Raw genomic sequence first — 57671 nt, 5'->3', positions numbered from 1 at the left:
TGCACGTTTCGTAATACCGGACGGGCGGCTCCTCGAACAGCCCGTTGCCGCGCTTTTCTTTAAGCCAATAGTCGAACCATTCGATCTGCTTCAAATGCATCAGGCCGTCCGCTTCCGGACCGTGATCGACACCGCCGGCCTTCCTCCCCCACGGGATGTGCGTCCACGGCCCGATCTCCAGCCGGTGAAACAGCTCCGGCGTCCGCCCCCCGGCCCGCTGAAGAGCCGCGTAGGATTGAAGCGTGCCGTGCAGCAGGAAATCATACCAGCCGCCGATATGAAGCGCAGGAATCGGCTGCTGTAAAAATGGGTCCATCCAGTTCAAGCGCGACCAATATTCGTCATCTTCCGAACGCCCCGCCCAATCGAAAAACGCAGGCATATACGTTTGCAGGACAGGGTGATCGCCAATCAGCGGCAGCTTGTTCAGTACTGCCGAAGGATTTTGCATGACGTGCGTGCAGATTGCCTCCGCCTCGGCGTCTCCCGCCAGGCGGGCCCCGTCTCTCGCCAGCTGATAAGCCCAAGGCAGACAGCTCTGGATATCGAAGCTCCCGTACGGATACATCCAGCCGCGATATAAGTCCGCAGCGGTCATGCTGGGAGCGATCGCCGTCAAATGAGGCGGATGCAGCGAAGCCGCCGCCCACTGCACGGCCCCTTGATAAGAGAAGCCGTACATACCGACTTTGCCGTTCGATTCGGGCAGGGCGGCAGCCCATTCGACCGTGTCGTACCCGTCCTCCGCTTCATGCAGGAACGGTGTAAACTCTCCCTCGGAATCACCCCGGCCGCGTACATCCTGGATCACGACGATATAACCGTGCGACGCATACCATACGGGATGGGCATGACTGACGGTAGAGGCGATCTTCCGCCCGTAGGGCTGCCTCATTAGCAGCACCGGATACACCCCCTCCTTTCGCGGTTTATAAATATCCGCATAAAGAGTGACCCCATCCCGCATGACACAAGGAACTCTCCGCTCTATCACCACATGGCCAAACTCCATTCCCATCCCCCCGATTGCGCAATATCCCGTTTGCCCGGCAAATCCAATCAACCGTTATTCATTTACCACCCGATCGCCGAGCCGTCGCTGCGCGGATCGGCCGCACCGATCCGATAGCCTTGCCCATCGATCAATATCGCCTGCGCATGTCCGACGACTCCGTCGTACGAGCCCGCCGCCTGGACCTGATGCCCCGCCTGCCGAAGCCGGTCCGCAACCGCCGCATCGATTCGGCTCTCCAGCCGGAGCCCCTCACTGGCATCTCCCCACGTTCTTCCCCACACCCAACGTGGTTCGTTAATGGCCGTTTGCGGATCCATCCCGTAATCGACAATCCGCGTCAGCAGCGCCGTCTGCGTCTGAGGCTGGCCCTCTCCCCCTTGCGTCCCATAGATCAAATACGGCTTGCCTTCCCGCAGCACCATCGCCGGCATCAGCGTATGGAACGTCCGTTTCCTAGGCTCCAGCCGGTTCACATGAACGGGATCGAGCGAGAAGAACGACCCGCGGTTATGCAGCAGCACACCCGTATCCCCGGCAACGACGCCCGATCCGAATTCGAAATACAAGCTTTGGATGAACGACACCGCATTGCCTTCTCGGTCGACCACCGCCGCATACGCCGTATCGCTGCCAAGCCTCTCAGGCGTCAGGGACAAGGCGCGATCCATCCTGATTTGCGAAAATAGCCGCCGGCAGTACGATTTATCCAGCAAATCGGACACAGGCACGGCCGCGAAATCCGGATCCGTAAGCATGGCGTTCCGGTCTCGAAACGCCAGCTTCAGCGCTTCGATGAGCGTATGATAATACTCGAACGAGCCGTGCCCGATCGCCCCAAAATCGCAATTCTCCACGATATGAGCGGCCATAATCCCGGCAAAGCCTTGGGAATTCGGCGGCAGCTGAACCAGCTCCAACCCTCTGTAAGCGCCTGTCACCGGAGCGACCCAGTTCCCGCTATGATCCGCAAAGTCGTCGGCGCCAAGCAAGCCCCCTCGCCCCTTCAGGAAAGAAGCAATACGCCCGGCTATATCCCCCTTGTAAAATGCTTCCCGCCCGCCGGCTGCAATGCGCCGGAGCGTATGCGCCAGCTCCCGCTGCAGCAACCGCGCCCCCGCGGCCGGCACCGCACCCGACGGCAGGAAAATGCGGGCGGCCAATCGCTCGGAGGCAAGCATCTCCCGCCGCAGCCGCGTATCCTTATGCTGATCGGGAGAAACGGGAAACCCTTTATCCGCATATGCGATCGCCGGCTCCAGCACATCCCCGAGCCGCATTCGCCCGTATTCGCGAACTACGGCGTCCCAGCTGTCAACCATACCCGGAACGGTCACGACGCTGCGAACTCCCCGTTCCGGAATGGCCGCTTCGCCGGCAAACGCATCGAGCGTCGCTCCGTACCCGGACCTGCCGCTGCCGTTATAGGCGCGGACCGCCCGATCTCCGGCGTGATACATCAGCCAAAACGAATCCCCGCCGACACCGGTCATATGCGGATATACGACTGCCAGGCAAGCGCTGACCGCAACCGCAGCATCGAACGCATTCCCGCCTCGTTCCAGGATGCGCGCACCGGCGGCGGAGGCAAGAGCATGGGGACTGGCAACCATGACGGAAGCCCCGATTGTCGCTTTGCTCACACTCCCATCACCTCTTCTCACTCAGTATATGTTAAATAAACTAACACTAATTTCATGATTTTTGCAATAATAATTAATATCACGGATATTTCCCTTGAATTTCTCATCATTTGGACTTATATTCAAATAAAAAGTTGATTAACCATTGGCTAAGATCAATTTTTCGTCACATTAATGTCATATATAGTAACATGTTCATACCACAGGAGGAGACTTCCATGCGCCGTATATATTTCGATTTATGCACTGCTATGCTAAGAACCGGACTTCTCGGGTACGGCGGAGGTCCCTCCACCGTTCCGCTCATTCGCTTCGAGGCCGTTACCCGCTACCGTTGGATGACGGACGAGGAGTTCGGTGACGTACTGGCGATTGCCAACGCCCTGCCCGGTCCGATCGCCACCAAGCTGGCGGCGTATTTGGGCTACCGCTTGAAAGGAACGGCCGGCGCGATAGCAGGCATTGCCGCCCATATTTTTCCCAGCTGCCTGGCCATGATCGTACTGGTCGAGTTCATACAAGCGTTCAGCTCCTCCGCATTCATCCATGGAATGATCGCCGCAGTCGTTCCGGTCGTTTCCGTTATGCTCGCGCAGATGACGTATGAGTTTGCGGTCAAGGCGGCCGCCGGGCTGGGGAAAAAATGGGCCATCGTCTTGGGCGTTATCGTATTCGCGCTTCTGCAGTGGTTCCAGCTCCACCCCGCCATCGTCATTGCATTATTTCTCGGCTACGGCGCACTACACTTCAAGACGATATCTCACTTTAAGAAAACAAAGGGGAAAGTCAGAAAAGAGGAAGCGGTATGATGGAATGGCTGCAGCTGTTTATCGGCTTCTTCCTGGCCAATGTGTTCGGGTATGGCGGCGGTCCCGCCTCCATTCCGCTTATGTATGAGGAGTCCGTCACCAACTACGGCTGGCTCACCGGTACGGAATTTACGAACGCCCTCGCGCTCGGGAATTCGCTGCCCGGTCCGATCGCTACGAAGCTCGCCGCATATGTCGGCTACGATGTCGCCGGCTGGGCGGGGGCGATCGCTGCGATTACCGCCACCGTCGTCCCTTCCGCCGTTGCTTTGATTTTCCTGCTCAAGCTGCTTTACGCACACCGTCAAACGCCCGTCGTCAAAGGCATGACCCTGCTCGTACAGCCGGTTATCGCGATCATGATGCTTCAGATTACCTGGCAAAGCTCCAAAGACTCCGTGCTATCCATCGGATTGCTCCAATTCACCGGCATTGCCGCGGTTGCCGCCTGGTTTCTTCTCAAACGCAAGACGCATCCTACATGGATCATTATCGCCGCATTCGTTTACGGAGGTTTATTTCTGAACCATTCCTGACCCGCTTCATCTCGAGATCACGGATTCCGACAGGGAGGGCGATCGGTATGTATTTGACTGTAGAAGACGCACTTACCATATACCCGTTATCCGAAGGGAAGCTGACTGCCGGACGAAGCGGCCTTAACCGTATCGTGAAATCCGTCAACGTTATGGACGCCCCCGATATTACGGATTGGGTCCGCAACGGCGACATTTTGTTCACGACCGCTTACCTGATGAAGGATGATCCTGCGCAGGGCGTACGGCTGCTTCGCAAGCTGGCGCAGAAAGGCGCGGCCGGGATCGGCATCAAGCTGGGCCGGTTCTGGGCGAGCGTGCCGGAAGATATGCTGGCCGAAGCGGACCGCCTCGGATTTCCCTTAATCGAGCTGCCGTTCCCCTTTACCTTCTCCGACCAAATGAAAGGACTGTTCAACGCCGAGCTCCAGCGCAGCACGCGAATGCTGCACGGCGTACTCAGCAAGCAAAAGGAGCTGATCCGCTTCGCTCTCGAGCCGCACGGCTCCGATGAAATGTTCAAACGGATCTCGTCGATATTGGGCTTCCCGCTGGCCGTTATCGGCATTCGCGGACAAACGTTGTTCAGCAGCTTGCCCGGTGAAGATCTGGAGCTTGCCAAGAAGCACAGGCCCAAGCCGGCCCCGCAATGGCTCCGAACGGAAACCGGCAGAATCTTGTGCATCCCGCTGCAGAACGCCAAAGCAGGCATTGAAGATGTGGGATACGCCGTGTTTCAGACGGCCGGAAGCATCTTTCTGAAGGAAGAGGAAGGGTTGTTCCACCAGGCTGCGGAAATTATCGCGCATCACCTTCATGCCCTGGAACGGGACTACATGGAGCAGTCGACTCAGAATGAATTCGCCTCGCTGCTCAAAAATTACTTGAAACATCAAATCCCCGTGGAGTCGCTGCTCGAGTGCGCTTCACGGCTCGGCATCCCGTTCGGCCGGGAGCCGTACGTCTGCTCGCTCATTTCCATTTCGGACATGGCCGAAGGCAAGAAGGCGCAGTTCTTTCGCATGATTCGCCAGGAGCTTCAGTACAATCCATTGATCGAATCGATGTCGAGCGTGCACGTCAATATCGAAGGAGCGATCCTGTCCGTCATACCTGCGGCCGCTGCGAGCGGCGGGCGTAAGCCGGCTCAGCTGCTGAACCGGATCTTTGCGGACATCGCCAAGGAAGCCGGCGGCCGACTGCGGATCACCATCAGTCACGGTAAATACAAACCGGAGCAGCTCGGCCAAGCTTACCGCGAATGTCTCGACGCCCTCCAAACGGCCGACCGCCTGCAGATCGAAGGGCACGTCATCGAATTCGAATCCGTGGAGCTCGCTTATATTTTGCAATCGGTGCCCGCGGAGAAAATGCGCCGCTTCACGGATCTGACGCTCTCCCCCCTGTTCGATAAAGCTCCGGACTCCGCCCCCGATTTGATTCGCACGCTGGAATTGTTTATCGAGAACAACGGACAAATTAACGAAACCGCCAAGCAGCTGTTCATTCACCGGAACACGGCCGCTTATCGGCTGGAAAAAATCAGCGAGCTGCTGAACATCGACTTTAAATCGTATTCCGATCTATTGAAGCTGAAATTAGTGATGCTGTTCAAGCAAACGTTAAGCAATCCATGAGTGCTCCAGAACTACGAACTGCCCAGAACGCAGCGGCCGGAGTACAAGCACAACAGGGCGTCACCGGTTATCCGGTTACGCCCTGCTTACGACCGCTTTTATCATGAGGACTAGGCCCCACGGCTGTTGCCAAGGGGCGCCCCTTATTGCCATTTCTTTATTCTGCTTGTACCGTTGAAAAAATCGCTTGCTCCGACAGTTTCCTATACAGGGATTGGTCCGCACAAATCGCTTTGGCGCTTCCTTCCGCCTGTTCGATCGCCGCCGCCAATCCGCCGAATACGCTGATTTGCGAGGGAGACAGACTCGAGATATCGACGAAATGGAAGCCGACCTTGAGCGGTTTCATAAACAGAAGGCCTTGTACCGATAGACGAGCTTGCTCCAGGGCTTGCTCCTCGATCCCGCCACGGAATGTCAAGATGATCCACCCGTCACGATTCTCCATACTGAAGGCAGGGAGAGGTCCTTCATGCTCATCGGCAGCCCGCTCAGAATTCGCCTCTGCCTCCTGGCCGGCTTCCGAATCGGCCGTTTGACTGGCGAGCAGCTGCTCGACGGTTTGTACGATTTTCTGCTCGGTTACCGGCTTGATGATGTAATGCTTGGCGCCTAATTTGATCGCTTCCAGCACCATCGACTTCTGATCGATCGCACTGATGATCATAATGCAAGCCTCGGGATAGCCCGCCAATATTTTCTGGACGGCTTCGATCCCGTTCATATTCGGCATCGTAATATCCATCGTAACGATATCGGGCTGGGTCACCACGTACTGCCGGTAAGCCTCCAAACCGTCCGCCGCTTCTCCTACGACCTGATGGCCGGCTCTTTCGAGCAATATTTTCAAATTTCGACGCATCAAATTGGAATCGTCAACAATCAAAATTTTTGCCATGATGGCCTCCTGTTACGAAATAAGATGTTGTTGGTAAGTGCCGTTTCGCAGCACAATTCGAATACTGAGCTGCGAATCGAAGCCTGACAACGGCTCGCAAGCCCATATATCGGATTCGACGTAGGTAAACGACGCTTTCTCCGTGCTTACGGTAATCGGCGGCTCCATAGTCAGCGTCCGCCCGCCCGCGCTAAGCTTCTCCAAGCAGTTGCCCAAGATGACATTGCCGGCCTCGGCGATCGCATCCTCCAGATCGGTGCCGCTGATATCCGCTTCGTCGACTTCCAGGGCGAGCTGCTTGAACAGCCTGCGCGCCGTATGTTCGTCCGCAGTGAGCACGAACAGACCGTCCAATACCCCTCTTAGCCCGATGAATACGGACACCTGATTCAGTTCAAGCCTGCGGGAAGGCACCAGCTGGAAGCTGGCATGCATGGGCAGGGCTTCACCGAGCGTTTCCGCGATGTATGCCTCCGTCTTGGCAATGAGCGGCTCGATCATGTCCGGCACGAGCGGTTCATCCCATACAAGCGCTTCCCGCATAGGCACTCTCAGCACGAATACGGTTCCCTTCTCCGGCCGCGAGTCGACCCGCACCGTTCCTCCGAGCTTCTCCGCTTCCGTCCTAACCGCCGATAATCCGACCCCGCGTCCCGACAGCTCGGACACTTCATTCCTGGTCGATAATTCAGCATGAAATATCAGATCCATGGCCTGCTCTTCCGTCATTCGCCCGGCTTCCTCTTCGGTTACAATTCCGTTCGCAACAGCCTTGGCCGCAACCGCGTCAACTTGAATGCCGTTACCGTCATCTCCAATCTCCAGCACAATCGCATCGTGCTCGAGGCGAGCCTTGCAATGAATGGAACCTTCTACAGGTTTCCCCCGTGCTTGCCGCACTTCCGGAGTTTCCAAGCCATGGTCGACGATGTTGCGGAACAGATGTATCAATGTGCGGACAAAGGAATGATAGACCTCGGAATCGACGTAGAATGCCCCGCCTTCGATCCGGAAGGGGTGCATCGCTTTACCGCTCTTCTCCGCCAGCTGCAGCGTATAAGCCGGATAAGCTTCCAGCATCTGAGCAAACGTCACCTGCCGCAGCTTTCGCAGCTCAGGCTGCAGCAGGCGGAATTCCGGCGCCGACAGCAGCGATGCCATCTTGTGCTCAATCGCCAGCAGTCGTTCCTTCTCAACAAGGAGAACATCTCTTTCCTGGTTGATTCCGGCCCCTAGCAGAGAGCCTAGAATGGCTAAGTCTTCATCCGTCCAGCCCGGCATATTCCACTCCTGCAGCAGGTTCATCAGCCTGCCGGCCGTAAGGGACCCGTCCGCCATCCAGCCCGAAAGCTCGGTCTCGGCTTCATGCAGTCTTTGAACGGTATGCGACAGTCCGAACAAGGCAAAGCTGCCTTTAAACGTATGGAGCTCCCTGTATAGATCTGCCGTCAGCGCTACTGACGGCTTGCCGGAATCGAGAATATCCATATAGCCGTCCTTGCTGAAATGTCGATACTCGGTCAAGCATTCCGTAAAGTCCTTGTACTGCGTAACGACCTTGACGATCATTTCCAGCCGCTTCCGCTCTTCTTCCTTCTCCGCCTCCAGCTTCCTCGTTTCCGTCATATCCGTAGCAATGACCATAATTCCGAGCAATAAGGAAGGCAGCTGATCGGCAGTAATCATTTTATAATCCAGGCGAATGACCTTTCCGGCCAACACGATCTCGGACGTCAGCAAAGTGACATAGATTTCGCGGCGCCCCGGGTTCTTCTCTTGAAAAATATTGGTAATCAGTGATTGGAGAAATGCCTCTTGCTCCTTATTGCCGAGAGAAATCAGTTCGGGAAACGACCGCCCCGCCAAATTGCCGCCGAACAGCTCCTCGCACTCTTTGCTGTACGTATCGGTAATCCGAAAGTCCGGCATAATCCCCATAAAGCCTTGTCCCGCATGATCAAGCAGCTGCTTAAGCGCCATGGCCTGCTGGGCAATCTGCTGCTTGGACCGCTCCAGCCTTTCGTTCGTGCCCGTCAATTCCGTATTGAGCGACTCCAGTTCATCGCGCTGAGCCTCCAGCTCCTCGCTTTGCGCCTCCAGCTCCTCAACCTGCTGCTGTTGAAGCTCCAGATGGGAACCGAGAAGCTTCACAATCCGATCCGCTTCGGAGGCAATCGCCGAAACTTCCGTATATGTTTCCTTGAACTGTACGCCGCCCTCCCACACTTGATCCGCCTTGCCGTCCGCCAAATCCTTGAACGTATCTTGAAGCTGCCGCAGCGGCCGCAGCACCGGCTTTGCAAGCATGGGGCTTAGCAAACGATTGATCAAAATCGCAGCAGCCGCCAGCAAGACAATGAGTGCAGCCGTTATGGACACAATCACAATGAGCAAGGGAGGCTCAATCCGTGCCGTAATCGTACCGATCTCCCGGCCGTCTTGTTCGGATAGCGGTGCGGTGTACGGCTTACTGAAGTAGCGCAAGAGCCAGCTGCTCTCGTTCATCGCCTCCCCGCTTCCCGGAGCCCCTAATCTGGCGCTGCGAAACAGCTCCCGGCCCTCAATCGAGACCGCAATATCCACGGCATGGATATGCCTGGGCATCTCCCTTCCTTCATCGTAGGGAAGGTTTTCGTTCTTATCGATGAACGGCAGCCGGTAATCGACCATTTCCTGACGCTCCATCGCTCTCTTCCAACGAGCCCAGCCCGGGGCGCTTTCATCCAGTTCCCTAAGGCTGCCGATGCCATGCTCCTTCGGAAATGCCGATGAGCCCATCTCCCGCATGACCGAGTGCGCGACCATCTGGGCGCCCAACTGCGCCAATGGCCGTAAAACCGCTGACATGAGCAGTAGAACCATCATGCCGAACAATAACACGGTGACCATGGTAGATAAATTCATGATGCTGCGGATCAACCGGGCCAAGCTTTGTTTGCGAGTAAAGCGGCTCAATTTCCTGGCTCCCTCCCGGCCTGTATGCCATCTCATCTACCAAACATTTCAATATCATGTCCCAAATTCCTGCATGAATCGACACGATTCGTCGAAATTAATCGATAATATCTCACTGCCGGCAGCCCGCCTTATGCATAAGAAAAATTAGGTAGCATTCAAACACTTTCTTAACAACTTTATTTTAAAATGTACGTAATTTTTCAACTTCCAAAATTATCCGGCGAAGAACATCTTGAACCAACAAGGTTTATTACTAGGGGACATGCTGCTATGTGGCAAAAAAAATATGTAATCGATTCAATTATGAACTTGACCTCCGACGGAATCGTCTTTGTGGATATAGCCGGGAAAGTGCTTGATGTGAACAAGAAATTCGAAGAATTACACGGGTGGACACGAGACGAGGTTATCGGCACCGTGCTGCCGATGGTTCCTGATCAACACAAGGAAAAGACTTTGGAGCTATACCAATCGCTTGTAGATGGTGAACAAATTTCCGATTTCGAAGCCATGAAACTGAGAAAAGACGGGTCTACCTTTTATGCGAACGTGACCGTCTCCCCGGTGAGGGATGAGCGGGGTACGGTCTTGGGATTCATTGGCGTGGAAAGAGACATCACCGAAAAGAAACGGGCGGAAGAGGAGCTATTAGAAAGAGAAAAACAGTTTAGAAAATTAATCAAACTAAATCCGGAACCGATTGTTTTACATAAAGACGGAAAGATCCAGTTTGTAAACGATATGGGCTGCAAGCTCCTGGGAGGCGCTTCAACAGATGATTTTACAGGCACCTCCATATTTGATTACTTCAGTCCGGTCGATGTGGACTTGATTCAAAAACGATTAAACCATGTTTACCAATCGGATCATTACACCGAGTTTATGGAGATCAAGCTGCGAAGAATTGACGGTGTCTTTATCGATGTCGAGTTATCTTCGATTTATGTTCACAAGAACCTCGGCTCCCCGGTCGTGCAGACGGTGCTTCGGGATATTTCCCAGAGAAAAAAATCTGAAGAAATCATCATAAGAGCGGAGAAATTATCGCTCATCGGCGAATTGGCGGCGGGAATCGCCCATGACATTCGAAATCCGCTCACGTCGTTAAAAGGATTTATTCAACTATTAAAGGCGAAAAATACGGAGTATGTCGATGTCATGATGGAAGAGCTGGAGCATATCAACTATGTTGTCAATGAATTCATGACGCTGGGGAAACCGCATCTGAATCTTTTTGAGACAAGCGATTTGCCGTCGCTTCTCAACAGTGTGGTGCATTTCATGACGCCTCAGGCTCGTCTCTATAATGTTCAAATTCATACCGAAATGGACGGAGAGATCCGGCTTATTCCATGTATACCGGACCAAATCAAGCAGGTGTTAATTAATATTTTAAAGAATGCCATAGAAGCCATGCCGCACGGAGGAATCATTACAGCTGCGATTCGAAATCACCAAGGTCAAAGCGTCATTTGCAGCATCCAGGATCAGGGCGTAGGGATTTCCGAAGAAATGCTGTCCCGGCTGGGCTCTCCGTTTCTTACCTCCAAATCGAACGGAACAGGGCTAGGGCTTATGATATGCAAGCGTATAGTCGAGTGCCACGGAGGCAAACTGTCTTTCCACAGCCATAGAAACCAAGGGACGACGGTGGTGATTGAACTGCCGGTGCTGCAGCCCGTTCATGCCTAGGGCGGAAAAGGCGGCAGCCGAGGCCCGTAAGAAGCACCCGGCAGTCGCCTTTGCGATTGTTCGTTTAGTCACGCTCCGTACCTTCATCTCCGAAGAGCCGGAAAGACACGTAAGGATAATGGCCTCCCCGCAGCGCCAGCTCCCGCTCGAATAAGGTCATCCGTTCTATGGTCCGGTTATTGGCAAGCGCCCCGCCATCCATCACTCGAAAAGGGAGACGCTCCAACACATTCATCACGGTGCGCTTGGCATCCTCATCGTCGCTAGTTACGTACACATCGCTCATCAAACCGTGATGTACCGGCTGCTCCAGCACTTTAAAAAAGGTGTTTTTAAAAGCTCCGACAACCTTGGAATCCGGTAAAATCCGTTGCAGCTCCTCTGCGGCCGATTGGCCCCAATCAAGCTCAAAGCCGGAGAAGTCGACTGTAAACGGGTTCGATGGGTCAACGATAATTTTACTGGCCAGCCTCTCTTGGTTCGCTGCTGCCCACGGCAACATATCTCTAAACCACAACGTATGGAGAATGACGTCGGAAGAAGCGATGGCTTCTTCATACGTAACAGCCGTTACATTGGCATATCCATTCTCCGCGGTGATCTGTTCCGCTTTTGCAGGTGTTCGCGACCCCCATAATAAAGGCATTTGACTGCTAAGCATGTGAACGAAGCCTTTCCCCATTCTCCCTGTCCCTAAAATACTGATCTTCATATCCTTCATCTCCTTTCGATGACCTCTAGCATATCATCAGCCCGGAAGAACAAGAATAATCGATCGGTTTCAGCGGTGAAACGATGGGTTTCAGCCTCCTTGTCGCTTATGGCCAAAACCTATATAATTCGATCAAGGAGTTGGTTCGCGTGCGTTTTCAAGACCTGGAGGGATTAATGGAAGCCGTCCGTCTCGGCAGTATCTCGAAGGCGAGCGAGATGCTTCATATCTCTCATACCGCCCTTGGCAAGCAGATTAGAAGTCTTGAGGCTTACTACGGGGTGCAGCTGCTGAAACGGACTTCCAGCGGAGTCGTTCCTACCGAGGCAGGAACGTATTTAATCAACAGGGCAGCCGGTTTAATGAGTGAGTTTGAATCCATACATTCGGAGCTGCGAAGATACCGTGAACCGGCGAGCTATACGATCGGCGCACTTCCAAGTCTGTCGGCCTCCTGCCTACCGGATCGTATTCTGGCTATGAAGAAAGATGGTATGGATAGCCAAGTTCAAATTATGCATACGTCTGACGAGTTATGGGATCGTTTGGAAAACGGTCAAATGGACGGCATATTGGCCGAACTGTCGACTGCACATAAAGTACCCTTCGTGAAAATCTTATTCCATGAACCCTACGTAGCTGTAGTGCATGCCGAGCATGCCTTCGGCAAGCTTCCGTCGATTGAACCGCAGGAATTGGACGGACAGCAGCTTATCTTGTACCCTCAAGGATGCGGCATCCGAAAGTGGGTGGAAGCTGCCATGAAGCAGCATCGCTTTACGCCGGTGATTGCGAGCGAGGTCGGTTTCGGAGGGTTTATTGCAGGAATGGTTGCAGCGAAGGCCGGAATCACTGTGCTCCCCGAATCATCTGCAGTGCGTCTCGGCGAGCCGAATTTAGCGGTCGTTCCGTTTGCCGGTCAAGCTGCACATCGTACGATTGTATTTGCAGCATGCCGCAAAGAAGTCGGAAGACGGTTGTGGCCCTATTTCAAGCACAGCTAAACAGGGACGCTATCGAGCAGCGCCCCTGTTTCATCAAGGTGCTCACATGGACCGAACCGAAGGTTTCACCACAAATACAGATCGTTGCCCTTTAGCTTAAACACGGCTTCCATGAAATAATAATCGCCATAAATAATCGGATGGTGATGCCGCCCCCGATGGTAGGCTTCAGAGCCATATTGCAGAATACTGTCGCTGGCCTCCGTCCAGTCGCAGCGGGATTGCTCCACCGCTTTGAGCAGCTTCAGCGCCGTATTCACATAAAGCTCCCGTTCGCACTCGCCTACGGCCTTGGCGATCTCAATCAGGCCGCATGCGGCAATGACCGCCGCCGTATCGTCCTGAAGCTTCGGCTCCGGGGGTTGTCTGAAATCGACCGGAATGATGCCGTCCTCCGGAATGTTGGCCATAAAATAATGGGCGATCCGCTTGGCGGTGTGCAAATACTCTTCCTTCCCCGTATGAATATAGCTCATCATAAAGCCGTACAGCGCCCACGTTTGCCCTCTTGTCCAAGAGGAGCCTTCTGCATAGCCTTGCCCGCCGTATGTACGGACAACGCCGCCCTGAAACGGATCGAATTCCACAATATGATTCACGGAGCCGTCCGGTCTGACGAACGCCGTCATCGCCGTATCGGCATGGCGCATCGCGATTTGCTTAAAGCGCGGATCCCCCGTTTCCTCCGTAGCCCAATACAAAAGCGGGATATTGAACATGCAATCAATGATCGCCCAGCCTCTTGTATCGCCCTCCTCGAGGTCGTTCCATGCGCGGATGAAGCCGCCCGCCAAATTAAAGCGTCCCGCAAGCAGGCTGGCGGCATGCAGCGCTCTCTTCCGCGACTCCGGGTTTTGCGTTACCTTGTAATTCGCTACACTGGTAGGAAGCCACATAAACCCGACATCGTGATGAAGCCCGTAATATTCTTGAAAACACCGGTCCAAGTACGTTTCCGAGATGCCCGCGATCTCCTTGTATTTCTCTTCGCCGGTTTCGTGGTACATGAGCCACATCATGCCGCCCCAGAACCCGTTGGTCCACCAGCAAATGCCGTCTGCGTCATAGCCGCTCGGATTATGGCCGGCCCGGTCATCGTGCGTTCCGTTTACCGTCGTATAGGGAATTTTGTATCTCGATTTTTCGCTAACCCATTCCATCTTGCTTCTCAGCTTCCCGATTGTGTTTGTTACCCAAGCCTGGTCATGTGCATGTAAGGTGTCTAACATTGAATTCCCTGCTTTCTATGCATTCGTAATATGTTTTCATTGTATTTCACTGACGGGGCGATGGGTATGCGGTTTCTTTAGAACAATGTGTCCCTTTTTTTAGATCATGCCTTTTTTCTGCTCAAGGAAGCAGAAATGGCCGGACGCATCGAAGGCAGCATACGCATTTCCGGCATTACCGCATTAGCGGAATAACGAGTCATCCTGCTCAAATAAAAAATCGCAGAACATCGACGGTGACGTCGATGCTCTGCGACGGTTCTGCGCATTATCGATCATTTGCCTTCCTCATCGGCTGTGGGACCGTAGATGCTCGGCACCGGAATATCGAGCAGCCGCAAGTACACCCCGAGCTGCGCCCGGTGGTGGACCATGTGGCTTAATCCGAAGGTGCGAAGCGCGATCGCCCGCGGTTGGCGCAGGATGATATGATCGCCGCTGCGCAGGGTCCATTCCTCGCCGAGCGTTATCTCGTCGCATTCGGCTAACAGCTTTTCCAGCTTACCGACGTTTGCGTCGAACTCCTTCAGCACGTCTTCAGGTCTTTCCAAGGCTTCCCGCCGAAGCGGCACGGTCGAAAGATCAAATTCCGGGTAAAGAAAAATCGCCACCTGCCAGTTCAACAGATTAATCAGATGCGTGGCGAGCCCGCCCAACGTCATCGATTTCACGTGCGGCTTCCACGACATATGCTCCCCGGGCAAGCGTTCCAGGATGCGGCGTGTAGTAGCCAGCTCATGCATGGCGTCTCCGACGATCAATGATTTCACCATAATTCTCCTCTCCTTCCTAAAAGGCTTGTACTCTATTTTATACTAGCATATTTTGTAAGTTCTCGCCTGTCCCTCAATTTCCGGCGTTCACATCTTCACTTTGGCGAAAGATTATTTATGCTGCCATTGTTGATTAGGGACGACACGGAACCCGCGCCCTCCGCCTCTGACAACCTTCGTTTTGATATACCGGATGCCGGAGATATCCGCCCCGCTCCGCGCATTCTTCGTCACGGACAGCTCCAAAATCATGCCGGTGATCGTATCCTCCCGGCCGCGAAGCTTGATCGAAACGAAGTTTCCCAAGGAGGAGGCGGCGACCCTCGAGCGAAGCTTCCCGTCCCGATCCCGGCTGCGAATGACCCGGACGGGGTGCAGAACGTGGGGATGCGCACCGACCACAACGTTGGCTCCCTGATAGAGCAACCGGCTCATCAGCTTCTTCTCCCTCTCGCTCGGGTAATTCCGGAACTCCTTCCCGAAATGGAGATAGACGATAATGAAGTCCGTCTTGCCCCGCAGCCTGCGGATCATCGCCGAGATCCGCTCCGTCGAGCCGATTCGGTTCACCATCCACGGCTTCGGAACCGGTATCGAATTCGTTCCTTTCGTATAAGCGAGAATGGCGATCTTCATACCGCCGGCCCTGACGATAAGCGGTGCGCCGGCTCCTTTCACGTTGTGATAAGTGCCTGTATGCTTTAAGCCGTTACGATTCAAAACCGCAAGCGTGCGCATCAATCCCTTGGAGCCGCCGTCCATGCTGTGGTTGTTGGCGGTGACGAGTACGTTAAATCCGGCTTGCTTCAGCGCCGGGGCCAGCTCATCAGGACAGTTAAATACGTATCGCGATATCCGGCTGACCGATTCCGTCGGGTAGCCGTTTCTTTTCACACCCGGACCGCCATAGCCCGAGAAGGTCGTCTCCAGATTGCCTACGGTAACATCCGCATTACGCAGCAAGGTTCGGACCGGCCGGAATAGAGGCGTAAAATCGAAGCCCTTGGCGCCCTTGCGCCGGGCGGACGCGATCATCGGATGCTTCATCAACACGTCGCCTACAATGGCAATTTTCACTGCAGCCACGAAGTCGATCCCTCCTTCAATGTCACCAGCATATTCACCTCCTGTCGCATCGGTCTCCCAATCACGCGTCTGCCTAGTATTCGGCCATATACATCACGTGCCGTGTCATCAATATTACTCGAAAAATCTATACGTAAAATAATCAAAATCCGCGTATCGCTTCGCTCAGGTCTTGCGCACATACGCCGACCATGGCTCCGGGATTGATGATGTGCATAAGCTCGCTCCTTAAGAAAATTAGCTAACCCGATTCGCGCGGCACTGCCGGCATTGCTAGACTAACATAGGGGAAAACGGATGAGTATGCGTTGTTTTAAGCTTGATATGCACGAAATTTAAGATATTTCCATTCCAGCACAAAAAGCCTACACGTCAAGCCGCCGGGACTCGCATGTAAGCTTCCGCCGCTTATCAGCCTCTTAATTCTTGTGATTTTTGTAATCCTGCGGCAGCTTGCCATATTGCTTCTTGAACATATCGCTGAACTGGCGCGCATTGTTGTAGCCGACCTTCTCGGCGATTTCATACACCATCAAATCCGTCTGCAATAGCAGCCGGACGGCGTGCTTCATGCGTACTTCGGTAACGTATTGCTTAAAGTTCCGATTGGTGTGCTTCTTGAAGAAGCTGCTGAAATAATACGGATTCATATAGACGAGTGAGGCGATGCGCTCCAGCGTAATATTTTCACTGTAATGGTTCTCGATGTATTCCTTGACGAGCGTCATCTGCTGCACTTCTTTCCCGCTGCCGGACGACTGCATCCGGCCGAATATTTCCGTAATCTCTCCCTCAACATACTGCTTCAGCTCCGCGTAGCGCCCGAACCGGTGCATCGATTGCAGCTGGTCCTGTTCTGCCGGAACATACGCGACCCCGACGGCGGCCAGCTCCTCCGACAATTCCGCAAGCAGCTGGTAACATCCGGTAACGGCGGCTTCCTTGCTGCCTTGCGCCGCCGCTTCAATCCGGTTTAAGGCTTGATCCGCCGCTTGGGCAATCACGTTCATTTCCTTGGACAGGAGCGCCTGAAGCAGCTGCTGCCTGACTTCGGTTAAGGCACCCTGCATCGAATCTCTTTCCGATGCCCGCTGCAGGTCGGAAGCGGCCTGCCAATGGATCACGCGCCCCTGTCCGGTAAAATAACGGAGCTTCAGCGCGTCAGCAGCCGAGAGGTAAGAAGACTTAATTTCTTGCAGAGAGCAAGCAGGGCGTCCTATCCCGAGCGTAATGTTCGTTTTCAAATAAAAGCGCACCTTCTCGACCATCTCCTGCCCCAGCTCCAGCATATCGCTGTCCTCACGATGGTTTGTAATCACACACAGTGAGTCCGCTTTCCGCAGCACCAGGCCGTTCCCGCAAGAGCGGGCAAGCTCTCCCGTCAGATTGGAAACCGCAAAGAACAGGAGCCTCTTTTCATGCTCGCCCCACGTCGCTTGACCTTCCTGAAACGGCTCCGGCTCGATGACAAAAGCCGTATAGCACTCATATACATAGCCGGCCTCCAGCCTCTCCAGCTGCCGCTTCGCTTCTTCCTCCCGGATGTCCCCTTCCGTCAGGCGGTCGAACAGATCCTCCAGCTGCGTTTGCTTATCCTTCAGCTCATACGCGGCGAGCTTGCCCATGGAAGTCATCTCTTCCGTTTCTTCCTGCAGCAGGGAAACCGCCCTTTGCACCGCCTCCCTCAGCAAGCGTTTCTCTACAGGCTTTACAAGGTAATCGACCGCTCCAAAGGCCAGCGCGTCCTTGGCGTATGAGAATTCCTGATAGGCGCTGATAAAAATGACTTTAGTCCTGAGCTTCCTCCGGGCAATCTCTTTAATGACATCAATGCCGCTGCCGTCGGGCATGCTGATGTCCGTGACCACCAGCTCCGGATGCTCCCGCTCGACGAGCTCCAGGAGCCCCTTCCCGGTCCAGGCTTCACCGACAATGCGGATGCCAAGCTCCTCCCATGGAATGAGCTTCTTCAATCCGCGGATAATCATCGGTTCGTCATCGGCCAGGATCACGTTAAGCATGTGTGTTCGCCTCTCTTCCTATCGGGATCACCATTCGCACCGACGTCCCGATGCTCTGCGTACTGTTGATCTCGATGCCGTACTCCGGTCCGTACAGCGTCACGAGACGGTCGTGCACATTTTTCAGCCCGATGCTGCCGCCTGTTTCCGCCGGCGTATCTCCACTTAACTTCGACTTGACCCGCCTAAGCTGCTCCGGAGGAATGCCGACGCCGTCGTCATCGACGGTGATGCGCAGCTTGTCGGCGCTTTCCAGCTCTGCGGTGATGCGGATCGTCCCCTTGCCGGCCTTCGGCATAATGCCGTGATAGATCGCGTTCTCCACGAGCGGTTGTATAGACAGCTTCGGAACCGGCAGTGCCAGCAGCTCGGCCTCGAAGCGAAAATCCATCGACAGCCGGTGCTCGCCGTAACGGTACTGCATCAGCATGAAATATTGATCGATATTCGCTTTCTCCTCGGCCAGGGGCACCGTCTCCTGCCCATAGTCCAGCACGTACTTGAGCTGATGGGACAATGACAAAATCATATCGCCGACCTCATTGTCGTCATTGGCCACAGCGCTCATCCGGATCGCTTCCAGTGTGTTATACAAATAATGCGGGCGGATTTGACTCTTGAGTGCGCTCAGCTCAGCCTGCTTCTGCTTAATTTGGGCGATGTACACCTCATCGATGTAGCTTTGCAGGCGTACGACCATCTTGTTGAAGCTCCGGGCAAGCAAGCCGATTTCATCCGTCGTCCGCACGGTAACCTGGGTATTGAAGTTGCCGGATTCGATTTTGCCCATCTGCTGGCTAATGCTCCGTATCGGACCTGACAGCCGATTGGAGAACAAGATCGCCACCATGATTAACGACACGATACAGCCCGCGATCACAACGAACAGCGTATTCTTGATCTGCTCGATATGCTTAAACATATCCGCTTTGTAGAAATCGCCGCGAACCTTCCAATCCGTTCCCTCCGTTGTATGCTCAATCTGGATATGCTCATCGGAATGCAGCGGTGCGTAAGGCTTCCCAATAAGCTCGCGATGGTTGCTGTATAGGACAATGCCACCGTTATCCATGACATAGACATAATCCTTCGGGTTCAGCACCATTTGCTGAAAAATCTCATCGAACGCCGACATGCTTACGTCCATATAGAACGTTCCGACTTGCTTGGCATTCAAGCCTTCCGAACCGAGCACATCGGTTAAATTTCGGGCATAGGTCATGACCAGCTGATCCGAACGCAGAAAGTACGTTTCCGGATGAGTCGGGAAAAACACGAGCGCCCGCTCATTGTCCAGCTTCTTGGCCCAACCAGGCTCCGGGTAGCTGTAGCCGATATCGAAAGTCTTGTTTTCCTTATTCAAATGCTGTAAGCGGCCATCCGTCGTCACGAAGAAAACATTGGTCAGGTGCTTGTCCGTATACAAGATTGTCCGCAGGAAATCATCAATCGTACTTTGAAGCCGAACATCGCCCGACCCCGCCTGAGCCGCAATCGCTTGCCCCAGTTGGCTGTATACGCCGTCTACCCCGTAGGAGTACATGATTTTTGAAATATTATTGTATTTGGTGTTCATATCGTCCAGGTTTTTGCCGGCGTACAGGAACATTTGCTCGTAGTTGTTTACGGCATTGCGTTCCACATAACTGCTGAAGGTATTCAGTGAAAAATAGCTAATCAGAAGCAGCGGAATGAGACCGGCGGCAATGAACGAGAACGTAAATTTGGCAAAAATACTTTTGCGCATGCGGGAAAATGTGGTCACTGCCATCTATCGCTCACCCCTTAGACAGAGAACGGCCTTCCACTTCTTATCATAGCAGTTTTCTTCGGTATAACCATGAGCTTTGTTGTGGAAAATGTTAGCTCCCCTTCGAGCTTGAGTTGAGGGGATCGACTCGAAATACGATATCGCCGGCAAATTCATTCAATTCAAAATGGCCCTGCTCCGCATTCCGGATCAACTCTCCATTGATGCGCAGATTGGTGAAGGTAACGCCGCTGACTGTTCGCTCCTTATCGTAGCCGTAGATTCGATTTTTGTTCGAATTGGAGCCGTTGTACGAAATGTTCGTAAACGTAATATGTTCAATGCGCTGGCCGGGTACGGGATTGTAGTCTTTGTTCCATACCACGCGGAGATCGATCAATTGCCCAAGCTCGAAAGCCTCGACACGGATGCCGTCATAGCTCACGTTCCGGACGATGTTCTTGTCGCCCGCATTGATCGCCATAGCTCCCCAGTAGTTCGGCTGAGGCTCGTGGTGCTCCAAAATATCGATGTTCTCGAAGCGAACGTTCTCGATCACATCGCCGCTTCGGTGATGATCGCCATGAGTTCCGATCATGAGCGGATGCGCCACATCCGCCCACAGCACCGAATTTCTTACGGTTATTTCGCGGGAATCGCCGGCAAAGTCCCATCGCGTGCCATAGATGGCGATGCAGTCATCCGAGGTGCGGAGAAAAACGTCATCGATATCGATATGGCTGCTGGCCATCATATCAATGCCGTCGGACCACCCGCGCGTGCTGAACGATTTGAAGTTCCGTATGCGGATGTGCTCCGACTTGCCGATGTAGATGCTGTAATGCGGCGGATCCATCGTGATGATGCCTTCTACGGTGATATTCCGCGAGAAGACGATGCGGACGCCGCGAAAGGCGGAGAAACGATGGAAGTCGGAAAGGTACAACATGCCCCTCCCCCGTATCGTTACATCGTGAACGCGATCGCACAGCATCGAACCGACAACGATGGCTCCGCCAGCGATATACACGGTTGTGCCCGACGGGATGCGAAGAATCGTTTCCTCCAAGTAATGCATGCCTGGCGCGAAATAAATGACCTTCGGGGCTTGCCCCCCATTCCCGTCCGCTTCCCAAGCCCGGTACAAATCTTCGGTGCGATGAATCGCGGGCTTCATCACAAGCACATCGTCGTCCGCCGGATCCGGCGCCTGTTCCTCCAGCGGGTTGGCAAACAGGTGCAGATTGGAAAACCGTTCGCCGTTGATCTCAATACTCAGCTTACGCGGCCTATCCAAAGTAAAGATGATTGCATCATGCTCATATTCGAACGCAACATCCGCCGATAGCGGACGAATGACAGCACTACGAACAGCAGCGTTCAGGCTCTCCACTCTTACTTCCGCTTGTCCGGCCATATCGAAATAAACCATCGAAGCATGACGTACATCGTGCATGTCTACCTTGACTTCATAAACGAACAATTCCTGCCACTCGCCTTCGGGTATTCTTACGAATACGCGATAGTCCTCCCTGCCAATCGCTCCTTTAGGAGCCTCATACCCAACTACCTGATTCATGAACCCAAGCCTCCCGACGTCATTTGAATGCGGACTAAAAAAATCCGCTCCGGCCAAAGGACCAGAAGCGGATCATTGTATTACCCTTTTGTGGCTCCAGCCGCTATCCCCTTAACGAAATATTTTTGCAAAAGAATAAATGCGAGCAAGACAGGGATGATGGACAAGGCCGTGCCGGCGAACACCATATCCCACTGCGAGGCAAGCTCTCCGACAAACTTGAAAATTTCCACGATCATCGTTTTCGGTCTGTCCGAAGGGAGGATCAAGCTCGGCATCAGGAAGTCGTTCCAGATTCCGAGACCCTGTAGCACGACCAGGCTTGCCGTACAAGGACCGAGCAGCGGAAATACGATCTGCCAGAACGTTCGCACTTTGGAGCATCCGTCTATGGCCGCGGCTTCCTCAATCTCGACAGGGATCCCTTTAATGAAGCTGGTGAACAATAACACGCCCATGCCTACGGAACCGGAAATATAAATCAGAATCGGTGCCGTTAACGTTCCATAGAGACCTATTGCCTTCATTTCCTTAAACAGCGGAATCATGTACACCTGGAACGGAATCATCATGCCGGCAAGATAGTACACATAGACCGCATTCGTCCACTTCTTTCCCGTCCGTTCAATCGCGTACGCCGCCATCGGAATCATCAGAATCATGCACACAATGGACGTTATCGTCAGTAATGCGCTGTTGGCCATCGCCGCCGGGAAATCCGTTTTCGTCCAAAGGAATACGAAGCTGTCCACATAGAAGCTGCTCGGAAATGCGACGGCATCTCTTAAAATTTCCCCGTTCGTCTTAAATGCGGATATGATGCTGAAATAAATCGGGAAGCAAAATAAGACGGCAACGACAAGGGTTACTGTGAAGACGAACATATCGACCCATCTATTGGACTTCTCCATGTTACATTTGCACCTCTCTTCTCCGAAGCAATTTCACTTGAATGAGAGATACGAGCAGGATGAGCAGGAACAGGACGAGAGAAAGCGCCGTACCGTAGCCTTGTCTCAGCTCTCCGAAGCCCACTTTATAAACGATGTAGGTCATGGTTTCCGTTGCGAAGCCCGGACCGCCATCGGTCATTACCGCAATTTGGTCAAAGATTTTGAGCGCGCCGATCATGGACAGCATGACGCTTACCGTCATCGCTCCGGCAAGCAGCGGAAACGTTACATGGCGAAACTGCTGCCAGCGGTTAGCCCCGTCGATTGCGGCCGCTTCATGCAATTCCGGCGGAATGCCTTGAAGCCCGGCCAAGTAAATGATCATGTAGTATCCTGCGCCCTTCCAGACGGTTGTAACAATAATCGCAATCATCGCGTAATCGGGGTTTCCGAGCCAATCGAGCTTCAGACTCGAAAAACCGGCCTTGTCGAGCAGCTGCGAAATCACGCCAAAGTTAAAATTAAAAATGATGGCCCACACAAAACCCATCACGATCCCGCTAAGAAGTACGGGGAAATAAAAGATGCTTCGAAACAAATTTTTACACCAACGTACCTGATCGACCATCATTGCCAGCACAATGGCCACCACATTTTCGAGTACAACGAGTGCGACCGACATGATCAAGGTGTTCTTTAACGCGTTATGCACCCTGTCGCTGTGCCACATCTCGATAAAGTTATCGAAACCGATGTAGTTTACTTCAGGACTGACTCCATCCCAGTTGGTAAAGCTTAAATTGACGCTGTTCAAAGTCGGATAAATCACAAACAGGGTGTATAAAAGAAAAGAAGGCAAAATGAATAGCACAGAGAAGGAAAACCATGGTTTTTTCTTCTTATCCGCCGCTTTTGCCCCGGAGTAACCGTTTATTGTCTCTATGTTTGCCATTCTCTCACTCCAATCACCACTCATAAGGAGGGGGACCTCTGCCTAAGCAGAGGCCGCTCCATCATGTGCCGACTTATTTCTTGGCGGCGGCTGCGTTCGCTTTCACATTCGCATCCCATTCGGCGTCCATCTTCTTCAGATATTCGTCGCTGAAATCGCCTTTCACAAGCCAATCCTGAATGAGCTTGTAGTACCAGTTGCGCCATTGCGGCGGCATTGCATTGTCTCCCCAGAAGCTGTTGATTTGCAGAGACTTGATCGTCTTTGGATCGCTCATCACATCCAGCACGGTTTTCATTTGAGGAGACGCCTCATACGTGACCGGCTCTTTGGTTGTAGGAATTCCGTTAACGGCCTTCAGGAATTTCGCGTACTGATCCTTAGAGAAGAAAAATTTCGTAAATTCCAGGATAGCCGCTTTCTTGGCCTCATCTTGCCCCGCCTTCGCCGACAGCGCCCAGCCCTGCTGGTTGTTCAGGCCGTTGACAACGATTCTTCCCTTACGATCCGGAACCGGGTACCAGCCGAAATCGAATTTCGGATCTGCCTGTGAAATCTGCGCGAACATCCACGGTCCGGAGAACAGCTGCGCCGCTTTGCCGGTGACCAGCATCGATGCCGTCTGGTTATCCGCCGTGCTCAGATAGCCTTTGTCTACGTAGCCTTTAGCGAACAGCTCGTTCAGGCTTTCCATCGCTTTCTTAGGTCCGGCATCCGTGAAGCTCACCTGCCCTTTCGTCCGCTTGGAATTCCAGTTCGGATCGTCGGCGAATACTTCATCCATCAGAAACTTGTTGACCCAGAAGCCCCAGTGGAAAATATCTTTGCCGCCAAACGTGATCGGCGTAATCCCTTTCGCCTTCAGCTTCTCCTGAATCGCGAGGAATTCATCGTACGTTTTCGGTTCGGCCGTAACTCCTGCGTCCGCATACGCTTTTTTGCTGTATATAATTCCCTGCGGTGCGGTACCGACAATAGGAGCCGTATAGTTTTTACCGTTTACCTTCGGTGCGTCCGCGAACAGACTTAACAGCTCGGCCGGGAGCTCAGACAGCTTGCCGGCATCGGCGAACAGCTGCGTATCGCGCATCTCGACAAGATCCGGGAATTCTCCGACCGCATCCTTCGTCTTGAGCCAATCCAGATACGCTTGGGACCCGCCTTCGCTGAGGTCGGTTATTTTAATCTGGGGATTTGCCTTCGTAAATGCCGCTATGGCATCAACCATAGCCTGCTTCGTCGCCGGGTCGCCCGTAGCGTAACCGATTGTGAAGGTTACCGGCTTCTTCGCCGTATCCGTACCGGCGCCCCCCGCCTGACTGGTACTTGTATTCGAGCTGCCGCTGTTGCCGCCGCCGCACGCAGTAAGGACAAGCGACGCCGCCATAACGCCCGTCAGCATTTTAAACACCTGTTGTCTAATCATCGAATAACCTCCCTGTTAGTCTTACCTGTCTTCTTTTCATGTACTTAGACTAACATACCCCTGTAACCGGTTAAATGCTGTTTTTTAAGCTCCGTGTGAAGTCTTTTAAGATGTTCATTGATCGATTGCCACGCATCAATTTGAAACAAATTGTATCATTTTGTGAATACCGCTACAGAATGAAACACTCACCATCGTTATAATCGAATCTGTAGCCTGATCAGCCCGCAGCCAAGTGTTTATCCAGATTGAATGAACCGTGAATCCATGTTACAGCCAGCCGGACTATTTCACAGGCGGGATCCAGGCTGAAACTAAGAAAGTCATGAGGAGAGATTGCGTAAAATGAACCATTTGCTGTCCAATGCATGTCGTCGAGTTACAAGCATTGTGCTCGCTGGCGGGCTTACCTTTTCCGGAGCAGCGCTGGCCTTTGGAGAAACTGCTCCGCTGCCGGGTGCCGCCGCATTCGCTTCCAATCCCTCGGTGTTACCTTCGGCGCTGGCTCTTGCCACGAATAGTCCTGCTATTCGCGTGCTGTTCAAGGGGCAAGAGCTCCAATTTAACGACGTCCAGCCTGTATTGAAGGACGGCTCTACGCTGGTCCCTTTCCGAAAGCTGTTTGAAACGCTCGGCTTCTCGGTAAGCTGGTTAGACACAGGCACCGTCCAACAGGCGGTTGGAACCAAGGACGGTCTGACGATCCAGCTCGCCATTAACAGCAGCACGGCTGCCGTGAACGAGAAGAAAGTGCCTTTGGAGGTCCCCGCCCAGATGATTGACGGTCATACCATGGTCCCGCTTCGCTTTGTGGCGGAGAACAGCGGGTATCAGGTAACGTATGACCGGGCAAACCAGGTAGCGACGATCCGGATTGAAGAAGGAGGGGCCGGCTCGGCTCCGGTACCGGCGCAGCCGCAAAATCAAGAGACCGTAGAACCCTATGTCGTTAAAGGCTATGTGCGCGATGCAGCGGGCAAGCCGGTATCGGGCGTTTCGATCTATGCCGACAATACCTTGCTGTACGACAGCAACATCCTGGGAGTGACGGATGATTCCGGCTATTACCGGCTGGAGCTGCCGTCCATCGCCACGACTTGGAGGATGAGCGGCGAATACGTACTGGAGGCCGACGGCAGGGCTTATGACTTCGATATCATCCCCGACGTAGACCGGCCGTTTGCAGGCAATACCGGAGCGATCCGAAATTTCACATGGAAAAATGATGTAGGGTACATGTTCTTCTACCCGGATCACTGGTCCTTTGAAGACGATCTGCCCGAATTCAAAATGACGGACTTGGAAGTGACGCTGGAGCCTGTAGGTCCCATGATTGACGGCAGCGCTGGCCAAAAGATCGTCAAACGGGTCGGAGAGATGGAGTATGAAGGTCTTGGCGTAGACAAAGTACCGCTTGGCCGGTATAAGGCAACGGTCAAATGGATTCCAAGCGGCAGCCAGCCAATCCCCATGCTCGTGAAAATCGAGGGCGAAGGCGAATTTGCCGAGTCGGTGGAATTTGATTTCAGTAAGCGCAGAGGAACTCTGAGCGACGACTATATGATGGAACTGGAAGTCAGCTACCCATCAAATTAATTACACGTGGAGGATAAATGACTATGAAGAAAATGCGAACGAACCTGATCCGCAGCTGCGTAACGGCAGCTGTCATCGGAAGTGTACTCACCGGGGGCCTTTTACCGGTCCGCCATGCAGCCGCCGCCGAAAGCACCTCAGCCCCATTACAAGTCAAGGAGTTCAAGTTCCTCGACAAAGAGTCCGACCGGATCTCATTAGATCAAGCAAAGGGACCTGACGGAACCCGGGACGGCCATCTCTCCCTTCTGATCGATGCCGGTAGCGGCACGGAAATCAAATCGATTTCGCTGAAAACCGCAGATAGTACCGGCAAGGATATCAATCACGGCTTATGGAAGAGCTGGAAGGCCGCCCCTGGCGACATCGGCCACCTGCTGGCCGTCGTTCAGGACGGCCGGATCTTGAACGATACGTTCCAGCCCACGCTCGGCACGTTCAAGGGCGTCGCCCAGCTGGAATTGTATGCTTCGGATAACAACAGCATGAAGCCGGGCGAATACTATTACGTCGAAATCGAGACGGCCCAAGGGACCCTAAAATCGGAGATTACCCCTTTCAACGACAGTGAGAAATCGTATGCACCTGTCGTGATCCGGGAGTTCGCCTGGGTCGATCTGGATCAGGATAAGAACGGTATCGCCGAATTCAAACCGGACGAACGTACGGACGGCCACTTCAGGCTGAAGCTGAACCTTGCGCCCAAGACGGAAATTTTGGCCATGATTCTGCGTCCGACCGACAAGGACGGCAAGGAAGCATACCAAGGCATTTGGCGAACAAACCGGGCGGGCGTAGGCTGGCTGCTCGGGATCATGAAGGGCGACACGGTGGTTAACCCCAAACTGAAGGATGATGTGAAGGAGCCGCTCGGCACGTTCTCCGGAAATGTAGTCTTCGACCTGTATGCGAACAATAACGGCTCGATCAAGAACGGACAGTATTATACCGTTGAGATCGAAACCACTTATGGCACCATCATTTCCAAGCCGATCGGATTCGGCATTGCCGAATCCATTTATAGAGACGACACTGCGCTGGACTTCCGCACGATTGCTTTGAAGCTCGATTCCAAGCTGGCGGCGGTCGATGAGGCGGAACAAACGCTGGAAGCCGCGCCTTTCACACTCGAAGGCAGAAGCATGGTGCCGATCCGTTTTATCGCGGAAGCGCTTGGCGCCAAAGTAGATTGGAACGGGGCCGAACGACGGGTAACGCTAGTTAAGGATGATGTGAAGGTCGAGCTCGTCATTGATCAAAAACATGCCTATGTGAACGGAGAACTGAACGTGCTGGATTCACCGGCGGTCATCCGGGACGACATTACCTTCGTGCCGGTGCGCTTTGTCAGCGAGAGCTTGAAGATGAAGGTCTTCTATGATAATGGTGAAATCATCATTACGGATGCGAAAGAGCAGTAAACGTAAATACCTGAAACACATGATGGACCACGACAAGGGTTCCGCCTATGAGCTGATCATAATAATCCCCCTTCGTCAAATTGAAGGGGGATTGCTTCTTCCTATGCGGCTCTTAAACGAACCCTGCCTTTTTGAGATTCTCATAGCTGATTTTGAGGCTGTCGAAAGCTTCCGTAGGACCGGCATCGCGCTCGACCAGATACCACTTCACTTCCGCTTCCTCGCATGCGCGGAAGATTTCCGGCCATTGGAGGTTGCCTTCCATAATCTCGGTCATGCTCTGCTGCTCATCGATAATCGTCATATCCTTCAAGTGAATGGCCTCAACTCTGCCCTTCAGCTTACGGATCCATGCGCTAGGGTCGGCTCCTCCGGCTTGAACCCAGTAAGTGTCCAGCGTAAACATGAACGTTTCCGGATTCGTTTGCTCGATAAGAATATCCAAGCCCAGCTTGCCGCCATGCTTTTGAAACTCAAAATGATGGTTATGATAGCTGAACTTCAGCCCGTTTCTGCCCAGCTCATCTGCAATCTCCGCAAACTTCTTGGCAAAGGCAGCGTATCCCTCGGCGTTTCGGTACGGAGTCGGCAGGCCTCCGATTCCGGCCAAGCCGCAGCCTAGGATATGGTGATCCTTAATCACCCCGTCCAGGTCCTCCGTAAACCGGGCATATGGCGTGTGCGTCAAGACGATGCTCAATCCGTGGGAACGCGCGATGGCGGCCAGTTCACCCGCCGGAATAGGGCCGAGTCCCGACGCCTGAACCGTGGTGTACCCGATTTCTTTGAGCTTCCGGAATGACTCGTCGATAGCCTCCGGTGTTTTCACATATTCGCGTATCGTATACAGCTGTGCACCTGCAATTTTGGTCAAGGTTTATCCTCCGTCCACTCGAGAATGAATGCCTTTGCATTGGCTTTCAGTACGGCTGCCGCTTGGTCGCTGATCGTCGATGAAGCCGGCGTGCGTGTCAAATGCTTCAGCCACATCTCCAGATAATGCGCGGCCTGGTCCGGTCTTCCCTGCTCCAGCTGGTGCTCCGCTTGCTCGAGTCCGTTCCGAAGCTGCGGAAGCAGGGCTCCCGTAATTTCCCCTTTCGAGGCGAGCTGCTCCAGCAGCGCCCGTACCGCCGGGATCCCGGCCTCCGCGTTTTGCGGATTCTGGTCGGCAAGGTAGCCTAAATGGTATGCGTACAGAGAACTGGTCATTACCGGACGCATGAATGTAACATCAGGCAAGCTGCCGTCCGGTTTGCGCGGTGCAGATAATTGGCTCACATCCAGACTTACAAAATCTTTATCCGTAATGGGAAGACCGCCGCCGATCGTCCAAGAATTATTCGTTACATTTTCCGGCGGATGGTTATCGTTGGCTATGGCTGTACCCTTATATGCAATGTTATTGTGCAAAATTTCACGGTACCCAGGGATGTTGTTGGGATCCGTCGGACTAACGCGCTCCAGCATATTAAAGTTAGCTGTACTGTTATTATAGGCCGTATTATTAATCCAGTCCGCCGATTTGCCCGGTTGATGGTTCGCATAAAAGCCGTTAGCCCCGTTATTGACAGCTAAGGAATACTTTACGGTATGGGAGGGCAGCGGGTCAGGGAGTCCTTCGGTTCTGTAACTATAGCCGCCGACTTTAAACCCGTTTTTGTCGCCGAGTCCGTTCTGATTGCCCCTGTGATTGAAGGACCAGGAATGATCATACGTCACTGACGCGCTCGAGCTGATACTGTCAAATCCGTCATCGCTGTTATTCCATGCACGGGAGTTAATAAACGAGACCGGACCTGCATGAGCGCCAAAGCCATCCGTATTTCCAGCCGACGCGTCCGTTGGCCCAATGTTGTTGTAAGCGTCGCAATTGAGAACCGTTCCTGTCCCTCTTGTCGTAAAATAAAAACCGTTCGCTTCATTATCATGAGCGGCTACATTCTCGAAATTGGCCTGGCCGATCACTCGAAAAACTTCGGATTGCTTCTGATTGCCTACTTTCACCCCGATGACGTCGAAGCCTTTGAAGGTGATTCCGGTTACTTTATCCGCCACGCGGAAAGCGGCCACCCGCAAGTTCGTCGGCACATGTTGGAAATCAAATACCGGCCGTTCTCCAGGATAAGCCTCATAAGTAATCCCGCTTTTCGTCATATCGTGTACGTAATTATAATTACTGTCGGTCTTGGCAATGTCAAAATCATCATAAACGCCACCGCGAATATATACCGTATCTCCCGAGGATGCTGCGGCTTGCGCTTTCATAATGCTCTTGAATGGCGCTGCTTCCGTTCCCGGATTGCTGTCGCTGCCCGTTGGTGAAATGTAATACGTATCGGCAGCAAAAGCCGAGGTTGACATCGCAAATAATACCCCGGCGCTAAGCCCGATCGCAGCAACACATACTTTTAACGTTTGACTGGCAGTAACATATACAGATTTCTTTGGTTTATTCATATTTTCGCCTCCTATTTTCCTAAGGGATATAAAAATCGGAAAGCTGCTTATCCGTGAGCGGATATCCCGGCTTGTCTTCAAATTCCATGACATATGCTTTCAATTGTTCGTCGGCACCAAGCGTCAGATCCGTTGTGAACGTTACCGTTTGCGTGCCTTCAATGGTATTATCGATTTGCTCATTTGCATAAGCGGTACCTTTCAGCTCACCACTCGCTTTATATACCTCAACGATTCCCCGACCGTAGCTGGTCAGGTCACCTTGCTTGGTCACGGACATCGATACGATATTACCGTCTGCATCCAAAGCAACATTGCTGACAGCTAACGGATAGTTCTGAGCAACGGGAGGTACATACGGCTGAGGGTACGCGCTATTCGGTGCAGGTCCTAAGCTGGTAATCGAAGCGGGCACCGTGTATGGTATTTCGTCTCTTGCACCTTTCAGCAGACGGGCTAATACTTGGGCTTGCGGTGTTTCAGGATTTGCAATAACGACAGCTTTGGCGCCATCCATGAACATTTTCGCAAAATGATCCACACCGGCATCGTTTGGATGCGTACCGTCTACACTCCCGCCCTGCACGGCCCTGAAATAGTAATCCGTACTCGCAGCCGTATAGCCCAAAGCTTCGCAAAGCCGAGAATACCAAGCGAGCGATGACGCATTCAGATCGACAAAGGCGATATCCGCTGCACCGGCTGCAACCTTTTCCTCAACATATTGTTTGCCTATTGCAGAAAAACCGTCTAAGGTTGAAGTCCATGTGTTGGTTGCCGCATCGTATTGATAAGCCCTGTGACGGTCAACTGGACCTACAACGATGAAATTGGCTCCCTTGCTGCGAACAAAATCATAATAATAGGAAATACCGTTATAGTAGCCTGTCGGACCATCCGTTTTGTGATTATGTCCGAACTCGAAAAATACGAAATCGCCGGGCTTGATCCGGTCTTTAAACTGATCGAAATGCGGCACGCTGCTGTAGTTGTTCAAGCCGCTTTCCGCATGATTGGATACGGCAATATCCGGACCCACATACTTCGAAAGCGCTTGCCCGACACCCGAATAGTTTTGAAGCCTAAAATACGGGAGCGGTGCCAATTGATCATTCACTGTCGAGTCGCCAAGCACCCAAACTGTTGTACCATGGTCCAGCTGCTGAATTTGGGCGGACGAAATGGCAGCGTTTTCACCACTGACCGCAATATTTAACATCGTATCCACGTATGTCCCCGTTACTTTCGAGTACACATCTTGAACATTCACGTGGAATTCATAAGTCAAACTCGTACCGGCAGGAATAACCTTCTCCGTTAAGTGAAAATGTCTCTTCTCGGAAAACAAATTGACGACAGCATCCTGGCTCGGGTCGGCACCGGTTAACGTCACCTTTACTTTGTAATACGTATTTGGCGTTACATGCAAGGCGAAACGAATGGGCATACCCGGTTCCGTTACCGCTACCGCATCATCGTCAACCGTTTTCGGATTAGGCTTGGAAACCTCTTGAAGCTTAATTTCTTGTCCTTCTTGCATGACAAATCCGTCGCTTCGCTGATCCTCTTGATAGCCATTCAGACCCAATCCGAGAAAGCCGTAGCCTCTTTCCCGGGTGTATGCCAAATCGGCAGGTACGCTTGTATACCCGTTGGCCCCGCGCTTTTCCGGGCCAAAGTCGAATTTCCACTTATTGTTGTTTACGCTGCCTTTGTCGCCAATCATTTCGACCGTACCTCCTGCGGACATTGCTGATGCTGATGCGGAAAGCACCAAACAGGCTGCTAAACCGATCATGGCCATGGCAGCACCAACTTTACACACTCGACTCGCAGGATTCAACATCGATGTTATGGACTTCCTCATCATGATTCCCTCCCATTCATCTCGATTGAACAGCCAGCTTGCATCTGCGCCGGCCGGCGTTTATTCGACCATCATTACAACCCTGAAACCGATGCCGGCCGTTTTCGCGTCAGTACCAGCGGCATTGCGGTACGATGAACGAACCATCGTAAAGTCGTCTCCCCATGCTCCTCCGCGGAGCACACGCGATTCACCCGAATTTGGACCTTGCGGGTCGGAAGCGTCCCCTTGCGGGTATGGGCTTGCATACCAGTCGTTACACCACTCCTGAACATTACCGTACATATCGTAAAGGCCCCAAGCGTTAGGCTTTTTCTGGCCTGCCGGATGAGTCGCTTCACCCGAATTTTCCCCAAACCAGGCATAGCCGCCTAACATGGATTCGCTATCGCCAAAGTCCCATTTCGTAGTTGTCCCTGCACGTGCGGCGTATTCCCATTGCGCTTCCGTTGGTAGAGTAAATCGCCGTCCGGTCTTTTCTTGAAGCTTGGTTACGAACAATTGGGCTTCATCCCAGCTTACACTGTCTACCGGGAGTTGTTCACCTTTGAAATGACTTGGATTGTTGCCCATCAGCGCTCCCCATTGCTCCTGGGTCACTTCATATTTTCCTAAATAAAACGGTTTCGTAATCGAGACTTTGTGCTCCAGAGCTTCGTCCCCCTCTCCTACATGCAGAGAAGAGCCCATTGTGAATGAACCTGGATGAATCTGAACAAACTCCATGGTTACGCCATGGCCAAGATCAATGCTGTCCGTCTTGGATAGATTAACTGCAGTTCGACCAAACGTTTGATTGTAATTATAGAGTAGACCGACAGATGCAATACCTAAGACTACCGCTATGATGGTTAGATTTGAGTTCATTTTCATACGTCATTGCCATTCCTTTCGCTTCGATGGTCGCTAGCTGTCATCCAACCGCCACTCCCCCCCCCTCTGGTACAATTCGCAAACGCCTCTTTGGGCCGCTTGACGTAATAAGAATAGTTTGGAAACGCATTCAAGGCAATGAGACTTTCTTGCCAGGGTTTTAACACGAGCAGCACTTTGTTAACTGAATGGCACTTTCTAGCATTGGTTCATTTCGTTAGGATTGTAGCAGTCGATTCCTCTTGTAAGATATTTTTTCCAAAATAGTATGCAGGAACTATTACAATTAGTTATAATAAATGGTAATTTTATACATGTAATTGAAACACTGGCCAGTTTTCAATTGACATCCATTTCATTCCTCTGGAGGTTATTCCTGTGAAGAAAAAGCTCGCGACCATTCTTTCCACTATCGTTCTTAGCATGGCCTTCTCAACATCTGCCTTTGCCGGAGCAACGACCAATCTCGCACAGGAAAAAGATGGCTACACAACACCAACGTCCTTTACCTTTAAAGAAGGTGAAGCTAACTCCTTCTATGGTATCGGCGACTGGTACCATGGCACTTTCTCGCAATATGAAGACCATGACTACTTTTACTGGAAGAACGATACGGGGAACGGGAGAGTGTTCTATGTTTACTTTGATGTGAACTATAACGGAGTAAACAATAACTACCTCGATTACGGCATCCGTTCGATCTCCACAACTGGATTTGGAGCCAGCGCAAGCAAGCTTTACGACCAAACAGGGCGTGAGTGCTGGCAAGTATACCTGCCTGCCGGCAGCGAACTGAAAGTTGACGTTGCACCAACATACTACAGTATGGTGGATCCGAACGCACACTATGAAATTGACCTGTTCAATAACCCTAAGTATTAATAAATTGTGATTATTCCTGACATGTTAAAAAGAAGAGATGCTTCTCTAGTAAGCGTCTCTTCTTTTTCATTTCTTTCTGCGAGGCCGGAAACGCGGCATACCGCACACGCTGTCCTAATCGCCCCCGTCGCGCACCAACTCCCGGAATCGGCCCGGGGTGATCCCCTCCAGCTTCTTGAACAGCCGGATGAAATAGCTGGGCTGGTAGCCGACCTGCATAGCGATTTCATTAATCATCGTATTCGAGTCGCGGAGCATCGCCTTGGCCTTATCCATACGCAAATTGGTCAAGTACTCCGTGAAGGTGACTCCTGTCTCCGCCTTAAACGCTTTACTGAGAAAATAGGGCGCCGCGCCTACTTGCTCTGCACAGCTCTCCAGCGATATATCCTTGGCATAGTAGTCCTGCAAATAGTTCTTGGCCTGCTCGATCATTCTCTTCAATTGATCGTTGGATCGTTTCTCAAGCTCCTGCATGATAGACTCGATGATATGCTCGTTAAACCATTTCAAGATCGATTGCGTATCCCGGATTTGAGAGAGCGCTTCAAACATATTCGTCCCCTTGGACAGAACGGCCGGATTGACCCCTACTTGTGATACCGCATTCAAAATTCCCGCCAGCAAGCGCATCATGCCTTGCTGCGCGTCGATTTCTTTCACCCGCTCGGCGGACAGGGCTTCAACGAACAAAGACAGCTGCCGCGCGGCTTCCTCCCGTTCACCGGCTCGCAGCGCTTGAATGAGCTCACGCTCTATCGCAATCGGATAGCTCAAGCTGCCCGTTTCGGCAAGAAGACTGGGCTGCTCCATATCGATGATTTGGCTTTCGTTGTCAAAGCTCCGGTATCGGGTAGCCGATTTGGCGCTTTCGAACAAGGAAGCGATCTGCTTGATATCGTCCGTAGGCGGCGCGATCACCGCGGTTGCCTGCATGCGCAGCAGCTGGCTAATTCCATGGGTCAGCTCACGGCACAAGGACATAATACTGTCCCTATCACTCTTAAACGATTCAACCACCAGGAGCGCGATGGACAAATCATGAAAATTGATCACGTAAGCTTGCTCCAGCCGGCTTCGGGCCAATTCCTCAATGATATTGCATGCCGCAAAGGTAACCAGTCCCTCATCGCCCTTATTGAAACGGCCCGCGAGGCTGCCGAACCCGATCAATTGGATATGAACTACAGTAAACGCACTCCGGTCAACGCTGCCTCCGTACTGCCGGAATCGTTCGATAAGTTCATGGCTGGAGTACCGGTACAAATATCCTTGGATCAGCTGCTGGACGAAGCCTTCCTTCAGATGCGGAAGCTCTTGCTTCAGCTTCGTTTGTAAAGTAGTACTCTCCCTGGTCAATTCCTGCCACTTCTGATTGATGAATGAAAACTCATCCACCCCTTTGCCCAAAAGCTCCGTTCGGTATCCGCTCAGCATGTGAACCAGTTTGCCAATCGGAGAATAAATACGGCGGGAAGCCATCCACGCCATAGATACCGCGATCACAAGAGCTGCGCAGCTAAGAGCGATGATCAATTTCGAAATGGACAGCAGCGGGGCCGTGATCTCCCGAATGGGAGCTGCCGAAATATAGGACCAGTGAGTGCTCAGCTGAGTAAAATGATCATAGGTAACGGAATATTTGCTCCCTTTCCAGTCGAAATAATATAAGCCGTTTTCCTGCTTTCCGCTATGAATGTCGTTGATCAGCTGCTGCACGAAGGGCCCGTCCTCGCCCCCGACACCTGTACTCATGATCGTTGCTCCGTCGTTTTGGAAAATCACTGTTTTGGCACCGTTATACGGTGTGAGCGTACCGACCAGGCGCGCAAGCTTATCCATATTAATCCGGACCAGCAGCAGACCTACAGGTTCTTTGCTGTTGCCGGGCACTTTCTGGATTAAGGTCAGCTGCTCCTGCCTTTGAACACCCGGGAAGGTGTTGGACCAGAAGATCGGACGGGGCTGCTGCAGCAGACTGGCATATTGTTCATTCATGTCCGCGCTTAACATACTGTACTCCGGATTAAACCTGACGCCTTCCCGGTTTGCCGATCCTTTCACATACAGCTCCGCATGCTCAATCAGCTCGCTCGAGCTCAGGATGACCAGCAGCGTCTTGGAAATGTCCCATGCCCGTTCGTAATCATCGCCGAAGTCGATGTTCCCCAGCGTGTAATCAAACTGGGGCTCGAAGGCCCAATGTCCCAGGGACATTTCCAAGTGAGCCAGCGTTTCGTCTATGGTTTGCGCGCGTTCGTGTATGTTTTGCCGATGAAGCTGGTGGAGCTCTTGTTCGATCTCCCCTCCGGCCCCCCAATACATGAATCCGCTCAGCAGTAAACCGGGTAATGTAGCGATAGCAAGAATCAACAGCAAGCTTTGCCGGTAATATTTCGTTCCTTTGGAGAATAGCTTACCCATCGCATTCACCAGCCGTATATGTTTTTTCAGTAGAATACCCCATCCGTTACGAATCGGCAAGGCTGCCCATTGGAATGAATAATACCGGCCTCAGACTTACCGTTTTCCGTAAACGCGATCCAACGATCCTGCCAGAAGCTCCAAACTGATGATGGTATTTAAAGACCATTGGGAAGCTTCGTTCGTATTCATCCAATCGATTTCCTGCAGCTCTTCCAAGTGAATAACCGTTTTTTCGCTTTCCGCAAGGTTGATATCCCCGAAAGGATTGTCCAGAAGAATGTGCCAGCAGTGCTCCGCCGTCCGATTGTCCTGTCTGTGATACGCTCCGTAAGCCGCAATGCCGACGCTTAATACCGGGTGGCCCCAGCTCTCGGTCCGAATCTCTCCGTTGGTGATCAGATCCTTCTCTTCCTGCGGCAGATTGTAGTAGACGCCGAACTCGGCCAGCATATCCACCCATTCCGGATCGTCCAGCATATTCGCCAGTTCAAACCACACTTGCGGACCGCCCATACAGATGACCATATGGCGGCCGGAATTATCCTCTCCCATCGGGGAGAGCACATTGGTTTCAGGGTCATAGCCGTAGGAAGGGCCGGATAGCATCCGATATTTCGCGTTCTTCAAGCATTGAATACCGGTTAAGATCTTGTCGCGGTATTCCGTGTCCTCGAACCGTTCCCAGCGGGTCATCCAATTGGAGCAGAAGGCGGCCCAGTCAGGACCGATACGAAGATGGACCGGATTCTCATCCTTGGGAAAATAAGCCCTCATCGGGTCCATAACCAGCGTCGAATAGTCCGCGTCCTTCACCAGATCGAGCAGATCGCCGGTTCTTTCGTCCGCCGTCAAATAATAATAGTAGCGGTGCAGACCGGCCATAAATACGCGAGCTTCCTTACAGCCGCAGCCCCAGTGAACGACATTGTGCCTGGAGCCCAAGCCGGCGTACGGGCCGAAATGGTACGCATCGACCTCGCTGGTGTGCCGCGTCATCGCTTCAGCCATGCGGAATACGTCCGCCCTTCCGGTACGAAGGAACGTCGTCCACAACCACATGTTCGGCACCAGCTCCGCATTTTGCCAAGCGCATCCGCCCAAATCGTAATTCCATACGTGGCGTACCGGATCGTAGCTGTGCATCACATCGCCGAAATCCCAGAAGCCGTACCAATTCCGCTGCACGATTTCTCTTTGAAAGAAAGAAACGATGCCGTCCAGCCGGTCCTCCATATAGGACTTGGCCGGGGTGCTGCGGTCAGGCAGGCTCCACAAGCCAAAGGCGCGGACGCGGTAGTAATACTCGGGCTCGCAAACCAGCATAGGGGGCTCGTGGAGCTCCGCGAGCATCTCACCGAGCCGCTCCGGGCCCGGCGAAGCCGGCAATGCCCACAGCGTCAGCTCATTCGTATTGGCGATTCCATAAGGCGTAGCGTTCAATTCTTTAAAGCCTTCGTAGGACGATTCCACATGAGTTTCCGTATCGTAATGCCGCAGGTCCATAGCAGGAACGTCCGGAGACCACAGCCATACCTTAAAAGTAGCTTCGTCCTTGGTCGTGTTTTCCACTTCAATAGCACTGGGATGCTTTTCCCAGAAGTGGCGAAGTCCCGCGCCGAGTCCGCCGGTCAGATCGCCTACGTATCCGAGCCCGCCGGACCGGTGTCCGTCCGCTGTCTTCAACCAGCAGCATTCCTCCTTCGTCCTCTTCCAGATTCGATAATGGTGGGAGGAATCCTGCACCAGCTTGTAACCGTCCCAGGTCGCAGAATCCTGCAGCAGCCCCATGAAATACTCGTCTTCCGCCGGGTCAAAATCAACGGCCTGCGCATGGCACTGGCGCTCGAACAGCTCGCGGTATTTGCCCTTGGTACGGCGGGTGTGCAGCGTCTTGGGCGACTCGGCGAAGAAGCCTGTGTCGCCCGCGAGGCGGATATGCCGATTATACAGAGGGCCTGAGAGCGGCACTTGAAACGCGAGCCCCAGCCCTTTAATAAAATCATGATCCGGATCGCCGTCGTAGTGGAACGTATGCACGAGACGGACCGTGTCGAGGCCTGCGTACATATATACCCGCAAAGTAAACGGCAGCCATTCCCGCTCCCCTGCATCGGCCCTATGAAACCCGTCTACCCGAACGACCGCACGGACCGGTCCGCTTTGCTCCACGGTAACCGATTGAATCCGACCGGTAAACTTCTCTTCCCGAATCGTCGTACCGCCGCTCTCCGCCGTTCGCTCCTCCCGGAGCGCGACCAGCGATCCGCCGGAGCATACCATACGGCCGTTCCTGGTTAATCTCCTAATTAATCGCTCGCCTTGCCTCGCGATCACACATTCCGCTACACCTGAATGGAGGAGGATGGAATCCTCGGTCTCCGTAACGGAAATTTGGTGTGCGTATGCGGATGGCTCCCCGACGGAAACGTACAGCTCTCCCGCATCTTTAACGCTGATCACGGTGGAATGGGCCGTCCATTTCACGCTGCCGTCCGGCCAATAGGCGGTGGGCCAGCTCTGCATGGCGATCGGACCGTCCGGCCCCATGAGGCTTAGCGGATCATTTCGATCCAATACTCCCTTATCCCATGGAATGCCCCATGTGATTCCTTTGGGCGAAGGGCCGGTGATTTCTTGCAGCATATGTAATGGTACTCTTGTATCGTTTGACATCGCTTTCACTCCTTGGGGAAATTGTACGCTCGCGAATCATTGCCTACAATCGCACTTTCTTGCAGGCTAGAATCACTTGATAGCACTTTCATGCAGCTGTAGGACATTGTGGCCGAGAGCATCCCAGCAGTTCAATAACAAAGCCGTGTCAGCCCGACACGGCTTTGTTGCAAGACTATTTCTTCGGAGCTGCAGCGTACAGCGTGTTCATTTCATTCACGTATTCGTCGCCGCCGCTCTTTCTCCAGAGCTCAAATGCCGCTTTCAGATCCTCTTCCGTGGATTTGCCCACGATGAATTTAATCCGTGCGTCGTTGATGATATTATCCAGCTGCGGGCCTTTCAGGGAATACACTTTGGATATGAACGGCTCGGCAGGATTCACGACGATATATTTCTCAGCTTCCTTCTGGAGCTTTTCGGTTTTCTGGGAAAGCGCAGACACCGCCTGCTTGCTTTTCAGGGTCCGGTCTTCCGGAATGTAGGTAAGCATTTGGCCCAAGCCGGTGAGCTCGGCATCCGCCAGCGGCTTATCCGTTGTCGGTAAAATATAGTCCTTCTCCTTCGTGTAATGGCGCCCTTCGATACCGGAATAAAGCAGCGTTTGAAGTTCTGCATCATTCGTCTGATCCAGGAATCCGAGTACCCGCTTCAGCTCGTCTTCGGTCTTCACGGAAGATTTCGGAATCGCCAGCATCCCCGCGAAGCCGGAGGTCGGCAGCGCTCTCAGACCATGCGAGCCTTCCACGCCGATCAAGTTGTCGACATAATGTTTGTCCGGTTCGTCTTTACCATCTTTTTGCAGATTCGCATGGATTTTTTGGTCAATCCGTCCGGCCGTGTCCGTTACGTCTACGATGACGCCGGCCTGGTTGTTCACCACAGGGTCAATCCACTTGGAACTGTCGTATACGGCGAAGTCTTGGTTAATCAGCTTCTCTTCGTACAGCTTCCGCATAAACTTCAGCGCTTCCAAATATCCCGGCGTTTCGTGCTCAGGCACCAGCTTGCCGTTCACTTCACCCCATTTGTTAGGCGCGCCGAACCACAGCTTGATCGTATCGAAGCCGCTGGCCCAAGTTCCGGTCCACTTCACGAGCACCATGCCGTACGTATCGTTCTTCCCGTTCTTGTCAGGGTCCTTTTCTTTGAAAGCCTTCAGCATATTGTAGAAATCATCGATCGTCTTCGGCGGCTGCAGCCCCACATTGTCAAGCCAGTCTTTGCGATAATTGATGCCATTGCGGCCTAATGCGCGCGCCCGGTAAATCCCGTAGTTCTTTCCGCCGGTTGAGGAGTTTTTCAGGATAACCGGATTGGCTTGACTTAAGTTTTTGAAATCCTTCAGATACGGACCGACTTCCCAGAACGCACCGGATTCTGTCGCATTGACGAACGTCGAGCCCTTGACATCCGGCACATACATAATGGTGGGAAGTCTGCCGGAAGCCATGGTAATGTTAAACTTATCCGCATAAGAGGAGTTCGGTACCCATTCCAGATGGATCTTGGTATTCGTTCTTTTTTCGAGCTCCGCCAGAACGGGAGTGCCGTCCTTCGGGAAAGTCGTATTGAAAGCCGGAATCATAATACTAAGCTCCATAGGCGGGAGACTGTTCTGACCCGCCGCCCCGGACGGCTGTACCGGCTGCGCATGTTGGTCCGAGGTGCCGCCACCGCAGCCTGCCAGTCCTGCCGCAACAAGTGCCGCCGCCGATATCAGTGCGAGCTGCTTCTTCATTGGCCGTTTGTTCATGTTCATATCGTTGTTGAACCTCCCTTTATGTTTGCATTCGTTAACCGTTTAGCCTTTGACAGAGCCGATCATGACCCCTTTGGCAAAGTGCTTCTGCAGAAACGGATACACGAGCAGAATCGGAATCGTACCGACCACGATAACAGCCATTTTGATGGATTGGTCCGGCGGTTGGACGAAGCCAGGGTCCATGTTATTCAAATCCCCCGCTGCCGATTGAGACAGCAGCACGATTTGCCGGAGCATCACCTGCAAAGGCCACTTGGACGGGTCGTTAATATAAAGCAGCGCGTCGAAGAAGGAATTCCAATGGGACACGGCATAAAACAACGTAAAGGTCGCAAGCACGGGTTTGGACAGGGGCAGAACGATTTTCCATAACAGCCCCAAATCGGTGCAGCCGTCGATCTTGGCGGCCTCCTCGAGCTCAGGCGGAAGCTCCTGAAAGAAGTTTTTTACAATAATCAGGTTAAAGGCATTGATCGCGCCTGGCAGGATGAGCGCCCACAAGCTGTCCAGCAAGTTGAGTTCCTTTATCACCAAGTATAAAGGAATCATGCCGCCGCTGAAGAGCATCGTGAAGATCACCAGATTGAGGACGAGGTTCCGTCCGACCAGAGCTCTCCGGGCCAAAGGATAGGCCATCGTTACGGTGAAGATGAGGTTAAATAGCGTTCCGATCACCGTAACATATACGGAAACCGAGATGCTTCGCAGAATCGTATCGGTCGAGAAAATATATTCGTACGCCGCGATCGTGAACGTTTCCGGAATCAGAAACACGGCCCGCTCTGTCAACTCCGCATCGCTGGCGAAGGAACCCGCAATGATATAGATGAAAGGCAGCACGGCCTCCAAGGCGAATAAACCTAAGAATGCATAGTTGCAAACGTCGAATATGGTGCCGGAAACGGACCTGTAATGTCTTGCCAACGGTTTCCTCCTCCCCTCTTAATAAAGTCCGGAATGGCCGAATTTCTTCGCCAGCCAGTTCGTGCCCAATACGAGAATGATCCCTACGATCGATTTGAACAGGCCCACCGCCGTACTGTAGCTGAACGCGCCTTGGGTAATTCCGACCATATACACATACGTATCAAACACTTCCGCTACATTCCGGTTCAGCGGATTCAGCAGCAAATAAATTTGTTCGAAGCCGTTATCCATCACGTTCCCCATCCGCAGAATCAGCAAAATGATAATCGTGCTGCTGATGGAAGGCAGCGTAATATGCCAGATCTGCTTCCAGCGGTTGGCTCCGTCCATAATGGCGGCTTCGTACTGCTCCACGTCCACCCCGGCTAATGCAGCCAGAAAAATAATCGTCCCCCAGCCGCACTCCTTCCAGATCGTCTGAAGAATAATGATCGGCCGAAACCACTCCGGATCGGCAAGAAAATCAATCTTATATCCCGTCCACTTGAACAGGAATTCGTTCACAACCCCGCCCTCTGTCGTCAGGAACACGTAGGTCAAGCTTGCCACGATAACCATGGAAATAAAATGAGGAACATAGATCAGCGTTTGAATCGTTCGTTTGAATAACGCACGCCTGACCTCATTGAGCAGCAGGGCTAAGATAATAGGAGCCGGGAAGAAAAACACCAGATTTAAAAACGATAACGTCAACGTGTTGCGCAGCAGCATGCCGAATTCCGGGTTGGCGAATAACACTCGGAAATGCTCCAGTCCGACCCATTCGCTTTTAAAGAACCCCAGGAAGGGCTGATAATTTTTAAATGCCAGCAGCACGCCCCACATCGGGACATATTTGAAAATCAGAAAATAAAGCAATCCTGGCAGCAGTAAGACATACATCCATTTCTCCCGGCGCATCCGGGCCAGGATATTGTGCTTAGAGTCCTTAACAGCCATACGCGCCGTATGGACGCTGCCTTGAGCGGACGCCTGCTTCATCGTCGTCACCTCCAGATTTGTGTTCGCGTCGCGAGCGGTGTGACCTTATTATGAAACGGACCCCAATTTCCGGCAATGGGACATTCTTGTACGCCGCCTGGCAGCTGAAATGGACCGCAATCCTACATTGTACTATTAAACCGATAAACCGAGAAAGTGTAGCATGGCAAATGCGGCCGTAACGACGAAAAAAACCGCTCCGATGAGCGGCTTCAATCACTTGATGCATCTATTTTTATTTGTGAGAAACATACAGCTCTTTGCTCTTCGGATCGTACATGTACGGTTCTTTTTTATGAGTTATGTGGAAAGCGGTATTAATCCCGGCGTCGGCCCCGACCGTGTTATAACCGTACTGGGTATAGTGGAACGGGTCTTTCATGTGCCCTTCGGCGGCCATACTCGCAAATTTGGTTGATACCAGCACTGCGTTCGGATATGTCTTGCAAAGCTCCGTTTGGGCCTGCATGATCTCATCATATAACGTCGGATGATCCCGGTGGCAGCCGATCCGTACGATGTAGCACCTTTCGAGCCCGGCGGCCACCATGGCGTCGATCATCAGCTGTAATTTTGCCGCATACGCTCCCCCCGGCATGCCATGATCGCCGTCGGTTTCTCCCTGACACCAAACCATGAACTGATTTTGTATCGTATACCCGTTCTCGGTAAGCCAGGCTTTCGCGGTGTGATACCGGGATATGGCGTCATTTAAGAAAGCACCGTTCGGCTGCCAGAGGTTAATCGATGTTCCGCCCTTTGAGCAAGAAACTCCAATTATCGTTCGATTTGTGATATGGGTGTATTCAGCGGCAAAGGCCGAAACCATGGAACCCGTTTTGGTCGTCTCGCAGACGCCGCTTGCTTCATTATTTTCATATACGCCGAATGGCTCCGTCAGCGGGTATAACGTTGTAGGGTCGGAGACGGCTCTGAATTCAAACGCCTTCCCCGTCTGCACCTTCGGCGCTTCCGAGGCTTCGCCTCTGCCGGCCATATTGGACTGGCCCATAAACATAATTAAGTCAACATGTTGGGAATTCATCGCACATCTCCTCTTCGAGTACATGCATGCGGGCGGCGGGCTTCTCGCCAGATCGTTATCCAGCGCCATTCAGTTAATACGTTTCATGTATTATACAAAAATTGGGGAATGAATGAAAGATGGATCGCATGTCAAGATTCAAATTCCCGTATTGGAACGTAAACCGGAGGAGAAAGGAACATCGTGTCGAACATAGCAATCGTAAGTCAAATAAGGCAAGACAATGGAGGACATCGTGTTAAAACTGTTAAAAAATGTATTAATTGCAAAAAAGCTCATGATTGTCATCATCGTAAGTGTACTCGCCATTGGCGCGGTTGGCTCGTTGGGCTTAAGCTACATTCGGATCATGGCAAAAAATTCAGACATCATGTATCAGGACAATTTGCTTCCCCTTAATCAAGTCATGCAGGTCAGGGTAAATGCCAGGGCAAGCGATGCCTACATGCTTGAACTATTGGTTACTAAAAATCCCGAAAGAATCAAAGAGCTGAATTTCGAAATCACGGATGCATGGAAAGAAATTGATGGAATCATTGCGGAAATCGAAAACGGCCGAATCAATCCGGAGCAGCAAAAGATCTTGCAGCAATATAAAGAACACAGCAATATGTTGAGCGAAAAACGAAATCTTGTCCTAGAGCTTATCTCGCAAAATAAGATCAATGAAGCCTATGCAATCTATAACAAGGAAGTTGAACCAAGCCGCAAGCAGGTTAACGATACGTTAAAAGCTTTGCAGCATGTTAATATCAGCTATGCCGGCACAATCAACAGCGCCAACCAGGATAACTTGCGAACAACAACGATTATTGTGACAGCCGTCCTTGCTGCCGCTCTGCTCTTACTGGTGTTGCTAAGCACCGTCATCGCACGAATGATTGTAAAACCGGTTCAAGAAGTAAAAGCATTGCTCCAAGAAGCGGAAAATGGAGATTTTACGGTCAGAGGAGGCTATCAATCCAAGGATGAAATCGGGCAGCTGACAGTATCTTTCAATCATATGGCGGGTAAACTGCAATCGGCCCTCACTTCCGTCCTGGAGTCCTCCCACATCGTCGCTTCCTCCGCCGAACAACTAAGCGCCATCGCGGAACAAAACAGTCAAGCGAGCAAACAAATTACTTTAACGGCTCAAGAGCTTGCGTTTGGGTCGGAGCGACAGGTAACCAAGGTTGAGGAAAGCACCCATGAAATTATGGACATCTCAAAGCACACCATGACAATCGCAGACAATACGGAAACGATGAGACAAGACGCATTGCACGCTTCCCAAATGGCCATTGAAGGCAATCTTGCCATCAAGGAAGTAACCAATCAAATGAACTCCATATATGCTAACGTAAATCACTTATCTCAGGCTGTTACGAGCCTCAACGACCGTTCCAACCAAATCGAACACATCACGAATGTCATTAACGGGATATCGGCCCAAACCAATTTATTAGCCTTAAACGCAACGATCGAAGCGGCTAGAGCGGGGGAACACGGCAGAGGCTTTGCGGTGGTTGCCAGCGAAGTAAGAAAACTTGCCGAAAAATCCAGTCAGTCCACGGAGCAGATTGCACGGCTCATTCAATTGATCCGGGAAGAAGCGGAAACGACATTCACAACGATGGAAGTGACTTTTGCCGAGGTACACTCCGGGTTACAAATCGTCAATACGGCGGGAAGCGTCCTTCATAAGATCGATCTGGCCGTAAGCAGAGTGGTCGCTCAAATTGAAGACGTTTCTAGCGCAGTAACGAAACTCGCCGGCAACACCGAAAATGTGAATGAATCGATCCTGACTGTAAACGCCGTTGCCAGAGAATCAGCTAGTAATACACAGAATGTTCTTGCAGCGGCGGAAGAGCAGCTTGCGTCAATGGAAGAGATCTCTTCCTCCTCACAGGAGCTGGCTCGCTTGGCGAATGATCTTCAAGCCATGATGAAACAATTTACCTGCTGAGACTTACTCATCATGACCACAATCCTGGCAGCCTGAGTCCTTTAATGGGACTCGGGTTATTTTTCTTGATTTGAAGGGGCGGGACGTACCCGATTGTCCCGGCTCCTCATTCACTTAAAAAAATATCGATTCGTTCTTTGCCTTTCCCGATATTATTGCGCCTTAGCTTGATTACACCAACCTCACCTGTTCTCCTCAAGTGCGTCCCGCCGCAAGGCACTCGGGAAAAACCTTTAATTTCCCAATACCTTCTTTCTCTTTCTTCGTCACTGAAGGCACTGATAATATCGTGGTCTGCCTCAATAATTTCACGGGATTCTTTCTCGATTAGAGGGAACGCACGAGAGATGTTTTCAGCCCAAACGAAATCTATCCGAGCTTTATCTTGAGCGATGTGTGCGCCGATCTTTTCGATGCCCTTTAAATGTTTATAGGCCAATTCCAATACAAGCTCCGCCGCAAAGTGCAGCCGCATGAGTCTGTAACGGCGCTCCCAATCTATTGTCATCGTTACCGGATCGCCGGCTTGTAAATCATGCCCTTCTTCAACCGTATAAATAATGTCGAGACCATCCTTTTGGGCTTGAAGTACGGGATATCGACCAATGGATCCGGAATCACTTTCCTGGCCTCCGGAGAAAGCATAAAAAATGGTTTGTTCGACCGTAACGTTATTGCCGCTTACACTGGCGATTCGAGTATCTAGTTTGGTTAAATAGGGGTTTGTCCAAAAGACTTTTTCAACCATTACAGCACATCCTTATATCAACTAAAGCTGCATCCTTAGCCGGATTACAGGGCCTCCTGGCATCGCCAATCCTGGTAAAAGGCGCAAGCGCGTTCCAATTGGGCGCTCCATAACCAGCGCATGTTCGTGCGCTCTTCCGGATTTACGCACCAAGAAGCTGCGACGTAAAAGCATTGCAAGGCCGACAATCGGTAATCGGACAACGTTAATTCCCACGTGTAGTCGGTGACGCCGAATTCGACAAGCGAATCGTAATACGCTCGCAGCACGTCAAGCTCGAAAGCGCGGCGGCGTTCCGGTTCCCACCATAAGACCATCATATAAGACAAATCGCTGGGCCCGACCCAGTTTTGCAATGACCAATCGAACGGCTGCCGATCGATAAGGTAAATCCCCTCCGCTTGGCCGTCCTTTCGCGATAATATATTGCCGGGATTTACATCCCCGTGAATCAGCGCGAATGCCCCCCCGGACGATAAGCGCCGCACCATCGCCCCCGGATGTCGTGCAAAGACGTCCGACGAAACGCCGCTCCGGGATGCCCCGCTTTCATCCTTGATCGCTTCGAGCAATGGCTCGAACCCCAAACGCATTTCCGCCAAATACCGTTCCAGCTGCGTCTCGTCAACAACGTCATACCCAGCAGCTCTGATGCCATCCTCTCCCCAGCAATAACTATGCAGTCTTGCCAATGCTCTCGCCACCGCCTTGCCGTATGCCAACGTAGGCTCAACATCCCAGTTGTTCCGATGGGTATTCGTTAGATCCTCCAGCAAGAGATGGTAGGACGGATGCTCGTAACATGCATCGTAACAATTCGGGATCGGGACTCCGCGTTTCCCCGCGTAATCTTTCGTATAATAATCAACTTCAGAACGTCCGAACGTCCCGCCGCCGCACAGCTTCAAGAACAAACTGTCCGGAGCTCCGCCGCCGGAGCCTTCGTACGTCAACCGAACGCGAAACGCACTCGAATTGTCCGCGCCGAGCTTTTCCAAACGGTAATCGGTCGGATGCGCCCCACTCTCGAGACTGCCCGAGCGGTTCAAGCAGGCGACGATATAATCAAGGTTGAATTGCAAAGGATCGGTAGGATCCGTAATAACGTTTCGATTCATAGCCACACTCCCGTTTCTCGGTTACTATTATCTCTAGGTTAATACATCATTCTGTGGCTTATAAGGGAAACAATGATTATTATAAATTTTTCCAGCCCACTCTAGACAAAGGTATTCTTTAGGGTACTGTTCAGACCTTCCGCCGCATGCCATAATTTTATATATTCCATCTTAAAGCGAATTCCAGCCACATGGAAGCAGGCGATGTAAAAAATGGATGCCTATTTCAAGTTATTGCAGCACCTTAAAGCGGAAAGCGAACTTAATAGTAACCTTTACACGGAATGTCGGAACAAAGAACGAATTGGAGTATCGTTACACATTTCATTTTTACTAGGGAATACTGTTTTTTTGCTCTGGATCTTTAAACTATTGCTCGCGGCCGTCATCGCAATATAGCCGCAGAGTGCCCTATCGGGGACTTTTCTAATGTCGGCACAGATATAATATTGACTCTGATGACACATTCGATGATAAGGAAGGCGAACATAATGAAAACAAATCATCTTTTTATTCGAATCAATACAACTACTAGAAGGGATAGGCAAGACGCGCTGGATGCTGCGAGGAATTTTTTTGTATCATCCGGGGCCTGGATTGTAGACTATCGAATGTTATCAAACAATTCGATTTGTTATCAATTCGAGGTCGAATTCCGAGATGTTCCCTCGCTCCATCTGTATCTAGCCCAAACTGAATTTAACGTATTGGAGGAAAGTCAGAATCAACTGCACGCTATTCACGCGCTCGGACAAGCACGAAACCTGAATCCTGACCATATTGTCCGCGGAACGTTCCAGATTACTTTTATTCATAACGATCCTGATTTGGTCCTCGATGTTCCTCCATTTGAATAGTTAGTTATTTCTCACAAAATTTCCTTCCATATCCTATTCACGATGGAGCCGATTTGCAGAAGTACGGGGTCGTTCCTTTTCTCCTTCGGATAGCCGAAATAAAGATGGATATGCAGATCGAGACCTGTCCATAGCTGTACGCTGTTTTCGCCGGCAAACCGCAAAGCCGCAGGTTCCGCAAGCAGAGAACAGCCCACTTCTTCTTGAACCAAATCCCCAATGAGGGACTCATCATCGACATACATGATTCTTTGTGGAATCATGCCCTGGTGAGTGAAATAGTCAATAGACTGCCGATAGAAGGGGCAACCTTGCGTTGTCCATATCCACGGTTTTTGTGCAAAGTACTCCAGACTCACTCCCTCCCCTGGCACATCCCAGCTCTTCGGATAAACCACAACCATTCTGAAAGATCGGAGTTTGACGGAATACACGGATGGCATGGCAGCACATCCATAGTAATAACCCGCGCTAATTTTGGAGTCGTTCAAATCCTGTATGAAATCTTCGCTTTTTGTGTTAATAAAATGCAGCTCCACCTGCGGCAAATGTGCCGAAATGTGCCCGATCAATTCATTTACGCGAAGCAGCTTGCTGTCCGTATTTAAGCCAATACGGATCGGCTCCGCGGATTTCACCTGTAACTCCGCTGCCTTACGGTAAAACGATTCGATGCGGCTGTCTATTTGTTGTGCCTCCAGCAACAAGTGAGAACCTTTTTCTGTAAGGATCATGCCTTTGGAGGTCCGATGAAAGAGTGAAAAGCCTACTTCTTTCTCCAAGGCTTTGAGGTGCGCGCTTGCAGCCGGCTGGCTTATGTTAAGCTGCGCGGCCGCCTCTGTTAAATTGCCGGTTTGAGCAACTTCTATAAAGGTTTTCAATTGGTAAAGCTCCACTATATGTCACCTCTATGAACAATGATGAATGAAACGATCCATTTTCCTGATGGTTCCGATCTGAACTTAGAATTGGACGATAATCCCCGGTTGCCATATAGTGATCCTTGAAAAACGAATTAGGAGTGGAGTGAGTGAATGTCGGTCTTTATTGCGATGTGTTTGTTTTCATTATCGATGTCGATCTCTCCGGGGCCCGTGAACATGACAATCCTTTCTTCTGGGGTTAATTATGGATTTAAGCGCACTTTGCCTTTCGTATCCGGCGCAACCGTCGGCTTTACCTGCTTGTTGACTGCTATTGGATTAGGCATAGCGGGTTTCGTGGAACAAATACCGGTATTTGATGAATTGCTGAGGTATGCGGGAACCGGATATATGAGCTATATCGGCTACAAAATCATGGTTTCACGTTCGGATATCGAACCGAAGGAGGAACAAATTCCGCGTTATCGTCACGGCTTTCTCATGCAGTGGCTGAATCCCAAGGCGTGGATGGCCTGTTTTACCGGTGTTTCCGCCTTCGGTTTAAGCACTCTTATGCTTCTGGTATTTGTGTGCATTTATTTTCTCATCTGCTATCTTTCACTCGCTGCTTGGGCAATTCTAGGATCCAGACTACATGTTCTCACGAAGATCAAGAATGGCATCAAGGTTTTCAACCTGGCCATGGGGGGATCATTAATTGCAGTAGCCATCTATTTATTAGCCACGGCCCGATAAGTAATGCTGCATGTATTAGAATGGTATCATACATGATATTGGAGAAGTAGTACTCTTTCGAATACTTTTTACAAAGCTATATGAAATCTCTCCGTAACCTCTTTCGTGAACAATAGAAAAAGTCTATTAGACACCATGCACACAATCAAGTAATATATTCATCAAATTCACACTAATTTAGTAGGATTTAAACCAAGGGAGGGTAAGCCCATGAAACGATTCACCCGTACACGAAGCAAAATTATGTTAACGGCAGCATTAGCGGCTCAACTATTCGTTATCGGTGCTCTAGTGCCTAATACGGTATTTGCGGAAGAAGCCGCACCGGCCTCATCCCAGAGGCTTCAGCCGGAAGCCAAGGAATACCGTCAGTACCTACATGATCAATACGGAATTACCGTATCTTCAACCCTCACGAAAGGCGAATTTATCAACGACATCGCGCGGATTCTTGCGTTGGAGCCTGAAGCTTTGAACCATATAACCGACCTTACCTCCGACAGTCCTTATTATCGTGCTGCCAACGCGCTCTACGAAAGCGGAGTGATAACGGAGCAGGCCGTGCGTGCCGAGGAGCCTTTAACTAAGCTGGGAGCCGTTTTTCTTTCCCTGAAGGCGGCCAATTTGAAGGAGCTCGCGTATACATATCCGGAAAACAAAATCCGTAGCGCACTGCTGAAAATCCAAGCCGTTCGGGAGGATTACGGGCTGCAGGCTGCTCAGGAGCTGGCAGCCGCGGTCGATAACGGGCTGCTGCCCGCGGAGCTGCATTCCTCTTTCCGGCCCGCCGAACGAGCAGCCGGCGATTTTGCCGTTATTTTGCTCGGGCAAATCGCCTCGTTTCACGGCGCTTACAAGCATGACCTCGGTTACATTAAGGACGATATGATTTTCAATCGCGTCTACCAAGCGTACCGTACCGCCGATCTGATTCAAACGCCGGAGCTCGGATCGACTTTTGATACCGCGCTCAGGAACAACTTGATCACCGGGTACAATTTGAAGGATTCGCGCTTCAACGCGAACTTCGACCCGAGGCTGTCGGTCACCTACGGTCATGACGACATAACGCACGCTCTGCAGCTCATTGGCCTTCTGCGCAGCGAAGGGTTGAACGCCAAAGTGCAGCTTGAGCCCAAAACCTCCGCTTATATATACATGAAGGAGTGGGGAGAGCCGGTCCAGACCGATACCTTCAAGGTTGTTCAGATCGAGAGCGGCAACTATATCGCCTATGCCAAGGAATACGACATCTCCTTCGAGTTCGATACGGCAGACGCTAAAGATCGCTTTGGCGCCGTTATCAGTCAATATGCGAAGAAAAATGCCGACGATCAAACCGGTCTGATCCACTCCTCATGGTGGCAGCCGCTTTATTACTCCCTCACGGAGCAAAGCGATTACAAAGTGATCGCCAACAATAAAGCAGAGGACGGCCCATACTACGCGCAATCATTCTCGTTGGCGGGTAAGTCGGCTGAAATCGCTGCAGGCTTGAAAAAGATCGATGCCGGACTCGAAGTGGAATCGTACGAATTCTGGGTCGATGAACCTTTCTACAATTATTTGGTTGGCGGATTTAAATAAAACGAAACGACACAGAGACATGCCCCCTATCATGGTGTGCATGTCTTTCTGTGTCGTTATCCTTGCTTATTCCGAGACGCTGCTCCTCCTAGCTTCCTCGTACCAGCTCGAAAGCCGCTCGATCACCGGTCCCGGCAGCTGTATCTCTCCCCGCTCCAGCAGCTCGCGGGCACGCGCTTCGGAGCTCTGCCCCGGATACGAGACCGGATAGTTCGGATCTATGGCGGGACTGGCGACAACTTCTTGTAAATAAGAGGTCACCTGTTCTCTGAACGAATCCGTGCTATGTCCGAAGATCGTCGGATCGATCAGAAGGATCAATGCGCCCCGGCTGGAGACGGAGCCCGCCTTTCCGATCGGAACTTGAACGAGTGCGCCCGATAAAATCTCAAAGGCCAGAGCCAGAGCAAAGCCTTTATACCCGCCGAGAGGATTGACTGCCGCCAGCTGATGCGGGTCTGTCGTAGGCCTTCCTTCCTTATCCACGCCCCACGTTTCCGGAATCGGCTCCTGCCGGAGCTTGGCGAGCTCCACAAAGCCTATGGCCCGTTCCGATAACGCAATGTCGATGACAAAGAGGGGATCCGTATGAGGAATCCCGATTCCGAGCGGATTCGTGCCTACAACGGCTTCTTTGCCCCCGTGAGGAATCATATAATTCTTCCCCCCATATTCCCAGACGAGGGCAATTTTTCCCCGTTCGGCTCCATATCGAGCAATCACCCCGGGGCAGTTAAATCTCGTTATATCCCGGATTCCGATTGCAATTACTTTTTGATTCGGCAATTGCTCCGCAGCCAAGTCGATGGCCTTCCTGGCCACGATATGCCCGTTGTCTCCGTTGCCCTGGATTTTGATGAAAGAATCTTCAAGCGTCTCGACTTCATACCGGCCTCTCTTCTCTATCGAGGCTATCGCCACAGCAAACGATATGAACCCGTGGGACGTGCGCCCCCGGAGCTCTGCATCCAAATAATCCGCAACGATCGCTTCAGCCTCGTCGGCCGCGGCTCCCTTACTGATCAGAATATGAACCGCTTGTTCCTTCAACTCATCGATCCGAATCGTTCGATTGCCCATCGGCATGTGACCCTCCGTTTATGTTATCGCGTCCACCTGCTTTTACTTTAGCTCTATGTTTCCCGTCTCACTAATTGATATTTTCTATACGACGATACAAGAATTGAATAACGAGCCCCCACCTGGAGCTATTTGATTTAAGAACGGAGCGATACTGCAAGCCAATGACCGGGCTGTACTTCGACAAACCGGGAGTGCTCAAGGCCATAAGGATCTTCAAGAGACGAATCCGCCCGCCGTTCATACGTTTTGCGGGACTCCACCGCCGGATCGGGAACCGGAATAGCCGACAACAGCGATTTCGTGTAGGCATGGAGCGGATTCGAATAGAGCTCTTCGCTCTCGGCTAGCTCCACGATTTTTCCCCTGTACATGACGGCCACGCGGTCGCTGATATGCTTCACCATCGCGAGGTCGTGAGCAATAAATAAATAAGTCAGCCCCAGCCGCTGCTGCAGCTCCTCCATCAGGTTCACGATCTGTGCCTGAATCGATACGTCCAAGGCGGATAACGGCTCGTCGCAAACGATAAACTCCGGCTCGACGGCCAGCGCCCTGGCGATGCCGATCCGCTGCCGCTGCCCGCCCGAAAATTCATGCGGGTACCGCATCGCATGCGCCGCCTGAAGCCCAACAAGCTCCAGCAGCTCCTCTACTCTGCGCTGCCGCTGCTGCTTGCCGCTTACCATTCGGTGGAGATCCAGCGCCTCCCCAATAATGTCGACGACGCGCAATCGCGGATCCAGCGACGAATAAGGATCTTGGAAGATAATCTGCATGCGGCGCCGCAGCATCTTCATCTCTTTGCGGTTTAACCGGCTGATCGGAATGCCCCTGTACAGGATGTCCCCGCTGGTCGCTTCATTCAAACGCAGAATGGTCCGACCCGCAGTCGTTTTCCCGCTGCCCGACTCCCCAACAATACCGAGCGTCTCCCCTGCGCGGATGTCAAAGCTGATGTCGTTCACCGCCTTGATCACCCTGCCCTCACCCAGCTGGAAATGCTGACGGAGAGATCTAACTTCCAGCAGCGGAATCGAATCCGCCGCGCGGATTACGCTGGATATCGGCTTCGGCCGCTTCTTCTCATTCAGGCGAGGCAGCGCATGCAGCAGCCGAACCGTATAGGGGTGCTGAGGCGAGGCAAAAATCTCCTCGGTCGTACCGGTCTCCACCACTTCGCCGTCCTTCATCACGACGACGCGGTCGCACATCCCCGCGACGACACCGAGATCGTGTGTAATCAAAATAATTGAAGTACCGAGCTTCCGCTGGATTTCCTTCATTTGATTCAGGATTTGCGCCTGTATCGTTACGTCGAGGGAAGTCGTCGGCTCATCGGCAATCAGCAGGGACGGCCGGCAGGCCAGTGCGATGGCGATCATGGCCCGCTGCCGCATCCCGCCCGAAAACTCGTGCGGATACTGGAAATACCGAGTTTCCGGGTTGGGAATGCCGACCAGCTTCAGCATCTCGATCGCTTCCCGCTGTGCGTCTTCACGTCTTAATTTCCTATGCTTGGTCAGGCTCTCTTCGATCTGCCTGCCGATGCGCATCGTTGGATTCAGCGAGGACATTGGGTCCTGAAATATCATCCCGATGTCGCGACCGCGGATCTCTTCCATTTCGAGCTCCGATTTGCGCGTAAGCTCCTTCCCTTGAAACCAGATTTCACCGCTTTTCACTTTGGCCGGCGGCGTCGGCAGAAGCCCCATAATCGTTCGTGCCGTAACACTTTTACCGCTGCCGGATTCTCCGACGATGCCCAGGGTCTCTCCCGCCCGAACGGCAAAGCTTACCTTACGGACCGCTTCCACTTCCTGCTCCCGGGAATAGAAAGAAACCGATAGCTGATTCACTTGCAGGATTGTCGTCATTGGATCACCCGTTATTGTCTAATTTGATCATCATAGTTCGAAGCCTGGTATGTTCCCGCTAAAATATTGCATCATCCGTCTGCATATGAAACGAAATCTTATTTCGTTTTTAGTTGACAATTGTGATGCGTACCCATAAAATCTACTATATCAATCGGAATAATGCAAATTAAGGCTAATAGACTTTTGAGAAGGAGAAGGAGCCAGTGAATGTGACCGCTCATCGATCAACCTATCGTCCAGTCGAATATCTTGGCAGAACGTTCGCCAAGATGTTCATGAACCCAACGTACCGCTTCATGCTGCTGTTGACGGGGGCTCCGCTGCATACGGTCATCTATCTTGTTTATTTGTATCGGGCACGAACCGGCGGCCATAGAGCGTTGTTAAGGCGCTTGGAACACGAAGAATTGGCTGCCGGCCGTAAAGAACGTCTAACGGCTGAAGCCGCAGCCCAGCTTCACCGGAAATATCAGTTCTTCGGCCAAGCGGTGAGCACCCACAGAATAAACCGTGAAGCGGAGCGATTAGCAGCCGCCCAATTCAAGGCCGTAGTAGCTGCACGAGTTGAAGACGAGCTAAAACGCAGCGGCCGGTCGCGCGTCACTTATTCCGAGACGTTCACCCGTTTCATCGGCCATCCCGTACTGCTCGCTTTGTCGTTGATACCGGGGCTGCTTATGTACGCATTGATGCTGCTATTTAGCAACGCTTACGGCAAATACATCACGGAAAGGCTGGTTATGACCTTCTTCGTCATCATAGGGGTCGTCTTTATCGTCTTTACCATCCTGTACTTGTCTCCTTTGAACCCGGCCGCCAACATAATCGGCGAGACAGCTACAGCCGAGCAGATCGACTCCTTCAACAAGCTATACGGATTGGATCAACCGTATTTGGTACAGCTGTGGCGTACAATCAAGGGCATCCTGACCTTCGATCTCGGTAAATCCTTCGCCGGGAACGAAGACGTAACAGCCTCCATAGCGAAGAAGTTTCCCGTAACGCTTACCCTTACGGTCATCTCAACGTTGGCGGCGGTGCTTATCGCCCTGCCTATTGGATTATTATCGGCAACACGGCCGAACTCCTTCCCGGATTATGCTTTCATGTTGATTGCTTTGATCGGATTATCCATTCCGAACTTCTGGCAGGGACTTATTCTGATCCTGAGTTTCTCGATTAAATTGCATTGGTTACCCCCGACTTATAATCCCGAGAATCCGATGACGATGATCATGCCGGTTATCGTACTCGGAACAGGTCTCACAGCGGCAGTCGCCCGCATGACCCGTTCCTCCACGCTGGAGGTCATTCATGAGGATTACATAACGACAGCCAGAGCGAAAGGCTTGTCCCGGAGCCAGGTGCTTTGGAAGCATGCCGTGGGCAATGCGCTTATCCCGATCATCACGGTTATCGGGCTTCAGTTCGGTGCTATGCTCGGAGGTGCTGCGGTTACGGAGAAAGTGTTTAATATCAATGGTATCGGCAGCTACATCGTGGACAAGCAATTTATCCCCGATATCCCTATCATCATGGGCGGAGTCGTGTATACGGCAATCACCATCTCGATCGTCAATATGGTCATCGACTTGATGTATGCTTTCATCGATCCGCGTATCCGTTCAAAAATGAAACCCTATTAAGCAGGTGGACGCATGACCGACACAATTCTCACGAAACAAGATATCCGATTTCGGCTGCGCAGCAGTGCGGAATACGGGAAGGGCGCCTTCGCCGGAATCGCTACGCTCCTTATTGCGTTAGTGCTCCTGGCTAACAGCTTCGGCGGCACCGACTTCGCCTTGAGGCCGATTATGTTCTCAGCTTGCGCCGTTTATTTCGTCTTTGCACTGCTCCAGCTCGGAGCCCTGGCTATCATCCGCAGGGACCTGCTGCTGTATGGCGAAGTGCGCAGAACTACCCGCAGGCTCGGGTATGCCCTGCTGGTCAGTTTGATCGGTGCGAACATCTTCATGGCGACGGCCGCTTTTGAATTAATTAAACGCAGAAAAAGCGCAGCCTACACACTGGCCGTCTATGCATTGCTCACAACGCTATTCGTCCTAGCGGTATCGGCATTGAACGTGTTCAAGCCGTACGTATCCGACCTGTTTTTACCGGGCTTCGCTCTGCTGCTCGTCTTTGCGTTCATTCAATTGATAGCCCTGCTCTCGATCGCCCGCCTGCCGGATGGCCGCTTGCCCGCGCGGATGTGGCCTGTAGCCGTTTCACTGCTGATTACGTCTGCCGGCGGCAATCTGTTTGCGCTAGTTCTAGGGGTAATCCTGATAAACAGGCTGTCCCGACGGGAAGATTCGATTTCTGAACATAAGCTGGCCGCCGTTGTCGATCGGTTATCCCGCAGTACCACCTCTATGCTGGGCTTGTTCTTTATCGGCTTTCTACTGTCCATATCGATAAACAGCTATTTGACGTTCGACTACGGCATGGCCATTGAAAATAATTACAGCGCCATTCTGCAGCCGCCAAGTTTGGCTTATCCGCTGGGAACGGATAACTTCGGCCGCTGCCTGTTTTCCCGTATCGTGTTCGGCGCTCGCATTTCGCTTGTCGTCGGTGTTCTTTCGACGCTTATCCCGCTGATCGCAGGCGGCGCGCTCGGCGCTTTAGCCGGGTATTACCATCGCAACGCGGATAACGTGATCATGCGGAGTCTGGACATTTTATACGCCATTCCCAGCATTCTGCTGGCGATCGCCATCATCGCTGCGTTCGGCGCCAGCACGACGAATCTGATCCTGGCGCTCAGCATCGGGGCCATTCCGACGTACGCAAGAACAATGCGAGCTAATGTGCTGCTTGTGTCGACTCTCGAATATGTTCAAGCGGCTCGCGCTTTGGGCGCGGGCGATTTCAAGATTTTGCTGACGCATATCGTACCGAATTCACTTGCTCCGATGATCGTCAAATCCACCTTAACCGTCGGCACTGCGGTCATCTCCACCAGCAGCTTGAGCTACTTGGGACTTGGCGTCGAGCCTCACATCCCGGAATGGGGCAATATTCTCAAGGTTGGCAGCTCTTATTTGGAGACGCACCCGTATACCGCGATTTATCCCGGCTTAGCCATCGTAGCCCTCGTGCTGTCTTTTAACTTCCTGGGTGACGGGCTGCGCGATGCGCTTGATCCGAAACTCGACTAATCCCGCATGAATATTCCACAACGGGATCCTCATTCACCCTTCGTTTACCGGAGGGAGAAACTGAATGTGCATTCATATATAAATAGACTCTCGGAGTTAAGGGGGCTTTTGAGGCTGAAACAAGGCATACTTCCTGAAGA

At 52.1% G+C, this 57671-nt stretch carries 43 protein-coding genes (1 of these 43 running past the window's edge); 14 read left to right on the top strand and 29 right to left on the bottom strand.

Going from position 1 to position 57671, the window contains the following annotated elements; all coding sequences use genetic code 11:
• Window positions 1-967 carry the 5' portion of a CocE/NonD family hydrolase gene (locus tag ACFFK0_RS05590; RefSeq protein WP_377469019.1) on the bottom strand. Its footprint begins 692 nt before the window's first position, so 967 of the gene's 1659 nt are visible here — the first part of the coding sequence; it begins with the start codon at window positions 965-967; its stop codon lies beyond the left edge, outside the window.
• A gap of 107 nt (window positions 968-1074) precedes the next feature.
• Window positions 1075-2655 (bottom strand): gamma-glutamyltransferase, encoded by a 1581-nt coding sequence (gene ggt / locus ACFFK0_RS05585; protein WP_377468961.1) that lies wholly within the window; start codon window positions 2653-2655, stop codon window positions 1075-1077.
• 218 nt (window positions 2656-2873) lie between these two features.
• Here ggt and chrB point away from each other — a divergent pair, with 218 nt between their 5' ends.
• Genes chrB through ACFFK0_RS05570 form a run of 3 tightly spaced genes read left to right on the top strand, consistent with a single transcriptional unit; the run spans window position 2874 to window position 5637 of the window.
• Window positions 2874-3464, top strand: coding sequence for a chromate efflux transporter ChrB (gene chrB, locus ACFFK0_RS05580; protein ID WP_377468959.1), 591 nt, complete (start codon window positions 2874-2876; stop codon window positions 3462-3464).
• The gene (gene chrA, locus ACFFK0_RS05575; RefSeq protein WP_377468958.1) at window positions 3461-4000 is read left to right on the top strand and encodes a chromate efflux transporter ChrA; all 540 of its coding nucleotides are present in this window, start codon (window positions 3461-3463) and stop codon (window positions 3998-4000) included. Before chrB ends, chrA begins: the two co-directional genes overlap by 4 nt.
• Before the next feature lie 47 nt (window positions 4001-4047).
• Window positions 4048-5637, top strand: coding sequence for a PucR family transcriptional regulator (locus tag ACFFK0_RS05570; RefSeq protein WP_377468957.1), 1590 nt, complete (start codon window positions 4048-4050; stop codon window positions 5635-5637).
• 157 nt (window positions 5638-5794) lie between these two features.
• Here ACFFK0_RS05570 and ACFFK0_RS05565 read toward each other — a convergent pair whose 3' ends face one another.
• Window positions 5795-6535: a response regulator gene (locus ACFFK0_RS05565; RefSeq protein ID WP_377468955.1), complete on the bottom strand. Its 741-nt coding sequence runs from the start codon at window positions 6533-6535 to the stop codon at window positions 5795-5797.
• 12 nt (window positions 6536-6547) lie between these two features.
• Window positions 6548-9490: an ATP-binding protein gene (locus tag ACFFK0_RS05560; protein ID WP_377468954.1), complete on the bottom strand. Its 2943-nt coding sequence runs from the start codon at window positions 9488-9490 to the stop codon at window positions 6548-6550.
• Between the two features lie 273 nt (window positions 9491-9763).
• Here ACFFK0_RS05560 and ACFFK0_RS05555 point away from each other — a divergent pair, with 273 nt between their 5' ends.
• Entirely contained in the window at window positions 9764-11185 is a 1422-nt protein-coding gene (locus ACFFK0_RS05555) for a PAS domain S-box protein (protein ID WP_377468953.1), read from the top strand.
• 64 nt (window positions 11186-11249) lie between these two features.
• Here the strand turns inward: ACFFK0_RS05555 and ACFFK0_RS05550 are convergent, their stop codons facing one another.
• Entirely contained in the window at window positions 11250-11897 is a 648-nt protein-coding gene (locus tag ACFFK0_RS05550; protein ID WP_377468952.1) for an NADPH-dependent F420 reductase, read from the bottom strand.
• Window positions 11898-12046: 149 nt separating this feature from the next.
• On the opposite strand from ACFFK0_RS05550, the gene ACFFK0_RS05545 reads away from it, so the two are divergent.
• Complete coding sequence (locus ACFFK0_RS05545; protein ID WP_377468951.1) at window positions 12047-12901, top strand: LysR family transcriptional regulator; 855 nt, start codon at window positions 12047-12049, stop codon at window positions 12899-12901.
• A 65-nt stretch (window positions 12902-12966) separates the two neighbouring features.
• On the opposite strand, the gene ACFFK0_RS05540 is transcribed toward ACFFK0_RS05545, so the two are convergent.
• From ACFFK0_RS05540 to ACFFK0_RS05500, 9 genes are all read right to left on the bottom strand, one after another.
• A complete protein-coding gene (locus ACFFK0_RS05540) occupies window positions 12967-14061 on the bottom strand; it encodes an AGE family epimerase/isomerase (RefSeq protein ID WP_377468950.1) in 1095 nt (364 codons plus the stop codon).
• Between the two features lie 344 nt (window positions 14062-14405).
• Window positions 14406-14903 carry a DinB family protein gene (locus ACFFK0_RS05535; protein ID WP_377468948.1) on the bottom strand — a complete coding sequence of 166 codons (498 nt, stop codon included), beginning with the start codon at window positions 14901-14903 and terminating at the stop codon, window positions 14406-14408.
• Between the two features lie 111 nt (window positions 14904-15014).
• Entirely contained in the window at window positions 15015-15989 is a 975-nt protein-coding gene (locus ACFFK0_RS05530; RefSeq protein WP_377468947.1) for a CapA family protein, read from the bottom strand.
• A 419-nt stretch (window positions 15990-16408) separates the two neighbouring features.
• Complete coding sequence (locus ACFFK0_RS05525; protein WP_377468945.1) at window positions 16409-18010, bottom strand: response regulator; 1602 nt, start codon at window positions 18008-18010, stop codon at window positions 16409-16411.
• Entirely contained in the window at window positions 18003-19781 is a 1779-nt protein-coding gene (locus ACFFK0_RS05520) for a cache domain-containing sensor histidine kinase (RefSeq protein WP_377468944.1), read from the bottom strand. The genes ACFFK0_RS05525 and ACFFK0_RS05520 overlap by 8 nt, the downstream gene beginning before the upstream one ends.
• Window positions 19782-19872: 91 nt before the next feature.
• Window positions 19873-21339 carry a glycosyl hydrolase family 28 protein gene (locus ACFFK0_RS05515; RefSeq protein ID WP_377468943.1) on the bottom strand — a complete coding sequence of 489 codons (1467 nt, stop codon included), beginning with the start codon at window positions 21337-21339 and terminating at the stop codon, window positions 19873-19875.
• 80 nt (window positions 21340-21419) lie between these two features.
• A complete protein-coding gene (locus tag ACFFK0_RS05510; protein ID WP_377468941.1) occupies window positions 21420-22250 on the bottom strand; it encodes a carbohydrate ABC transporter permease in 831 nt (276 codons plus the stop codon).
• Window position 22251: 1 nt separating this feature from the next.
• Window positions 22252-23184, bottom strand: a complete 933-nt coding sequence (locus tag ACFFK0_RS05505; RefSeq protein WP_377468940.1) for a carbohydrate ABC transporter permease — start codon at window positions 23182-23184, stop codon at window positions 22252-22254.
• Window positions 23185-23257: 73 nt separating this feature from the next.
• Window positions 23258-24610 (bottom strand): ABC transporter substrate-binding protein, encoded by a 1353-nt coding sequence (locus ACFFK0_RS05500; RefSeq protein WP_377468938.1) that lies wholly within the window; start codon window positions 24608-24610, stop codon window positions 23258-23260.
• Between the two features lie 345 nt (window positions 24611-24955).
• Here ACFFK0_RS05500 and ACFFK0_RS05495 point away from each other — a divergent pair, with 345 nt between their 5' ends.
• Both ACFFK0_RS05495 and ACFFK0_RS05490 read left to right on the top strand, forming a co-directional pair.
• On the top strand, window positions 24956-26206 hold the full coding sequence (locus tag ACFFK0_RS05495; RefSeq protein WP_377468937.1) for a stalk domain-containing protein: 1251 nt from the start codon (window positions 24956-24958) through the stop codon (window positions 26204-26206).
• A 23-nt stretch (window positions 26207-26229) separates the two neighbouring features.
• The gene (locus tag ACFFK0_RS05490) at window positions 26230-27627 is read left to right on the top strand and encodes a copper amine oxidase N-terminal domain-containing protein (RefSeq protein ID WP_377468936.1); all 1398 of its coding nucleotides are present in this window, start codon (window positions 26230-26232) and stop codon (window positions 27625-27627) included.
• 112 nt (window positions 27628-27739) lie between these two features.
• Here ACFFK0_RS05490 and ACFFK0_RS05485 read toward each other — a convergent pair whose 3' ends face one another.
• The 4 genes from ACFFK0_RS05485 to ACFFK0_RS05470 form a co-directional block, all read right to left on the bottom strand.
• On the bottom strand, window positions 27740-28501 hold the full coding sequence (locus ACFFK0_RS05485) for a sugar phosphate isomerase/epimerase family protein (RefSeq protein WP_377468935.1): 762 nt from the start codon (window positions 28499-28501) through the stop codon (window positions 27740-27742).
• Window positions 28498-30084 (bottom strand): right-handed parallel beta-helix repeat-containing protein, encoded by a 1587-nt coding sequence (locus ACFFK0_RS05480; RefSeq protein ID WP_377468934.1) that lies wholly within the window; start codon window positions 30082-30084, stop codon window positions 28498-28500. Before ACFFK0_RS05480 ends, ACFFK0_RS05485 begins: the two co-directional genes overlap by 4 nt.
• Window positions 30085-30103: 19 nt before the next feature.
• Entirely contained in the window at window positions 30104-31810 is a 1707-nt protein-coding gene (locus ACFFK0_RS05475; RefSeq protein WP_377468933.1) for an SGNH/GDSL hydrolase family protein, read from the bottom strand.
• A 201-nt stretch (window positions 31811-32011) separates the two neighbouring features.
• Window positions 32012-32824 carry a formylglycine-generating enzyme family protein gene (locus ACFFK0_RS05470; RefSeq protein ID WP_377468932.1) on the bottom strand — a complete coding sequence of 271 codons (813 nt, stop codon included), beginning with the start codon at window positions 32822-32824 and terminating at the stop codon, window positions 32012-32014.
• Window positions 32825-33202: 378 nt separating this feature from the next.
• Between ACFFK0_RS05470 and ACFFK0_RS05465 the strand changes: the two genes are divergently transcribed.
• Window positions 33203-33706, top strand: coding sequence for a hypothetical protein (locus tag ACFFK0_RS05465; RefSeq protein WP_377468931.1), 504 nt, complete (start codon window positions 33203-33205; stop codon window positions 33704-33706).
• A gap of 114 nt (window positions 33707-33820) precedes the next feature.
• Here the strand turns inward: ACFFK0_RS05465 and ACFFK0_RS05460 are convergent, their stop codons facing one another.
• The 6 genes from ACFFK0_RS05460 to ACFFK0_RS05435 form a co-directional block, all read right to left on the bottom strand.
• Window positions 33821-36130 (bottom strand): AraC family transcriptional regulator, encoded by a 2310-nt coding sequence (locus ACFFK0_RS05460; RefSeq protein ID WP_377468930.1) that lies wholly within the window; start codon window positions 36128-36130, stop codon window positions 33821-33823.
• A gap of 96 nt (window positions 36131-36226) precedes the next feature.
• Window positions 36227-38806 (bottom strand): exo-rhamnogalacturonan lyase family protein, encoded by a 2580-nt coding sequence (locus ACFFK0_RS05455; protein ID WP_377468929.1) that lies wholly within the window; start codon window positions 38804-38806, stop codon window positions 36227-36229.
• Between the two features lie 175 nt (window positions 38807-38981).
• Window positions 38982-40568, bottom strand: coding sequence for an extracellular solute-binding protein (locus ACFFK0_RS05450; RefSeq protein ID WP_377468928.1), 1587 nt, complete (start codon window positions 40566-40568; stop codon window positions 38982-38984).
• A 42-nt stretch (window positions 40569-40610) separates the two neighbouring features.
• Window positions 40611-41495 (bottom strand): carbohydrate ABC transporter permease, encoded by an 885-nt coding sequence (locus tag ACFFK0_RS05445; protein WP_377468927.1) that lies wholly within the window; start codon window positions 41493-41495, stop codon window positions 40611-40613.
• A gap of 18 nt (window positions 41496-41513) precedes the next feature.
• Window positions 41514-42479, bottom strand: a complete 966-nt coding sequence (locus ACFFK0_RS05440; RefSeq protein WP_377468925.1) for an ABC transporter permease — start codon at window positions 42477-42479, stop codon at window positions 41514-41516.
• A gap of 235 nt (window positions 42480-42714) precedes the next feature.
• Window positions 42715-43524 carry a sialate O-acetylesterase gene (locus tag ACFFK0_RS05435; RefSeq protein WP_377468923.1) on the bottom strand — a complete coding sequence of 270 codons (810 nt, stop codon included), beginning with the start codon at window positions 43522-43524 and terminating at the stop codon, window positions 42715-42717.
• A gap of 235 nt (window positions 43525-43759) precedes the next feature.
• Here ACFFK0_RS05435 and ACFFK0_RS05430 point away from each other — a divergent pair, with 235 nt between their 5' ends.
• Window positions 43760-45475 carry a methyl-accepting chemotaxis protein gene (locus ACFFK0_RS05430; protein ID WP_377468922.1) on the top strand — a complete coding sequence of 572 codons (1716 nt, stop codon included), beginning with the start codon at window positions 43760-43762 and terminating at the stop codon, window positions 45473-45475.
• A 106-nt stretch (window positions 45476-45581) separates the two neighbouring features.
• On the opposite strand, the gene ACFFK0_RS05425 is transcribed toward ACFFK0_RS05430, so the two are convergent.
• Complete coding sequence (locus tag ACFFK0_RS05425) at window positions 45582-46223, bottom strand: alanyl-tRNA editing protein (RefSeq protein ID WP_377468921.1); 642 nt, start codon at window positions 46221-46223, stop codon at window positions 45582-45584.
• Between the two features lie 44 nt (window positions 46224-46267).
• The gene (locus ACFFK0_RS05420; RefSeq protein WP_377468920.1) at window positions 46268-47341 is read right to left on the bottom strand and encodes a phosphotransferase family protein; all 1074 of its coding nucleotides are present in this window, start codon (window positions 47339-47341) and stop codon (window positions 46268-46270) included.
• Between the two features lie 491 nt (window positions 47342-47832).
• On the opposite strand from ACFFK0_RS05420, the gene ACFFK0_RS05415 reads away from it, so the two are divergent.
• Window positions 47833-48198, top strand: coding sequence for a hypothetical protein (locus ACFFK0_RS05415; RefSeq protein ID WP_377468919.1), 366 nt, complete (start codon window positions 47833-47835; stop codon window positions 48196-48198).
• A gap of 11 nt (window positions 48199-48209) precedes the next feature.
• Here ACFFK0_RS05415 and ACFFK0_RS05410 read toward each other — a convergent pair whose 3' ends face one another.
• Window positions 48210-49094, bottom strand: a complete 885-nt coding sequence (locus ACFFK0_RS05410; RefSeq protein WP_377468918.1) for a LysR family transcriptional regulator — start codon at window positions 49092-49094, stop codon at window positions 48210-48212.
• Between the two features lie 138 nt (window positions 49095-49232).
• On the opposite strand from ACFFK0_RS05410, the gene ACFFK0_RS05405 reads away from it, so the two are divergent.
• Entirely contained in the window at window positions 49233-49817 is a 585-nt protein-coding gene (locus tag ACFFK0_RS05405) for a LysE family translocator (protein ID WP_377468917.1), read from the top strand.
• A gap of 210 nt (window positions 49818-50027) precedes the next feature.
• Window positions 50028-51404 carry a hypothetical protein gene (locus ACFFK0_RS05400; RefSeq protein WP_377468916.1) on the top strand — a complete coding sequence of 459 codons (1377 nt, stop codon included), beginning with the start codon at window positions 50028-50030 and terminating at the stop codon, window positions 51402-51404.
• A 66-nt stretch (window positions 51405-51470) separates the two neighbouring features.
• Here ACFFK0_RS05400 and ACFFK0_RS05395 read toward each other — a convergent pair whose 3' ends face one another.
• Both ACFFK0_RS05395 and ACFFK0_RS05390 read right to left on the bottom strand, forming a co-directional pair.
• Window positions 51471-52484 carry an Ldh family oxidoreductase gene (locus ACFFK0_RS05395; protein ID WP_377468915.1) on the bottom strand — a complete coding sequence of 338 codons (1014 nt, stop codon included), beginning with the start codon at window positions 52482-52484 and terminating at the stop codon, window positions 51471-51473.
• A 137-nt stretch (window positions 52485-52621) separates the two neighbouring features.
• The gene (locus ACFFK0_RS05390; RefSeq protein ID WP_377468914.1) at window positions 52622-54361 is read right to left on the bottom strand and encodes an ABC transporter ATP-binding protein; all 1740 of its coding nucleotides are present in this window, start codon (window positions 54359-54361) and stop codon (window positions 52622-52624) included.
• Window positions 54362-54633: 272 nt separating this feature from the next.
• Here ACFFK0_RS05390 and ACFFK0_RS05385 point away from each other — a divergent pair, with 272 nt between their 5' ends.
• Together ACFFK0_RS05385 and ACFFK0_RS05380 are read left to right on the top strand one after the other, a co-directional pair.
• Window positions 54634-56010: an ABC transporter permease gene (locus ACFFK0_RS05385; RefSeq protein WP_377469018.1), complete on the top strand. Its 1377-nt coding sequence runs from the start codon at window positions 54634-54636 to the stop codon at window positions 56008-56010.
• 12 nt (window positions 56011-56022) lie between these two features.
• Window positions 56023-57531: an ABC transporter permease gene (locus ACFFK0_RS05380; protein ID WP_377468912.1), complete on the top strand. Its 1509-nt coding sequence runs from the start codon at window positions 56023-56025 to the stop codon at window positions 57529-57531.
• Window positions 57532-57671: the final 140 nt, after the last annotated feature.

The organism is Paenibacillus chartarius (assembly GCF_042432825.1).
Lineage (GTDB): Bacteria > Bacillota > Bacilli > Paenibacillales > NBRC-103111 > Gordoniibacillus > Gordoniibacillus chartarius.
The sequence above is the reverse complement of the archived record's forward strand: the minus strand, read 5'-3'. Positions and strand labels throughout refer to the sequence as shown.

Coding starts and splice junctions, on each gene's coding strand:
- chrB (WP_377468959.1), top strand. CDS start 2,874: ATGCGCCGTATATATTTCGATTTATGCACTGCTATGCTAAGAACCGGA.
- chrA (WP_377468958.1), top strand. CDS start 3,461: ATGATGGAATGGCTGCAGCTGTTTATCGGCTTCTTCCTGGCCAATGTG.
- ACFFK0_RS05570 (WP_377468957.1), top strand. CDS start 4,048: ATGTATTTGACTGTAGAAGACGCACTTACCATATACCCGTTATCCGAA.
- ACFFK0_RS05565 (WP_377468955.1), bottom strand. CDS start 6,535: ATGGCAAAAATTTTGATTGTTGACGATTCCAATTTGATGCGTCGAAAT.
- ACFFK0_RS05555 (WP_377468953.1), top strand. CDS start 9,764: ATGTGGCAAAAAAAATATGTAATCGATTCAATTATGAACTTGACCTCC.
- ACFFK0_RS05550 (WP_377468952.1), bottom strand. CDS start 11,897: ATGAAGATCAGTATTTTAGGGACAGGGAGAATGGGGAAAGGCTTCGTT.
- ACFFK0_RS05540 (WP_377468950.1), bottom strand. CDS start 14,061: ATGGAATGGGTTAGCGAAAAATCGAGATACAAAATTCCCTATACGACG.
- ACFFK0_RS05535 (WP_377468948.1), bottom strand. CDS start 14,903: ATGGTGAAATCATTGATCGTCGGAGACGCCATGCATGAGCTGGCTACT.
- ACFFK0_RS05525 (WP_377468945.1), bottom strand. CDS start 18,010: ATGCTTAACGTGATCCTGGCCGATGACGAACCGATGATTATCCGCGGA.
- ACFFK0_RS05520 (WP_377468944.1), bottom strand. CDS start 19,781: ATGGCAGTGACCACATTTTCCCGCATGCGCAAAAGTATTTTTGCCAAA.
- ACFFK0_RS05515 (WP_377468943.1), bottom strand. CDS start 21,339: ATGAATCAGGTAGTTGGGTATGAGGCTCCTAAAGGAGCGATTGGCAGG.
- ACFFK0_RS05510 (WP_377468941.1), bottom strand. CDS start 22,250: ATGGAGAAGTCCAATAGATGGGTCGATATGTTCGTCTTCACAGTAACC.
- ACFFK0_RS05505 (WP_377468940.1), bottom strand. CDS start 23,184: ATGGCAAACATAGAGACAATAAACGGTTACTCCGGGGCAAAAGCGGCG.
- ACFFK0_RS05500 (WP_377468938.1), bottom strand. CDS start 24,610: ATGATTAGACAACAGGTGTTTAAAATGCTGACGGGCGTTATGGCGGCG.
- ACFFK0_RS05495 (WP_377468937.1), top strand. CDS start 24,956: ATGAACCATTTGCTGTCCAATGCATGTCGTCGAGTTACAAGCATTGTG.
- ACFFK0_RS05490 (WP_377468936.1), top strand. CDS start 26,230: ATGAAGAAAATGCGAACGAACCTGATCCGCAGCTGCGTAACGGCAGCT.
- ACFFK0_RS05480 (WP_377468934.1), bottom strand. CDS start 30,084: ATGAATAAACCAAAGAAATCTGTATATGTTACTGCCAGTCAAACGTTA.
- ACFFK0_RS05475 (WP_377468933.1), bottom strand. CDS start 31,810: ATGATTGGCGACAAAGGCAGCGTAAACAACAATAAGTGGAAATTCGAC.
- ACFFK0_RS05470 (WP_377468932.1), bottom strand. CDS start 32,824: ATGAAAATGAACTCAAATCTAACCATCATAGCGGTAGTCTTAGGTATT.
- ACFFK0_RS05460 (WP_377468930.1), bottom strand. CDS start 36,130: ATGGGTAAGCTATTCTCCAAAGGAACGAAATATTACCGGCAAAGCTTG.
- ACFFK0_RS05455 (WP_377468929.1), bottom strand. CDS start 38,806: ATGTCAAACGATACAAGAGTACCATTACATATGCTGCAAGAAATCACC.
- ACFFK0_RS05450 (WP_377468928.1), bottom strand. CDS start 40,568: ATGAACATGAACAAACGGCCAATGAAGAAGCAGCTCGCACTGATATCG.
- ACFFK0_RS05440 (WP_377468925.1), bottom strand. CDS start 42,479: ATGAAGCAGGCGTCCGCTCAAGGCAGCGTCCATACGGCGCGTATGGCT.
- ACFFK0_RS05435 (WP_377468923.1), bottom strand. CDS start 43,524: ATGAATTCCCAACATGTTGACTTAATTATGTTTATGGGCCAGTCCAAT.
- ACFFK0_RS05425 (WP_377468921.1), bottom strand. CDS start 46,223: ATGGTTGAAAAAGTCTTTTGGACAAACCCCTATTTAACCAAACTAGAT.
- ACFFK0_RS05420 (WP_377468920.1), bottom strand. CDS start 47,341: ATGAATCGAAACGTTATTACGGATCCTACCGATCCTTTGCAATTCAAC.
- ACFFK0_RS05415 (WP_377468919.1), top strand. CDS start 47,833: ATGAAAACAAATCATCTTTTTATTCGAATCAATACAACTACTAGAAGG.
- ACFFK0_RS05405 (WP_377468917.1), top strand. CDS start 49,233: ATGTCGGTCTTTATTGCGATGTGTTTGTTTTCATTATCGATGTCGATC.
- ACFFK0_RS05400 (WP_377468916.1), top strand. CDS start 50,028: ATGAAACGATTCACCCGTACACGAAGCAAAATTATGTTAACGGCAGCA.
- ACFFK0_RS05395 (WP_377468915.1), bottom strand. CDS start 52,484: ATGGGCAATCGAACGATTCGGATCGATGAGTTGAAGGAACAAGCGGTT.
- ACFFK0_RS05390 (WP_377468914.1), bottom strand. CDS start 54,361: ATGACGACAATCCTGCAAGTGAATCAGCTATCGGTTTCTTTCTATTCC.
- ACFFK0_RS05385 (WP_377469018.1), top strand. CDS start 54,634: ATGTTCATGAACCCAACGTACCGCTTCATGCTGCTGTTGACGGGGGCT.
- ACFFK0_RS05380 (WP_377468912.1), top strand. CDS start 56,023: ATGACCGACACAATTCTCACGAAACAAGATATCCGATTTCGGCTGCGC.